At 73.2% G+C, this 57,671-nt stretch carries 43 protein-coding genes and 1 pseudogene (1 of these 44 running past the window's edge); 15 read left to right on the top strand and 29 right to left on the bottom strand.

All coding sequences use genetic code 11. The features are described from left to right. Together IF88_RS0121020 and IF88_RS0121015 are read right to left on the bottom strand one after the other, a co-directional pair. Positions 1 to 710 carry the 5' portion of an ATP-grasp domain-containing protein gene (locus IF88_RS0121020; RefSeq protein ID WP_051837246.1) on the bottom strand. The gene continues 238 nt to the left of window position 1, outside the view, so the window shows 710 of its 948 coding nt (coding positions 1-710); the start codon lies at positions 708 to 710; the stop codon falls past the left edge of the window. A gap of 42 nt (positions 711 to 752) precedes the next feature. Continuing rightward, positions 753 to 1,205 carry a hypothetical protein gene (locus IF88_RS0121015; protein WP_234323624.1) on the bottom strand — a complete coding sequence of 151 codons (453 nt, stop codon included), beginning with the start codon at positions 1,203 to 1,205 and terminating at the stop codon, positions 753 to 755. A gap of 211 nt (positions 1,206 to 1,416) precedes the next feature. Between IF88_RS0121015 and IF88_RS0121010 the strand changes: the two genes are divergently transcribed. The 3 genes from IF88_RS0121010 to IF88_RS42225 all read left to right on the top strand — a co-directional run bounded on the left by IF88_RS0121010 (position 1,417) and on the right by IF88_RS42225 (position 5,939). Further along, positions 1,417 to 2,145: an SIR2 family NAD-dependent protein deacylase gene (locus IF88_RS0121010; RefSeq protein ID WP_030714480.1), complete on the top strand. Its 729-nt coding sequence runs from the start codon at positions 1,417 to 1,419 to the stop codon at positions 2,143 to 2,145. 178 nt (positions 2,146 to 2,323) lie between these two features. Next, entirely contained in the window at positions 2,324 to 5,179 is a 2,856-nt protein-coding gene (locus tag IF88_RS0121005) for a helix-turn-helix transcriptional regulator (RefSeq protein ID WP_051837245.1), read from the top strand. Positions 5,180 to 5,348: 169 nt separating this feature from the next. Then, positions 5,349 to 5,939, top strand: coding sequence for an RICIN domain-containing protein (locus IF88_RS42225; protein ID WP_051837243.1), 591 nt, complete (start codon positions 5,349 to 5,351; stop codon positions 5,937 to 5,939). 66 nt (positions 5,940 to 6,005) lie between these two features. Here the strand turns inward: IF88_RS42225 and IF88_RS0120995 are convergent, their stop codons facing one another. The 8 genes from IF88_RS0120995 to IF88_RS0120955 all read right to left on the bottom strand — a co-directional run bounded on the left by IF88_RS0120995 (position 6,006) and on the right by IF88_RS0120955 (position 13,925). Then, a complete protein-coding gene (locus IF88_RS0120995) occupies positions 6,006 to 6,488 on the bottom strand; it encodes a VOC family protein (protein ID WP_030714472.1) in 483 nt (160 codons plus the stop codon). 125 nt (positions 6,489 to 6,613) lie between these two features. Next, on the bottom strand, positions 6,614 to 10,192 hold the full coding sequence (locus IF88_RS0120990; RefSeq protein WP_030714469.1) for a bifunctional glycosyltransferase/CDP-glycerol:glycerophosphate glycerophosphotransferase: 3,579 nt from the start codon (positions 10,190 to 10,192) through the stop codon (positions 6,614 to 6,616). A 169-nt stretch (positions 10,193 to 10,361) separates the two neighbouring features. Continuing rightward, complete coding sequence (locus tag IF88_RS0120985; RefSeq protein ID WP_030714466.1) at positions 10,362 to 10,736, bottom strand: hypothetical protein; 375 nt, start codon at positions 10,734 to 10,736, stop codon at positions 10,362 to 10,364. A gap of 107 nt (positions 10,737 to 10,843) precedes the next feature. Then, on the bottom strand, positions 10,844 to 11,290 hold the full coding sequence (locus IF88_RS40580; protein ID WP_051837241.1) for a roadblock/LC7 domain-containing protein: 447 nt from the start codon (positions 11,288 to 11,290) through the stop codon (positions 10,844 to 10,846). A 71-nt stretch (positions 11,291 to 11,361) separates the two neighbouring features. Continuing rightward, entirely contained in the window at positions 11,362 to 12,153 is a 792-nt protein-coding gene (locus tag IF88_RS0120975; RefSeq protein WP_037806494.1) for a hypothetical protein, read from the bottom strand. Then, the gene (locus tag IF88_RS0120970) at positions 12,150 to 12,545 is read right to left on the bottom strand and encodes a hypothetical protein (protein ID WP_030714451.1); all 396 of its coding nucleotides are present in this window, start codon (positions 12,543 to 12,545) and stop codon (positions 12,150 to 12,152) included. The genes IF88_RS0120975 and IF88_RS0120970 overlap by 4 nt, the downstream gene beginning before the upstream one ends. A 160-nt stretch (positions 12,546 to 12,705) precedes the next feature. Beyond that, positions 12,706 to 12,948, bottom strand: coding sequence for a helix-turn-helix domain-containing protein (locus IF88_RS0120965; protein WP_030714448.1), 243 nt, complete (start codon positions 12,946 to 12,948; stop codon positions 12,706 to 12,708). A gap of 413 nt (positions 12,949 to 13,361) precedes the next feature. Continuing rightward, a complete protein-coding gene (locus IF88_RS0120955) occupies positions 13,362 to 13,925 on the bottom strand; it encodes a TetR/AcrR family transcriptional regulator (RefSeq protein WP_030714445.1) in 564 nt (187 codons plus the stop codon). Positions 13,926 to 14,067: 142 nt separating this feature from the next. Here IF88_RS0120955 and IF88_RS40575 point away from each other — a divergent pair, with 142 nt between their 5' ends. Further along, the gene (locus tag IF88_RS40575; RefSeq protein WP_051837238.1) at positions 14,068 to 15,381 is read left to right on the top strand and encodes a helix-turn-helix domain-containing protein; all 1,314 of its coding nucleotides are present in this window, start codon (positions 14,068 to 14,070) and stop codon (positions 15,379 to 15,381) included. Here IF88_RS40575 and IF88_RS0120945 read toward each other — a convergent pair. From IF88_RS0120945 to IF88_RS0120930, 4 genes are all read right to left on the bottom strand, one after another. Next, the gene (locus IF88_RS0120945; protein ID WP_030714439.1) at positions 15,299 to 17,239 is read right to left on the bottom strand and encodes an APC family permease; all 1,941 of its coding nucleotides are present in this window, start codon (positions 17,237 to 17,239) and stop codon (positions 15,299 to 15,301) included. The genes IF88_RS40575 and IF88_RS0120945 overlap by 83 nt on opposite strands. Positions 17,240 to 17,290: 51 nt before the next feature. Further along, entirely contained in the window at positions 17,291 to 18,712 is a 1,422-nt protein-coding gene (locus tag IF88_RS0120940) for a PucR family transcriptional regulator (RefSeq protein WP_030714436.1), read from the bottom strand. 160 nt (positions 18,713 to 18,872) lie between these two features. Further along, the gene (locus IF88_RS0120935) at positions 18,873 to 19,328 is read right to left on the bottom strand and encodes a (2Fe-2S)-binding protein (protein WP_030714433.1); all 456 of its coding nucleotides are present in this window, start codon (positions 19,326 to 19,328) and stop codon (positions 18,873 to 18,875) included. Positions 19,329 to 19,382: 54 nt separating this feature from the next. Then, a complete protein-coding gene (locus IF88_RS0120930; RefSeq protein ID WP_051837236.1) occupies positions 19,383 to 21,647 on the bottom strand; it encodes a xanthine dehydrogenase family protein molybdopterin-binding subunit in 2,265 nt (754 codons plus the stop codon). Positions 21,648 to 22,136: 489 nt separating this feature from the next. Here IF88_RS0120930 and IF88_RS0120925 point away from each other — a divergent pair, with 489 nt between their 5' ends. Then, positions 22,137 to 23,558, top strand: coding sequence for a PP2C family protein-serine/threonine phosphatase (locus IF88_RS0120925; protein ID WP_030714424.1), 1,422 nt, complete (start codon positions 22,137 to 22,139; stop codon positions 23,556 to 23,558). 128 nt (positions 23,559 to 23,686) lie between these two features. On the opposite strand, the gene IF88_RS0120920 is transcribed toward IF88_RS0120925, so the two are convergent. Further along, positions 23,687 to 25,174, bottom strand: coding sequence for a hypothetical protein (locus tag IF88_RS0120920; protein ID WP_030714414.1), 1,488 nt, complete (start codon positions 25,172 to 25,174; stop codon positions 23,687 to 23,689). Positions 25,175 to 25,404: 230 nt separating this feature from the next. On the opposite strand from IF88_RS0120920, the gene IF88_RS0120915 reads away from it, so the two are divergent. The 3 genes from IF88_RS0120915 (at position 25,405) to kstD (ending at position 29,023) form a co-directional block, all read left to right on the top strand. Continuing rightward, positions 25,405 to 26,529: an aminoglycoside phosphotransferase family protein gene (locus tag IF88_RS0120915; RefSeq protein ID WP_030714412.1), complete on the top strand. Its 1,125-nt coding sequence runs from the start codon at positions 25,405 to 25,407 to the stop codon at positions 26,527 to 26,529. A 185-nt stretch (positions 26,530 to 26,714) separates the two neighbouring features. Next, positions 26,715 to 27,107, top strand: a complete 393-nt coding sequence (locus IF88_RS0120910) for an MmcQ/YjbR family DNA-binding protein (protein ID WP_030714409.1) — start codon at positions 26,715 to 26,717, stop codon at positions 27,105 to 27,107. Between the two features lie 125 nt (positions 27,108 to 27,232). Further along, a complete protein-coding gene (kstD, locus tag IF88_RS0120905) occupies positions 27,233 to 29,023 on the top strand; it encodes a 3-oxosteroid 1-dehydrogenase (RefSeq protein ID WP_051837234.1) in 1,791 nt (596 codons plus the stop codon). A gap of 31 nt (positions 29,024 to 29,054) precedes the next feature. Here kstD and IF88_RS0120900 read toward each other — a convergent pair whose 3' ends face one another. Continuing rightward, positions 29,055 to 29,555 carry a hypothetical protein gene (locus tag IF88_RS0120900; protein WP_030714404.1) on the bottom strand — a complete coding sequence of 167 codons (501 nt, stop codon included), beginning with the start codon at positions 29,553 to 29,555 and terminating at the stop codon, positions 29,055 to 29,057. Between the two features lie 677 nt (positions 29,556 to 30,232). Here IF88_RS0120900 and IF88_RS40570 point away from each other — a divergent pair. Further along, positions 30,233 to 31,873 carry a hypothetical protein gene (locus tag IF88_RS40570; protein ID WP_158754478.1) on the top strand — a complete coding sequence of 547 codons (1,641 nt, stop codon included), beginning with the start codon at positions 30,233 to 30,235 and terminating at the stop codon, positions 31,871 to 31,873. 16 nt (positions 31,874 to 31,889) lie between these two features. Here the strand turns inward: IF88_RS40570 and IF88_RS0120890 are convergent, their stop codons facing one another. From IF88_RS0120890 to IF88_RS0120855, 8 genes are all read right to left on the bottom strand, one after another. Next, entirely contained in the window at positions 31,890 to 34,799 is a 2,910-nt protein-coding gene (locus IF88_RS0120890; protein WP_030714402.1) for an ATP-binding protein, read from the bottom strand. 123 nt (positions 34,800 to 34,922) lie between these two features. Beyond that, on the bottom strand, positions 34,923 to 35,330 hold the full coding sequence (locus IF88_RS0120885; RefSeq protein WP_030714399.1) for an ACT domain-containing protein: 408 nt from the start codon (positions 35,328 to 35,330) through the stop codon (positions 34,923 to 34,925). A gap of 72 nt (positions 35,331 to 35,402) precedes the next feature. Further along, complete coding sequence (locus IF88_RS0120880) at positions 35,403 to 35,732, bottom strand: hypothetical protein (RefSeq protein WP_051837232.1); 330 nt, start codon at positions 35,730 to 35,732, stop codon at positions 35,403 to 35,405. A 143-nt stretch (positions 35,733 to 35,875) separates the two neighbouring features. After that, positions 35,876 to 36,115, bottom strand: coding sequence for a DUF397 domain-containing protein (locus IF88_RS0120875; protein ID WP_030714395.1), 240 nt, complete (start codon positions 36,113 to 36,115; stop codon positions 35,876 to 35,878). 132 nt (positions 36,116 to 36,247) lie between these two features. Further along, positions 36,248 to 37,423 (bottom strand): thiolase domain-containing protein, encoded by a 1,176-nt coding sequence (locus tag IF88_RS0120870; RefSeq protein WP_030714387.1) that lies wholly within the window; start codon positions 37,421 to 37,423, stop codon positions 36,248 to 36,250. Continuing rightward, positions 37,420 to 38,478 (bottom strand): thiolase domain-containing protein, encoded by a 1,059-nt coding sequence (locus IF88_RS0120865; protein WP_030714384.1) that lies wholly within the window; start codon positions 38,476 to 38,478, stop codon positions 37,420 to 37,422. The genes IF88_RS0120870 and IF88_RS0120865 overlap by 4 nt, the downstream gene beginning before the upstream one ends. Continuing rightward, the gene (locus IF88_RS0120860; RefSeq protein ID WP_030714380.1) at positions 38,478 to 39,437 is read right to left on the bottom strand and encodes a Zn-ribbon domain-containing OB-fold protein; all 960 of its coding nucleotides are present in this window, start codon (positions 39,435 to 39,437) and stop codon (positions 38,478 to 38,480) included. Before IF88_RS0120860 ends, IF88_RS0120865 begins: the two co-directional genes overlap by 1 nt. 216 nt (positions 39,438 to 39,653) lie before the next feature. After that, positions 39,654 to 40,454, bottom strand: coding sequence for a crotonase/enoyl-CoA hydratase family protein (locus IF88_RS0120855; protein WP_030714377.1), 801 nt, complete (start codon positions 40,452 to 40,454; stop codon positions 39,654 to 39,656). A gap of 188 nt (positions 40,455 to 40,642) precedes the next feature. On the opposite strand from IF88_RS0120855, the gene IF88_RS0120850 reads away from it, so the two are divergent. After that, a complete protein-coding gene (locus IF88_RS0120850; RefSeq protein ID WP_030714374.1) occupies positions 40,643 to 42,274 on the top strand; it encodes an acyl-CoA synthetase in 1,632 nt (543 codons plus the stop codon). 100 nt (positions 42,275 to 42,374) lie between these two features. On the opposite strand, the gene IF88_RS40565 is transcribed toward IF88_RS0120850, so the two are convergent. Continuing rightward, positions 42,375 to 43,127: an alpha/beta fold hydrolase gene (locus tag IF88_RS40565; protein ID WP_107050585.1), complete on the bottom strand. Its 753-nt coding sequence runs from the start codon at positions 43,125 to 43,127 to the stop codon at positions 42,375 to 42,377. Positions 43,128 to 43,323: 196 nt separating this feature from the next. Here IF88_RS40565 and paaK point away from each other — a divergent pair, with 196 nt between their 5' ends. The 3 genes from paaK (at position 43,324) to IF88_RS0120830 (ending at position 46,610) form a co-directional block, all read left to right on the top strand. After that, positions 43,324 to 44,652 (top strand): phenylacetate--CoA ligase PaaK, encoded by a 1,329-nt coding sequence (gene paaK / locus IF88_RS0120840; RefSeq protein ID WP_030714371.1) that lies wholly within the window; start codon positions 43,324 to 43,326, stop codon positions 44,650 to 44,652. Between the two features lie 71 nt (positions 44,653 to 44,723). Continuing rightward, positions 44,724 to 45,596, top strand: coding sequence for a YhjD/YihY/BrkB family envelope integrity protein (locus tag IF88_RS0120835; protein ID WP_051837230.1), 873 nt, complete (start codon positions 44,724 to 44,726; stop codon positions 45,594 to 45,596). A gap of 240 nt (positions 45,597 to 45,836) precedes the next feature. After that, positions 45,837 to 46,610: a maleylpyruvate isomerase family mycothiol-dependent enzyme gene (locus tag IF88_RS0120830; protein WP_030714367.1), complete on the top strand. Its 774-nt coding sequence runs from the start codon at positions 45,837 to 45,839 to the stop codon at positions 46,608 to 46,610. Positions 46,611 to 46,876: 266 nt separating this feature from the next. Here IF88_RS0120830 and IF88_RS0120825 read toward each other — a convergent pair whose 3' ends face one another. Next, entirely contained in the window at positions 46,877 to 48,445 is a 1,569-nt protein-coding gene (locus IF88_RS0120825) for a fatty acyl-CoA synthetase (protein ID WP_051837291.1), read from the bottom strand. 158 nt (positions 48,446 to 48,603) lie between these two features. Here IF88_RS0120825 and IF88_RS40560 point away from each other — a divergent pair. Further along, positions 48,604 to 50,900: pseudogene (locus IF88_RS40560) on the top strand (penicillin acylase family protein). 27 nt (positions 50,901 to 50,927) lie between these two features. On the opposite strand, the gene IF88_RS0120815 reads toward IF88_RS40560, so the two are convergent. The 3 genes from IF88_RS0120815 to IF88_RS0120805 all read right to left on the bottom strand — a co-directional run bounded on the left by IF88_RS0120815 (position 50,928) and on the right by IF88_RS0120805 (position 54,973). Beyond that, positions 50,928 to 52,049 (bottom strand): calcium:proton antiporter, encoded by a 1,122-nt coding sequence (locus tag IF88_RS0120815; protein WP_030714362.1) that lies wholly within the window; start codon positions 52,047 to 52,049, stop codon positions 50,928 to 50,930. A gap of 249 nt (positions 52,050 to 52,298) precedes the next feature. Next, the gene (locus tag IF88_RS0120810) at positions 52,299 to 53,852 is read right to left on the bottom strand and encodes an acyl-CoA synthetase (protein ID WP_030714358.1); all 1,554 of its coding nucleotides are present in this window, start codon (positions 53,850 to 53,852) and stop codon (positions 52,299 to 52,301) included. 14 nt (positions 53,853 to 53,866) lie between these two features. Beyond that, a complete protein-coding gene (locus IF88_RS0120805; protein ID WP_030714355.1) occupies positions 53,867 to 54,973 on the bottom strand; it encodes an NAD(P)H-dependent flavin oxidoreductase in 1,107 nt (368 codons plus the stop codon). A gap of 856 nt (positions 54,974 to 55,829) precedes the next feature. On the opposite strand from IF88_RS0120805, the gene IF88_RS0120800 reads away from it, so the two are divergent. Beyond that, positions 55,830 to 57,605, top strand: coding sequence for a serine hydrolase domain-containing protein (locus tag IF88_RS0120800; RefSeq protein ID WP_030714352.1), 1,776 nt, complete (start codon positions 55,830 to 55,832; stop codon positions 57,603 to 57,605). The last annotated feature ends 66 nt before the right edge of the window (positions 57,606 to 57,671 follow it).

Genomic DNA, 57,671 nt, shown 5'->3' with positions numbered 1-57,671 from the left:
GGGACCTCGGCGACCGGGCTGTCGGGGTGGGCGGTGACCAGCCGGGGCACCCCGTCCCGCCACCACACCCGTACCTCCGCGGCCGACGCACGCGGCGCGACGAAGGTCTCGAAAGCCCTCAGCACCACCCCGCCCGCGAGGAACTCGTCCTGGAGCGCGACGAAGCGTGCGACCACTCGGTGCAGGGCGGCCGGGTCGCCGAGGTCGGGCACGTAACAGGCCTCGTCCCACTCGTGCTTGCGGGACTTCACGTAGTCCTTGACGACGGCGGCGCCCGGCGGCAGGCCCGCGGCCAGGGCCGCGAGCCGCCGCGGGTCCGGGACCTCCCCGGGGGCGGCCGGCAGCCAGCCGCTGACGGGAGTGAGGCCGGTGAAGGTCGCGTACCAGCCGGGGAGTTCGTGCGCCCGGCGGTACGCCTCGGGGGTGACGACGAGTTCGGCGCCGCGCCGGCGCAGGGCCGCGTCCAGTTCGGCGTACCGCTGCGCGGGGACCATCCAGCCCCGGTACCAGACGGCGCCCGCCCCCTCGGGCACCCGCGCCACCGCCCGCTCGGGGTCCCCGGCGAGCAGCGCGTCGTGGTCGACGAGCAGGGCAGTGCCGCCGACGGCGCGCAGCTGCCGGGCCTCCGCCGCGAAGTGGGCGTCGGCCCGGCGCTCGTTCAGCGGGTCGCAGCAGTAGAGAACGGTGGCGGTCGCGGTCGTCGTCGGCATGCGCCCACCCTACGGAAGGCCCCGCGGCTCGCCGTACGGATGTCAGCCCGCGCAGATGACGTCGTCGAGCCGGATGGGCTTGGAGTCGAGGCGGACGTACGCGGTGAAGGTGTCCGTGACCCCGCCGGCCCAGTGGGTGGTGACGGTGGCCCAGCCGACGCCGGCCGCCTGGGCGACGGTGACCGGGCCGATGCCGATCTTCTGCGGTTCGTTCTGGGAGCACAGGAGGACGTCCGAGTCCGTGCTCACCTGCTGTCTGTCCTTGAGGATCTGCGAGACGTACTGCTCGCGGTCTTGCGGGGAGGGGCCGTGGTCACCGTAGAAGGTGGCGAGGAAGCGGCTGATCTGATCGGCGGTATGCCCCTCCGCGCTCGCGACGGGTGCGACGGCTGCGAGGTGCGCGGCCGGCGCGGCGTGGGCGGGGACGGACGACAGTGCCGGCAGCGCGAGCAGGGTCAGCAGCAGGGCACCAAGGCTGTGCGGCTTGAGCATCATGTCCGGTTTTGTACCCGACTGGCCGGTGCGCGGGGAGGGAGCCGCGCGGATCTCACTCCTGTGGGGGGCGGGATTCACCGCAGAAACGACCCTCCGGCCTGCTCCCGGCCTGCTCCCGGCCTGCTCCCGGCGCGCTCGCTCACGGCAGGGGCGCCGCCGGGGCGCGGAAATGCGGTCGCGAGCGCTCGGCGCCGGTACGTAGGGTCGGTGCATGGGGAAGCCGCTTGTCGCAGTGTTCAGCGGGGCCGGGATGTCCACCGACTCCGGGATTCCGGACTACCGGGGACCCCAGGGCCTGTGGCGCCGGGAGCCGGACGCCGAAAAGCTCGTGACGTACGAGTACTACATGGCCGATCCGGAGATCCGGCGCCGGTCCTGGCTGATGCGGGCCGAGCTCGCCGCGCTCGGGGCGCGGCCGAACGCCGCGCACCTGGCCGTGGCCGCACTCGAACGCGGCGGCACCCCGGTCCGGGTCATCACCCAGAACGTGGACGGGCTGCACCAGCTCGCCGGGACGCCCGCGCGCAAGGTGTTCGAGCTGCACGGCACCGCCCGGTCGGTGGTGTGCACGGACTGTCACGCCCGCTCGGGCATGGACGAGGCCCTGGCCCGGGTCGCCGCCGGGGAACCGGACCCCGCCTGCCGGGCGTGCGGCGGGATCCTGAAGGCGGCGACCGTGATGTTCGGGCAGCGGCTCGACCCCGTGGTGCTCGGGCAGGCGATGGCCGTGGCCAAGGGGTGCCAGGTCTTCATCGCCGTCGGGTCCACCCTCCAGGTGCAGCCGGCCGCGTCACTGGCCGGGATGGCCGCCGAGGCCGGGGCCCGGCTGATCATCGTGAACGCCGAGGAGACCCCGTACGACTCGCTGGCCGACGAGGTGGTCCGCGAGCCGATCGGCACTGCCCTGCCCGCGCTGCTGACCCGGATCGCGGCCGGCTGAGCCACCTCGGCCGCCCGATTCGGATTCGGTCAATCCGCCGCCCACTTGGCCGAGATGGCCCCAATGATGCTGTTTCAGGCAGATCTGACCGAAGATCATCCCACTTCTCGCGCCCCGTCCCTCCATGATTCGTTACGGGCGGCACGCAGCCGTCCGCACGGGCGCGGGAGGGGCGGAAGTGACGGACGTACTGGTCGAACGCGACGACGTACTCCTGGCCGCGGCCGCCGCCACGGCCCGGGCACGCTCCGGGAGGGGCGGCTGGCTGATGCTGGCCGCGCCGCCCGGCCGGGGGCGTAGCGCAGTGCTGGACACCGTCGTCCGCCGGGCCGGTTCCGATCACGGCCTACGGGTGCTGTCGGCGCGCTGCTCACCCGAGGAGACGGGCTTCCCGTTCGCCCTCTTGCGCCAGGTGTTTCCCGGCGCCGACGGCATTCCCTTCGCCGAGCCCGCCGCCGAGCAGGAGCAAGAGGTCTTCCACCGGCTGCTGGGCCTGTTGACCCGGACCGCGGCGGCCCGGCCCGTGCTGCTGGCCATCGACGACGTGCACTGCGCGGACCCGGTGTCACGCCGCTGGATCGGCTATCTGGCGCGCCGGATCGCCGGGCTTCCGGTGCTGCTGCTGGCGACCGAATGCCGCGAGCACTCCGACGTCACCTGGCTGCCCCGGACCACGGGAGTCTGCCACCCGCTTCCCCCGCTCGGGCAGGACGCCGTCACACGGCTCGCGCGCGAGCGCGGGCTGGCTCCCGGGCAGCGTGCGACGTGCCGGGACGCGACCGCGGGCAACCCCGCCCTCGTCCAGGCGCTCCTCGCCGATCTGGCCGACTCCCTCCACTCCCCCGACCCCACCGCACCAGGGCAAGGACCGGGGCCAGGACCAGGACCGGGGCCGGGGCAGACCCCGCACCGGCCGGGCGGTGCTCCTCCGGCCCGCTACCGGGCCGCGCTCGCCCGCTGGATCCGGCACCGCGCCGACGACGAGACCCGCCGCATCGCCCTGGCCCTCGCCGTCACCGCACCGTGCTCTCCCGCCACCGGTTCCGCTCTGCTCCGAGAGGCCCTGACGCTCTGCCCGGCCCGCCACGCGGCCGCGCCCTGCGCACCGCGACTGGCCCGGCTGCTCTCCCACCCGCTCGCCCTCGAAGCCGTACGGGACGCGGCCGACCCCGCCGAACTGGCGGCCCTGCACACCCGTGCCGCCCGGCTGCTCCACGACCGCGGCGCCCCCGCCGCGGCCGTCGCCGCCCACCTGCTGCACCTGGAACGCCCGTGCGAGCTGTGGATGGCTCGCTGTCTGGAGGAGGCGGCCGACGACGCCGTGCGGGCCGGGCACACCGAAGAGGCTGCCGGACTGCTGCGCCACGCCCTGCGGACGCAGCCTCCGCCTCCCCGGGACCGGCACGCCGACCTCACCCTGCGCCTGGGGTCGCTGGAGTTCCCGCACAGTGCCGAGGCGGGCATCCGCAGGCTCCGCGCGGGCCTCGACCTGCACCCCGACCGCCAGGAACGCGCCGCCGCGGCGCCCGCCCTCGGCGCAGCTCTCGCGGCACGCGGCCGCACGGACACCGCGCTGAGCGTCCTGCACCGGGCGAGCAGCGGCACCGACGACGACGAGCTGGTGCACGTCCTGCGGGCGCTCACCGCCCTCATCTCCTCGCACGACGCGGTCGCCTGGCGCGATGCCGTCGCGGGCCTGCGCACCCTCGCCCCCACGGCCCCGCCCGCCGTCGAACCGCTGGTCTGCGCTCTGATCACCGAGTACGAGACCGGTGCCGGGCTCCTCTCCGCGACCGAGGTCCTCGCCCGGATCCAGCCCCGGCTGGCCGGGGCCCCGGTCCACCCCCGACTGCGTACCGCCTGGCTCGGCAGCGCCGCCACCCTGTTGCAGTGGGCCGACCGGCTGGAGGATGCCCGGGCCCTCGCCCGGCAGGGCCTGCCCGTGCCGCCGACCCCGCCCGACCTCACGGACGCGGGCCTGCAATGCCTGCTGAGCGCCCGGGCGGAAGCCGCGCTCTGGGCAGGTGAGTTCCGGCGCGTCATCGCCGAGAACACCCTCCTGGCACACACGTGCACCGGGCGCGGCATCCGTGCGCCCCACCTGGTCTCCATGGTGGCGCTCGCCCGGTACGAGCTCGGCCTGCGCGACCAGGCCTGGCAGCTCCTCTCCACACCCGACGAGAGCACCGCGGACAGCTCCTGGGAGTGGAACGAACTGCGCTACGCACGCGCCCTGCTCCACGGCTTCGAAGGACGGTGGCAGGACTCGCTCGACGACCATCTCGCCTGCGGCGCCGGCCAGAGCGCGCGCGACTTCGTCAGCCCCGTCGCCACACCGTGGCGCTCCGGCGCGGCCCTCGCCCTGGTCCGTCTCGGCCGGGCGGGCCCGGCAAGGGAGCTGGCCGAGGAGGAACTCGGCCACGCCCGCCGCTGGGGCACTCCTCGTACGGTCGGCAGGGCGCTCCGGGCCCTCGCCGCGGCTGTCGGCGGCCGGCAGGGTCTGGAATCGCTCACCGAGGCGGCCGCCCTGCTGGAGGGAGCATCCGCGCCGGTGGAACGCATCGAGACCCTGATCGCCCTCGGCCGGGCGCGCATCGGGGCGGGGCTCGGCCGCAGGGGCCGGGACGATCTGCGCGTCGCCGAGGCCGAGGCGGCCCGGCTGTTGTCCCCTGCGGCTGCCGGAGAGGGCCCGGGTGACGGCGACGGCCCGGGTGACGGGGGCGCCGACCCGGCAACCATACCGACGGGCCGGCTGCTGCGTGCGACGTGTGCGGCGCTGCGCGACGCGAACGCCCGCACCACGACGCGGGCCCGGACCGGCCCGGGCGCACTGACCGGAGCGGAACGGCGCGTCGTCGACCTCGCGGCGGAGGGGCACACGAACGCGCAGATCGGTGAGGCGCTCCACCTGTCCCGGCGCACGGTGGAAACCCATCTCACCAGTTCCTACCGGAAGTTGAAGGTGACCCGCCGCAGCCAGCTCGCGGCCGGCCTGGCTGGAGGGGACACCGCCGGGAGCGGGCATCGGGACTGACCACGAGAGCGCGCGGAGCGCCGTGTTCGTGGTCTTCCACGATGTGCTCGGACCCGGCCGGCGGACAGAGTGGGCACCGCGCCGGACCGGCCCCCGCGGTCCGGCGCCACCTCCATCCGACCGGCTCCCGCCGCACCCTCGGCGCAGCCGCGCACGAAAGGCAATGAGCATGAACTCCACGATGCGCACGTCCGTCCGCTCGGGTCTGGTCGCCCTGATCGCCGTGGTGGGGACGACGGTCCCCCAGGCCGTCGCCGAAGCCCGCCCCGCCACCGTTCCCACGGCGCAGACCGCCTCGGACCTGGGGGCCACGCTCGCCCCCAACGAGCTGTGGCAGCTGCGCAAGCGGGGCAGCCGCTACGAGATCGCCAATGTCCACAGCGGCATGTGTCTGAAGGTGAAGGGCGGCTCGAACGACAGCGGCGCTCCGGTGGTCCAGGGCGAATGCGGGACCGCGAGCGAGCAGTTGTGGAAGTCGGAGGTCACCGACGGCGGCGCGTTCATCCAGCTGCGCAACGCCAACTCCGGCAAGTGCCTGGACATCGCGGGGGGTTCGGCACGCAAGGGCGCCAAGATCGTCCAGTGGGACTGCAACGGCGGCCTGAACCAGAAATGGTGGGACACCGACAACATCGACGGCAACCCCGGCTGGTGGATCAGCGGCACCACCCCGAGCGGCGCTCCCACCTGGATGTGCCTGGACATGCCCGGGGCCAGCACCTCCTCCGGCACGCAGGCCGCCGTCTGGGAGTGCGTCTAGCCTCCCCGCCCTCCCCGCCCGGCCGGGGAGGGCGGGACCGGGCACCGTGCACCCGGGACGGCACGCTCAGGCAGCGTCGGCCGCCCGACGCATTTGCGCCACGTCCAGCTTCTTCATCTGCATCATGGCGGCCATGGCCCGGGCGGCGCGCTCCGGGTCCGGGTCGCTGACCAGGTCGACGACACCGGGCGGGATGACCTGCCAGGACACCCCGAACCTGTCCTTGACCCAGCCGCAGGCGGACTCCTGGCCGCCGTCCTTGGTCAGCGTGTCGTAGTAGTAGTCCGCCTCGGACTCGTCGGCGCAGTCGATCATGAAGGAGATCGCCTCGGTGAAGGAGAACTGCGGTCCGCCGTTGAGACCGACGAACCTCTGCCCGTTGATCTCGAACTCGACGGTCATGACCGATCCCGCCTCACGAGGGTTCGCCTGCGTGTAGCGGGCGATCCGGCCGAGCCTGCCGTCCTTGAACACGGACACGTAGTACTCGGCGGCCGCTTCCGCGTCTCCGTCGAACCACAGACACGTGGTGAAACCGTTGCCGCTCATCTCTGCCTCCAGGCCGGTGTGCGCACGGTGGATACCGTTCCTCACATACAGACCGGCCCCGGGCCCGAAATTCATCGGAGGGCCCGGGGCCGGTCTGCGTTCAGCCGGGATTTCGCCCGTACGGTCTACTTCGCGGGCGCCGCACCCATGGCGAGCATGCGGTCGACGACGCGCTCGGCGGCGTTGCCCTCGTCGAGGTCGCAGAACTCCGCGCGGAACGCCGCCCGCGCCTCGGCGTACTGCGCCCCGACCTCGTCGGCGTTGCGCACGGCCTCGATCAGGCTCGCCGAGTCCGCCAGCAGCGGGCCGGGCGCCTTCTCCTCCAGGTCGAAGTTGAAGCCGCGCAGCGTGCCGCGGTAGTGCTCCAGGTCGTACGTGAAGAGCAGGATCGGCTTGTCGGTGAGCGCGAAGTCGAAGATCGCGGAGGAGTAGTCCGAGATCAGCACGTCGGCGACCAGCAGCAGGTCGGCGGCGTCGGGCCAGCGGGACACGTCGATGACGAAGCCGTCGCGGACGCCCTCGCGGACCTGCTCGGTCACGTGGTGGTGGCCACGGACCAGCAGGACGTGGTCCTCGCCCAGCTCACGGCGGGCCTGCTCCAGGTCGATCCGCAGGTCGAGCTTGTAGCCGCCCGACCAGCCCTCGCAGTTCTCCCGCCACGTCGGCATGTAGAGGACGACCTTCTTGCCCTCGGGCAGGCCGAGCCGCCGCCGGACGTCCGCGATCCGCTCGGCGTCGGGCCGAACGAGTGCGTCCGTACGCGGGCTGCCGGCCTCGATGACCTCGCCGTCGTAGCCCAGGGCGCGCTTGAGGATCGGGGTGGCGTAGGAGCTCGGGGAGGCCAGCAGGGACCACTGGGCACTGTCGTGCTCCAGCCCCTCCAGGATCTCCGGGCTCGTGTAGTAGTCGTGCACGAAGTCGTGCCCGATCTGCTTGATCGGCGTGCCGTGCCAGGTCTGGACGACGACCTGGCCGGCGCGGCGCTGGAAGAGCTGCGGCACGTTGTCGTTGGTCACGAAGTAGCGGGCGCGGGCCAGCACCTCCCACCACTCCACGCTGCCGTACTGCACGGCGCGGGCGGTCGACGGAACCTCGGCGCGGCCGTCGCGGACCAGCCAGATGTGCTCCAGCTTCTCGCCGCGGCGCACGAGCTCCTCGTGGATGGCGCGCGGCGAGTCGCCGGCGCCGTGCCCCTGGAAGGTGTCGTAGACCACGATGTCCTTGACCGGCAGGGCGCGCTGCGCCGGGTAGGTCTCGAACCGGGCGACGCGCTGGGCGAAGTTCGAGCGGTCGTGGGGGCTCAGCAGCGGGTCGGCAACCAGCACCATGCGGTCGTGGAAGCGGGTCTCGATCCGCATCCGGCGGCCCTGCGTGCTGAAGGGGTGCGGGCCGGCGAAGAGCAGGCCCGGCCCCATCTGCACGGGAGCGCCGCGGTCGACGCCGAGCAGGCCCGCGGTGGTTCCGCCCTGGGCGGCCGGGCGCAGGGTGGGCCACCAGCGGCCCTCGGGGATCGTGGTCCGGCCGGCGTACGCCTCGGGGAGCACGGGCTGGAAGGTGGTCTCGAAGGCGTCCCCGTCACGGGTGACCGGGTAGCTGAACTCCACCCCGTGCGCGTTGTGCAGCACGAGCTCGTAGGGCTCGTCGGCGGGCGCCACGAACCGGCCCCGCAGGGTCACGGTGCCGTCCTCGGCCTTCACCTCGTCGACGAGCGGCGGGGAGGGCTGCACGGAGAGGGTCAGGTGTCCGGTGGTGCCGCGCTTGGCGAAGAGGGCGCGGTCGCCGTCCTCGCCGGGCAGGGGCAGGACCAGGCCGTTGAAGCCGCCGCGCTCGTCGTGGACCAGGCGGTGCTCGATGCCGTCGGCGCCGAGCACGGAGAGGCTCCAGGGCTCGGGGGCCCACTCGCCGGGCTCGACTTCGGCGTCGGGTACGGCGGCCAGCTCGGCCAGCGGGACGCGCGCGGTGAACGGGACGCGGCCGGAACGGGCCGCGGCGGTCTCCAGCGGGAAGCTGAGGACGGCGCCGGTGGTGACGTGGACAGCCCGCAGTGCGGACGCGGCGCCGGCCTCGGCGGAGAGCTCGCCGGTGATCTCGACGGCGTCGTCACCGGCGGGGTGGACGTCCAGGGCCCGGGCACGGGCGATCTCCACCTGGATGGTGAGGGCACCGGAGACGGCCGGGACGATCCGGACGTCGGGGGCCACCCAGTACGGGGGCGGGTTCTGGCCCGTGTCGTGCTCGCCGCCGCGCAGGCGGGCGCGGTGCAGGCCGCCGGCTCCGGTGACGGCGATGGACGTGGTCCATATTCCCTCGCGCCACTTGCCGCCCGACTGGAAGATCGAGGGGTCGACGGTGGCGGTGAAGCCGGCCCAGTCGGCGTGCCGCAGGGCGAGGTGCGGGGCCTTGACGGTGGCCATCGGGGAGGCGACCGTACGGGTGCTGACGACGGAGCGGCGGCGCTTGCCCCCCTCGCGGAAGACCAGCATCTTGCGCGAGCCGAGGCGGCTCTCCGCGCCGAGGTGGCCGGGGAGCGCGTAGCCGCGCAGCTGCAGCTTGCCGTCGGCCCAGGCCGCCTGCTCCAGACGGCTGACGACCCGGCGCTCGCGCGGGCCGAGGGTCAGGACCTTGGCGGGGACCGGCGGGCGTCCCTGCAGGAAGGGGTAGTCGGCCTGCGGGCGGGCGAGGCCCTTGACCGGCACGCTGTAGTGGTAGTCGCGCTGGTGGTGCAGGAGCGCGATGAAGTCCTCGACGCGGCCTTCGCCGGCCAGGTAGGCCTTGAGGCGGTCGGCGACGGTCAGGTCGGGCCAGGGACCGGTGCCGATCTCGCGGACGAGCCCGCCGACCTCCTTGACGAAGGCGGCGCGGAAGTCGGCGCCGCCCTCGGCGACGTACTTGTAGATGAGCGGAAGTTCCTCGCTCAGCACGTTGTAGTCGTAGTCGCGCAGGTAACGGACGTACTTGGCGCCCTGCTTGGCCTTGAGGGACTCGCGGACCAGGCGGACGGACTTCACGCGGTCGATCAGGGAGATCGGGTCGGTGGAGCGCTGGGTGATCGAGCGCTCGCCGGTCTCGCGGACGCGCCAGTGGTAGACGCAGTCGCTGATGATGTCGACGCTGGACGCGAAGTAGTGCGCGGGGATGCTGACCGGGGCGTCCTCGTAGAGGATGCCCTCCGGGTACTGGAAGCCGTGCTCGTCCCAGAAGGTGCGCCGGTAGACCTTGTTCCACGCGGTCCGGTCGGTGACCAGCGCCGGGAACTTGGAGATGTGGGTCTTCAGCTGGGTCTTGGCGAACGCGGCCCGGTGACCCCAGGACTGCTGCATGCCGACGGAGCGGAAGCGCTTGACGTTACCTCCGGCGAAGTCCGAGCCCGTCTCGTCGAGGGCGTCGATCATGCGCTGGTAGGCGTAGTCCGGCATGGTGTCGTCACTGTCGACGAACGCCAGGTACTCGCTGTCCGGGTGGGCGTGGCGGGCACCGACGTTGCGGGCGGCGCCGAGGCCCGCGTTCTCCTGCATCACGACGCGGAACCGCTTGTCCCGGGCGGCGAAGGCCTTGGCTATGACGGCGCTGGTGTCCGTGGACCCGTCGTCCACGAGGATCGCCTCGAAGTCGCCGAAGGTCTGAGCGGCGATGGATTCCAGGCACTCGTCGAGGTAGAGCTCGACGTTGTAGACGGGGACGACGATGCTCAGGCGCGGGGGCATGGGTGGCGGGTTCTCCAGCGTTTTGTGCTTTACCGATGATCAGCTGCTCACAGCATCCTACTAGGTGGCAGAATCATGAACTCCTCCCTTATCGGGCATACCACAGCTGATCGCCGGGGCGGACGGCAAAGATTTAAGCCGCCCGCCACCTCGACGTCGCGGTCCCTGGTCAGACCTCCAGGTCGGCCTCGATCTTCTTCAGCTGGTGGCGGGCCATCGCGAGGTTGGCCCGGCCCTTGTCGAGGGCGAGGTAGAGGAAGAAGCCCGAGGTGCCGCGGCCCTTCAGCAGACGGATCAGGTGGTACTGGCTGCCCAGGGTGATGAGGATGTCCTCGATCTCGTCCTTGAGGCCGAGCATCTCCATCGTGCGGACCTTGGCCCGGACCACGTCGGTGTTGCCGGCGGCGGCGACCGCGAGGTCGAGGTCCTTTCCGCCTCCGACGGTCCCGAGGGCCATGCCGCTGCCGTAGTCGACCAGGGCCGCGCCGAGCGCGCCGTCGATCGTGGTGGTGGCTTCCTTGAGGGTGGTCTCGACGTTTGCCATGAGGGGTTCCTCTTTCCTCGTTCGTCGTGTCGTTCGTTGCGTCGTTCGTCTGGTCGTTCGCTGGGGCGGTGCAGGTTCCGGTCCGGTCCGGCGGAATCGTCCGGGGGTCAGGTGGGGGGAGCGGGGGGCAGCGGGGGCAGGGGCGGGACGCCGGAGCTGCGCCGCCCGAGGATGTGGTCGATCAGCTCGGCTATCCGGAGGCTGGAGCGGCGTGCCTCCAGGTGGAGGCGCCCGACGTTGACGCGGGGCTCCGCGGTCAGGGTGAGGACGGCCGCCATGCCCGCCGCGTAGGTGGCCACGTATCCGTCCTCGCCGCGCACCAGCAGTTCGCGGAACGCGCCCTGCCCGGTGCAGTCGCTCAGCCGCTGGGCGACCCCGAGGGCGGCCGCGGTCAGGGCCGCGACGGATTCGACCTCGGCGGCGGCGCTGTCCTGGGCGAGGACGAGGCCGTCGGCGCTCGCGGCGAGCGCACCGGTGAGCTGGGGTACCCGGGCCCGCAGCCTGCGGAGCTCGGCGAGTATCTCGGCCTCCGCCTCGGGGGGCACCGTACTCATGTCGGCCTTTCTCCTTTCGGGCTGCCTCCGCTCGGAGCGGTCGGCGCGCAGGGCCGGTCGCAGCGGGAGCCTCACAGGCTTGCCTCCAGTGCGTCGCGTAACCGGCGGAGCAGCGCCACGTCCGGGGATTGGGCCTGGGTCATCCAGTCGGGCAGGGGTACCGCGACCGGCGGCGGAGCCGGGGTGTGCGGGGTTTCGACCAGTCCGGCCGCCGCGAGGCGCCGTACGTCGAGCAGTGTGTGGAAGGCGGGCCGGCCCAGCACCCATGCGAGGTCCGCGGGGGTGCGCACGCCGTCGGCCGCGCGCAGCAGGATCCGCTGCCGGGCGCTGACCGTCTGGCCGGGCGCGGCCGCCCGGGGCACCACGGGGGCGGTGTCCAGCAGCGGGTAGGGCCAGACCGCGTCGAGCAGTTCCCGGCGGCGGCGCGTCTCGCGCTCGATGGCGGCGGCCGGAACGGAGCGGACCGAGCCGATCCAGTGGGTGGCGCCGCGACGGAACCGGGAGGGCCCGCTGCCCGGGGACAGCGCGAAGAACGCGGCGTCGAAGATGGCCGCGAGGTGGCAGATCTCCAGCTCCCCGCCGGCGAGCCCGCCACTGTCCACGAGGAAGCGGGCGACCTGGCGGCGGGCGCCGGCCCGGTCGACCGCCTCGCGCCAGCGCTCGGGGGCCAGGCCGCCGCCGGTGGTGAGCAGGACGTCGAGGCCCGGGGTTGCCGGGCTCTCGGCGTGGACTATTCGGCCGTCCTCCAGGAAGAGGGTGCCGCGGTCGCGGAGCAGGGCGCCGGTGGCGCGTTCCGCGGCGAGCCGGGTGAGGAGCGGGGAGACGGCGGCGAAGGCGTTCGCGGCCGGGGCCGGGGTGGTCATCTGAGCACCAGCCCTTCGGCCAGGGTCCTGAGTCTGTGGCGGGCCAGCGCGAGGTTGCCCTCGGTGCGGTCGAGCCACAGGTGCAGGAAGACGCTGCTGTCGAAGCTCGTGTCGACGAAGCGCAGGACGTGGTAGCCGCTGCGGGTCGTGACGATCAGGTCCTCGACGGGCGGTCCCGCCGTGTCATCGCCCGGCGCCGCGGAGGCGAAGGACTCGTACTCGGCGGCCGCCCGGGCCAGCTCGGCGGTCTCGGCGGCGGTGGTCTCGTGGTCGCCCACGGGCGACTCCCCGGCGGTGCCGAGGGCCAGTCCGCTGCTCCAGTCGACCAGCGCGGCCCCCCGCGCACCAGGCAGGGCCATGGCTTCGAGCAGGCATTCGTCGATCCCGGGCACGCGGGCTCCCCTCCCGGCCGGATGTGCTGTTTGCACGGTCGTACGGCGCGACAGGAGGGAACTTACTCAACTTCCACAGTACGAAAGGGCGTTCTGGCATTTTCCGCTGGAACATGCCATGCAGCACGTGAGACCTTGGCCGGAACGCGTCGATATTTGATCACGAAGCGAGCGGAAGATCGTCCGCGAGGCGGAAAGAGCCGCCCTCGCGCTGGACGTAGCCCTCGTGGCTGAGGGTGCGGAGCAGGTGGTAGACGGTGGGCAGGGGGATCCCGGTGACCCGGGCGAGCCGTTTGGCCGTCGCCCCGCCCTCGGCGTACATCGCTTCCACGAGGCGCAGTGCGCGCTGCACGGAACCGATCAGAGTGGGTGCGCTGTCCTTCTGAGTGTGGTCGGTACTCATGATGAGTCCCCCTGCTCGGTACGAGGCCTGGCGAACCCATCAAAGTCGTTCACCGGCCGCAAAACCAGCTGACTCGCGTAAACCCGAGCATAAGATCACCGGATACCTCCCGGTCGGTACCGGTGCGGCCCGGTACGCCCCCGGTTCCGCTAACGCGTGCACGTCACGTACGCCCGGAGGGGGGTGTCCTCGATCAGCCGGCGCGGCAGCGACAGCCCGAAGCGGTGTTCCGGGACGGCGAGGGTGGCAGGCCGTGTTCCACGGCGAAGGACCAGTCGCCCCACCGGCCGACGCGGGCCACGCCGTCCCCGTCGACCGTCTCCGTGACCATGCTCCAGGCGTCCGGCGCGCCCAGCGGCCCGGGCCGGACCCCCGGGAGCGCGCCGAGCCGCGCGGCGAGTTCATCGGGACCGTCAGTCCGCGGACCGCTGCGGGAGGAGTCGCTCGACCATCGTCTCGATGAGCCCCTCCACCGGGTGGGCCTCCAGCATCGCCGGCGCGGTCAGGTCGTCCACGATCAGGCCCAGCATCGCGAGGTACAGCAGGACCACGCCCTGCCGGTCCCCGGGCAGGCCCGCCTCCAGGTGCCAGGCGATGTTCGCCTCCAGCTCCTCGCCCTGGAAGCCGGCCAGTTCCGCCTGGAGTTCGGGACGCCGGGTGCCCTCCAGCCGCAGCTCCAGCATCGCGATGTGCACGCTGCGCTCGCGCCGCATCCGCTCCAGCAGCCGGGCCAGCAGCACCTTGGTGTCCGGCGGGCCCGCCAGGTCCTCCGGCTCCGGGGTCAGCCGTTCCCGGGTGCGGTGCAGGATCTGCACGAGCAACTGGGCCCGGTTGGCGAAGTAGTTCGAGGCGGTGCCCGTGGGCACACCGGCCTCGGCGTCCACCGCGCGCAGCGTCAGGCCGCGCGAGCCCTCGCGCGCCAGGACTTCGATGGCGGCGTCGAGCAGCGCGGCGCGGCGCTGCGGATTCTGGCGCATGGGCGGTCCCTGGGGGGTGGGTGCGGCACATCGCGTGAGGCACATCGGTGATCACTGCAAGTGCAGTGATTCGCACACGGTAGCGGATGTGCCGTCTCCGGGCCCTCCCCACCGTCCCCTCCCCCGTGTCAGGCTGCCCGTCATGGAGCGGATCATCGAGGAGATACGCGAGGACCTGTCCCGCCGGCTCGCCGTCGCGGCGGACCGGCTCGCCGACCGGACGCTGACCGAGGATCCCGCCTACGCCGCCCTGCTCGGCCGGGCCGAGCTGCGCGAGCGGATCCACCACCACCTCCGCCAGGCCGTCGAGGGCCTGGTCCGCAGCTCACGGGGGCTTCCCGTCGAGCTGGCCGACGCCCGGGCCACCGGTGCGCTGCGGGCCGAACAGGGGCTGCCGCTCGCCTCCCTGCTGCGCACCTACCGCCGCGGCGGCCGGCTGCTCTGGCAGACCCTCACCGAGGCCGTGGCCGCGCACGACCGGGCGGCGCTGCCCCGGCTGCTGCCGGGTGCGCCCGCGTTATGGGACGTCCTGGACCAGATGACGGACGCCCTCACCGAGTCGTACCACCGCACCGAGGCCGTGCGCGCCGACCGCGACAGGGAGCGCCGGGCCGCCCTGCTGGACGTCCTGCTCAACGGGGCGGCGCCCGACGGGGGGCCGACGGCCTCGGAGGCCGCGGCGCGGCTGGGATTGCCGGAGCGGGGCCGCTTCGCGGTGGTCGTCGTGGGTTCCGGCGGCGAGGGCCCGGCCGCCGCCAAGGCCGGGGCCTCCGCTCCGCGCGTGCTGTGGCGGATCCGCGGCGACGGGGAGATCGGCCTGGTGGAGCTGGGCCACCATCCGCTGGAGTCCGTACGGGAGCTGCTCGCGCCGCTCGGGCTGCGCGCCGGGGTCAGCCCGGTCGTCGGGGCGGCGGCCGAACTGGCGGGAGCGCACCGGCTGGCGGCCTTGGCGCTGCGCACGGCTCCCGAGTCCGGCGGTCCGCGCACCGCGCTGCTGGACGAACGGCTGCCGGCCGCGCTGGTCGCCGGCCAGGCCGAACTCGCGGGCCGACTGCGGCAGGTGGTGCTGGGCCCGGTGCTCGCGCTGCCCGCCGAGGACCGGCGGACCCTGCTGACCACCCTCGGGACCTGGCTCGCCTGCCAGGGCTCGACCACGTACGCCGCGCAGCGGCTGTACTGCCACCGCAACACCGTCTCCAACCGGCTGCGCCGCCTGGAGCAGCTCACCGGCCGCTCCCTCACCGACCCGCGGCACGTGGTGGAACTGGCGCTGGCGCACGCGGCGGTGGTCCAGCACGCCGCGGCCCCGCAGGCGGCGGGCCCGCACGCGGCGGGCCGGGCCTCCGCGGTCCGGCAGGCCGCCGGGGAGGCGCCTACCCCTCCCGCCCCGCGGGCCGGGCGGACTTCGCCGACTCCAGCAGGTACGGCACGTCGATCACCGCGACGCCCGGCGTGAACAGCAGCCGCGCCTTCAGGCGCAGGGCGTTCTGGTTGTGCAGCGGCTGTTCCCACCAGTGCCCGACGACGTACTCCGGGATCACCACCGACAGCACGTCCGTGGCGTCGCCCGCGGCCAGTTCCTGGACGTGGGCCATGATCGGGCCCACCACCTCGCGGTAGGGCGAGTGCAGGATCTTCAGGGGGAGCCCCGGATCGTGCGCGGCCCAGGCCTCCCGCAGCCGGGCCGCCTCCCCCTCGTCCGCGGCGACGGTGACCGCCGTCAGGGTGTCGGGGCGCAGCCCCTGCGCGTAGCCGATGGCCTTGAGCGTCGGGGCCTGCACGGCGGCGACGAGCACGAGGACGTGGTGGCGGGCCGGCTTGCGCGGTGTGACGTGGGGGTCCACGGCGACCTGCCGGGCGACCTGCTCGTAGTGGCGGCGTACGCCCTTCATGCCGAGGAAGAGCAGCGGCATGGCGATGACGACGAGCCAGGCCCCGTGCGTGAACTTGGTGAGCAGGACGATGACCAGGACCAGCGCGGTCAGGGAGGCGCCGACCGCGTTGATGGCGCGCCTGCGGTGGATGTGGACGCGCTCCTCGGGCGGGGTGGCGGGTGAGGCGAGCTCCTTGCCCCAGTGCCGGACCATGCCGGCCTGGGAGAGGGTGAAGGAGACGAAGACGCCGATGATGTAGAGCTGGATGAGGCGGGTCAGCTGGGCGTCGAAGGCGACGATGAGGGCGATCGCGGCGAGGGCGAGGAGGACGACGCCGTTCGAGTAGACGAGCCGGTCGCCGCGGTTGGCGAGCTGGCGGGGCGCGTACTGGTCCCCGGCCAGGATCGAGGCGAGCATCGGGAAGCCGTTGAAGGCGGTGTTCGCCGCGAGGATCAGGACGCCGGCGGTGACGGCCTGGAGCAGGTAGAAGAGGAAGTGCCAGTTGCCGAAGGTGGCGCGGCCGATCTGGGCGAGGGCGGTGGAGGTCGCGGTGCCGGGCGGCAGGCCCAGTTCGGTGGGGTCGGCCGCGACGTGTACCTGGTACGACATGGCCAGGGCCGTGATGCCCATGAACATCGTGGCCGAGAGCGCGCCCATCGCGGCGAGCGTGGTCGCCGCGTTCTTCGCCTTGGGCTTGCGGAAGGCGGGCACGCCGTTGCTGATCGCCTCCACGCCGGTGAGCGCGGTGCAGCCGGAAGCGAAGGCGCGCATCGCGAGGAAGACCAGGGCGATGCCGGTGTAGGTGCCTTCGGCGGTGATCGGCAGGTGGGCGGACTCGGCGCGGATGGTCTCGCCGGTCCCGAGGCGTACGGCGGCGACGGCGAACATCAGGTAGATGACGAGGACGAAGCCGTAGGTGGGGATGGCGAAGACCCGGCCCGACTCCCGTACGCCGCGCAGGTTCATCAGGGTGAGCAGCACCACGAAGGCGACGGACAGGGCCACTTCGTGGTCGTTCAGCGAGGGAATCGCGGAGGTGATGGCGGAGACGCCGGAGACGACGGAGACCGCGACGGTCATCACGTAGTCGACGAGCAGGGCGCTCGCGGCGGTGAGCGCGGCGGTCTGGCCGAGGTTCTCCGCGCTGACGACGTACGCGCCGCCCCCGCCGGGGTAGGCGTGGCAGGTCTGCCGGTAGGAGGCGACGACCACCAGGAGCAGGAAGACGATGGCGGCGGCCGCGTACCAGGTGAGGTGGAGCAGTGCGACGCCGGCGAGGGCCAGGATCAGCAGGATCTCCTCGGTGGCGTAGGCCACGGAGGAGAGGGGGTCGCTGCAGAAGATCGGCAGGGCGAGCCGTTTGGGCAGCAGGGTCTCGCCCAGGCGAGCGGTGTCGAGCGGTTCACCGACCAGCACGCGTTTCGCATTGATTCGCCTCATTGAGGCATGATCGTCGAATATTTTCGCCGATCAGCCCTTTTGCGGCTTGTGTCACCCTGCGAGCTCCTCCGCCCGGTGGGCCAGCCACAGGTCGTGGCGGGCGCTCGGGGACTGGAGCAGGGAGCGCTCCAGCAGCACCTCGATACGGGTCAGCCGCTTGCGGGCGCCCGGCACGGAGACGCCCAGCGCCGCGGCCGTCGCCGCGAGTTGCGCGTCGTGCGCCAGCCAGGCGCGGATCGTGGCCCGGGCGCCCGGCGGTGCGTCCGGGCCGCTCAGCGCGCTCAGCTGGGCGCGGGCCCAGGCGGTCACGCGCGGATCGCGCAGCACCGCGTCGAGACCGGGGGTGGCCGCCGCCGCGGCCGCCGCGTTCCCCCGCCACGCTCCCGGGGTCAGCCGCAGCGCCAGCGAGAGCGCCGCCTGGTCGCCGAGGCGCGCGAGGTCCAGCCCGAGCAGCGTCTCGACCAGCCGGAGCCTGGCGGCGAGGGTGTTGCGGTGGATCTTCAGCAGCCGCGTGGCGTGCGAGGTGAAGTTCAGCCAGGCGTGGGCGGTGGCGCGCAGTTCCTGTCCGCCGGGGTCCTGGGGACGCCGGGGCTCGTACGCGTGCAGGGGCGCGAGCAGGGCCTCGGCCCAGTCGGCCCCGGCCTCGTGCGCGGCGAGCACCAGCTCGGGCCCGGGCCCGAAGCGGGCGTGCCGCTCGCCCCGCTCCCGGGCCACGGCCAGGGCGTGGAAGGCCTGGTGGTAGGCGGCCGGCGCCTCGCGCAGGCACAGCTCCCCGCTGACCCCGACCGTGCAGTCCGGGGCCACCGCCACCAGCGCCTCGGCGAGGGGGTCGTGGCCGGCGGACACCGCGGCCGGCCCGGCCGGGACGAGCACGATGAGGTGGCGTACGTAGACCGGACAGCGCACGATCCAGGCCCGGCCGTCCGTCAGCTCCTCGCACCGCCGCGCCACTTCGGCGCGCCGGCCGGCGCGGCATTCGACGAGGTACATCCGCATCGGCTCGGGCAGCGAGGGCCCCAGCGCCTCGGCGATCTGGTGGGCGGTGGAGAGCCGCCCGTTCATCAGCAGGTGCAGCACCGCCTCACGGGCCCGCGACTCGGCGAGCGCGGCCCGCTCCTCCCGCCGCGCGGCCTCCTCGGCGCGCAGGACGAGCGCCAGCGGTACGACGGCGTCCGCGAGCAGGGCGGCGGCGTCGGGGTGGTGCGGCTGTTCCAGTACGGCGGCCAGCGCGCGCCCGCCGTCCAGCGCGAACAGCAGCGTGGCGGAGCCGGGGGCGTGCAGGACGGCCGACCGTACGCCGCGGGCGCTCAGCTCGGCGGCGCCCCGCACGGCGGTCGCCGGTCCCCGGCCCCGCCCGGCGTCCACGACCCCGGTCCATCCGCCGAGGCGGGCGGAGAGCCACTCCAGCAGCGCGGCCGATCCTCCGGCGTGGGCGAGCCGGTGCAGCTTGAGGACGTCGTCGGACCGGGACACCGGCGCATTCAACCACCCGCCGCTCACTGTGCGCTGTGATACCCGTCTCGCCCGCTCACTGGGCACGGCGGACCCTGCCAACGTCCGCCGGGCCGCGTAGGTTTGACCAAGAGCGGCCGGATCCCGGCATCCACGGGGGAAGACCGGGGTCCGCCGCCGCTCACATCCTGGCGGCCGCGCTGCGGATGGCCTCGCGGATCCGGAAGTACGTGCCGCAACGGCAGATGTTGGCGATGGCGTCGATGTCCTCGTCCGTGGGCTCGGGGGTGCGCTTGAGCAGGGCGACGGCGGCCATGATCTGGCCCGGCTGGCAGAAGCCGCACTGGGCGACGTCCTGTTCGAGCCAGGCCTCCTGCACGGGGTGCAGTTCGTCCCCGCTCGCCAGTCCCTCGATGGTGGTCACCGACTTGCCCGCGCACGCGGAGACGGGCACCACGCACGGACGGACGTCGACGCCGTCGAGGTGGCTGGTGCAGGCCTTGCAGACGTCCACACCGCAGCCGTACTTGGGGCCGCGCACTCCCAACATGTCGCGGAGCACCCACAGCAGGGGCAGGTCGTCGGGCGCGTCCACGGTGACGCTCTGCCCGTTGACGGTGAAGGTGTGCGAGGGCACGGCGTACTCCTGGATCCGGAACCGGCGAGGGGTGAGGGGCTGGCGGGGAAGGGGCTAGCGGGGATAGGGGGTGAAGTCGACGTCGAAGTCGAGGGGGAAGCTGCGCGGCTTGGAACCGGTGGCCCGGGCCCAGGCGTTGGCGATCGCACCGACGGCGGCGGGCACGCCGAGCTCGCCGGCCCCGCCCGGCTCCTCCCCTGTCGCGGGCAGCACGAAGACCCGTACGTCACGCGGGGTGTCCCGCTGCTGCGCCCAGTGGAACTGGCTGTAACTGCCCTCCAGCGGCAGGCCCTTGTCCAGGTGCAGACCGGCCCGCAGGGTGGTGGAGATGGCGTCGGTCAGGCCGCCGATCATCTGGGCCTCCAGCCCGCGCGGGTTGACCGGCAGGCCCACGTCCACGGCGATGACCGCCTTGGTGACGCGGACGCGCTCCGGGTCCCGGGTGTCGATCTCGACGAGGCACGCGGTGCGGGACTTGTACTCCTCGTGGAAGGCGATGCCCTGCGCACAGCCCGCCTCCATCGGCCGCCCCCACTCCCCTTCCGTGGCCACCCTGTCGAGTACGGCGCGCTGGGCATCGGTCTTCAGGAAGGTGCGGCGGAAGCGGTAGGGGTCCCGGCCGGTGCGCGCGGCGAGTTCGTCGACCACGATCTCCTCGGCGCCGCGCGTGTTGGCGGAGTACACCGAGCGCCAGGATCCGGTGGGGATGCCGGTGGGCACCTCGGTGAGCGCCTGGGTGGTGAGGCCGAAGTGGTACGGGGACTTCACCGTGGTCAGGAACAGGGTCTGGGCGAGGGTGGCGTTGCCGATCCCCAGCGGCAGGCTCGCTGCCGTGGCGGTGATGATCTCGCCGAGCCCGTGCCGGAAGTCGGTCTCGGCGGCGGCGACCCGGTGTTCGAAGCTGAGGACCTCCCCCAGCAGGTGGGTGGCCCGGATCTTGTGATGGGTGGCGGGGCGCATCCGGCCGTGCCGGGTGTCGTCCACGCGGGTCCACATCAGCCTGACCGGGCGGCGGCAGGCCTTGGAGACGCGGGCGGCCTCCAGGGCCGCGTCGAAGAAGAGCCGCCGGCCGAAGGAGCCTCCCGCCTGGACCACGTGCACCTTCACCTTGTCCAGGGGCAGGCCGAGATCGGCGGCGATGGTCTCGCGGGCCACGATCGGGGACTTGAGGCCGGACCAGATCTCGGCGCGGTCGTCGCGCACATCGGCGATGGCGGAGTTGGTCTCCATCGGGGCGTGACTGACGAAGGCGAAGTCGAACTCGGCGTCCACGTACGGGGTCAGCAGCGGCGGTACCAGCAGTGGCGGGGTGGCGGCGCGCAGCTTGGCGCGGATCTGGGTGTCGGACAGCTGGTCGGCGGGGCCGGGTCCCCAGGTGACCTGGAGGGCCGCCTTGGCGGTGATGGCCTGCCCGAAGGTCTCGGCGACGACGGCGACCCCGGTGGGGACCGTCACCACGTGCAGGACGCCGGGCATGGCCCCGACGGCGGCGAGGTTGGCGACGGCGCGGACGGTGCCGCCGAGGGTGGGCGGGCGGCGCACCACGCAGGGCTTGGCGCCGGGCACGTCGAGGTCGAGGGTGTACTGCTGCGCGCCGGTGACCATGGCGCGGGCGTCGACGCGACTCGTCGGCCGGCCCACGAGCGTGTGCTTCGCGGTCTTCTTGGGGGTGGCGCCGAGGACGACCAGGCCGGGGTCGGCGGCGGCCGCGGCGAGGGAACCGTAGTCGGCGGTGCGGCCGTCGGGGGCGCGGACGGCGCCGTTCGCGGTGGTCAGTGACGCCGCGGAGAGGCCCCAGCGGCGGCCGGCGGCCGCGACGAGGCGGGCCCGGGCGGTGGCGGCGCACTGGCGGACCGGCCCGTAGAGGGAGCGGATCGAATTGGAGGATCCGGTGAGCTGGTTGAAGAGCAGCTCGGGCCGTGCGTCGTCCAGTTCCACGCGTACGTCGGCCAGGGGCGCGTCGAGTTCCTCCGCGACCAGCATGGCCACCGCGGTGGTGAGGCCCTGGCCTGCCTCCTCGCGGGGCAGCCGGAAGCGGACGGTGCCGTCCGCCTCCACGGCGAGCGCCAGCAGGGCGGAGGTGGGCGCCCCGGCCAGGATGAACAGGTCGCCGAGGTCGATCACGTCGGCGATGGCGGGCAGGGACGGCACCACGGCGTGGGCGGGCTGCGGGGCGAGCGCGTCGGCGCCGGCGCGGGTGACGAGGGCGAGGGTCGGCGCGGCCACGAGGTGGGTGAGGAAGGACCGGCGGCTCTGCCCGGCGGGGCGGGTCGGCCGCGTGTCGCGGTCCTGCCCGGCGGCGTGGTCGGACCCGCTCATGTTCGTTGTGTCCCCACGCTGCGCGGGCCCGCCCGTGCGGACCTCCCCCGGTTCGTTACCGGCACGTAGAGTAGCGACCCGCCGGTGCGGTGGGAAGCCTGTGCTCCGCCTTGACGCGCGGCAGGCGGTTCCTCCGTTCGGGGGTATCTCGGTGAGGCCCGTTGATCCGGGCCCGGTACGAGTACGGCGGCCGGCCGGCCTCGCACACCTCGGCCGTACGATCGAGCGGCGGCCCGCGGAGGGCCGGTTTCCGGCCGCGGCCGACACCCCGCTCCGGCCCCGACCGGCAGGTGCCGCTCCCGCCCCGCGGAAGGGCACTGACCGGATCCGTTCGCACACGAAACAGCCGCCGCCAGGCCTACGGCATATGCCACAAGCAAGAACGTTGCGGATGTTGCCAAACGCCTTACACGCCGTCGCGCCCTGTGCAACAGTCGTTACCGGTCCTTCCTTCAGACTTGGCCGTGCCGCGCCTGTATCGGAGTTCTCATGCCGTCCCACCTGTTCGCGGACCGTTCCGCGCAGCCGCCAGAGCCGGGGTCGGTGGACGCGCTGATCTCTCAGACCCGGCGGCTGCGGGGAGAAGTGGACGCGGTCCGCCGCGACACCGTCGTGGACGACGACGACGCCCAGGGCCGCTGGCAGCGCGCGCTGTGCGATCTCGCCGTCCACCACCTCGACGACCTCCGCGAGCACCTCGACCAGCTCAAAGAGGGCCTGCCTCCGGCACCCGAAACCGTCGAGCTCCCCCAGGCGGCGCCCGAGGCCGGGCCCGAGGCCCAGACCCGCGTCGGCAGCGCCGAGTGGAACCTGCTGACGGACGAAGTCAGTTGGTCCGACGAGCTGTTCCAGATCTTCGGGCGCTCACCCGAGGCCGGCGCGCTCCCCCTCGACGAACTGGGCTCCACCCTGTTCTCCGAGGACCAGCCGCTGCTCACCGCGTGGGTCACCGCCTGCCTGGTGGACGGCAAGCCGATCGACGGCGAGTTCCGCATCGTCCGGGCCGACGGCCGCGTCCGGACGCTGCACATGAGGGGCGAGCCGGTACTCGACTCCGACGGCTGCACGGCCTCCATGTGGGCCGTGCTGCGGGACGTGAGTGAACTGCGCCGGAGCCAGCGTGCGGTGCGCGAGTCCCGTGACTCGCTGCAGCGCCAGCGGGAGATCGCGCAGACCGAGCACCGGCTGGCGGTCGAGCTGCAGGAAGCCGTGCTCCCCCCGTGGCGCGGCTCCCTGCGGTTCCCGCACAGCAGCGCGGGCACGCTGGACGTGGCCGCCCACTACCTGCCGTCGGCGACCAGCGCGCTGATCGGCGGCGACTGGTACGACGCGCTCGAACTCCCCGACGGATGCTCGATGCTGACGGTCGGTGACCTGACCGGGCACGGGGTGACCGCCACCTCGGGGATGGCGATGATGCTGGGCGCCCTGCGCGGGATGGCCATGGCGGGGATCGAGCCCGGCCCGCTGATGGGCTGGCTCAACCAGCTCCTGGAGACCTCCGTGCAGCCGGCGCTCGGCTCGGCCGTGTGCTGCCGCTACGATCCCGCGCGCCGGGTGCTGTCCTGGGCGCAGGCGGGCCACCCGGCACCGCTGCTGTTCCGCCGCGGGTCGGGCCGGTCCCTGCTGCCGCCGGAGGGCGTCCTGCTGGGCGCGACTTCCGGAGCCTCGTACGGACAGGCCGAGGAACGGCTCGAAGTCGGCGACCTGTTGGTGCTGCACACGGACGGACTGACCCCGCGCAGCATCGAGTTCAGCCGGGCCGACGGCACCGAGCGGCTGCTGGCGCTCGCGCCGCGGTTCTCGGCGGCGAGGTCGGCGCAGGACTGCGTACGGATCGTCATCGAGGAGTTCGGCGAGAGCGAGCGGGAGGACGACGCCTGCGTGCTCGTGGCCCGCGTGGGCGGGTAACGGCGACAACCGCACGGGCTTCAGGGCCCACGGCCTCAGGGGCCGCGCCGGAAGGCGCGGCCTTTCTCGTCTCCGTACACGTACACGGCGTGGGGGGGCACTCGGGGCGGACGGGAGCCGGCGTGGGACTACACCCCCGTGGTGCGCGGCGCCGGGCTGTCCGGGAGGGCCAGCTTGATCTCCTGGCGCAGGTCCTCGATGCGCGCGTAGCCGGAGTACTGGGCGGTGAGCCGGTACATCTCGCGCAGCCGGTCCCAGGTCCGGTGCGAGGAGGTCTCGTTCATCGAGACCAGGGCGAGGCGCGCGTAGCGGTCGGCCTGTTCCGGCTCGTCGGCGATGAAGCAGGCCGAGGCCATGGAGATGTAGTCGAAGATCTGCGAGCGCTGGTAGCCCTCGCCGCGCAGCCGCAGGGCCTCGCGGGCGTGGCGCGCGGCGATCGGCGCGGCCGAGGCGTCGTGGTCGGCGAGGGTGCGGTAGGCGAGGGCCTGCATACCGTGCAGGTCGGCCTCGTCGAAGTGCTGCATCCAGCTCGGCGGCGGCACGTCGCCCTTGTCGGAGACGAACAGCTCCTCCGCCTCGCCCAGGGTGCGGCGCATGGCCTGGCCCTTGCCCATGGCGGCCTGCGCCCAGGCCTCGATGGTGTGCAGCATGGCCCGGGTGCGCGGCAGGGTCTGCTCGCCCGAGCCCGACTGGGCGAGCTTCATCAGGTCCAGGGCCTCGTTCGGCTTGCCCAGGTGGACCATCTGACGGGCGGCGCGGGACAGCGCCTCGCCGGCGCGCGGCCGGTCGCCCCCCTCGCGGGCCGCGTGCGCCGCGATGACGAAGTACTTCTGCGCCGTGGGCTCCAGGCCCACGTCGTGGGACATCCAGCCCGCGAGCACGGCCAGATTGGCCGCCACCCCCCACAGCCGCCGTTGGAGGTGGTCGGGGTGGTGGTAGGCGAGCATCCCGCCGACCTCGTTGAGCTGGCCGACGACGGCCTTGCGCTGGAGACCGCCCCCTCTGGAGGCGTCCCAGGCGCGGAACACGTCGACGGAGCGCTCCAGGGCCTCGATCTCCTGGGAGCCGATCGGGGCCGCCTCGTAGCGGTCGTATCCCGCGGGATCGGCCTGGAAGGCCTCCCCGAAGTGCCGCGCCTCCTTCGCGCGGGCGGGGTCGGTGTGCAGCCAGTCGTACATGGCGTTGCTGAGGGCGGAGCCGGCGGTGAGCACGGCGCCCGCGCCCATCAGACCGCGACGGTTGAGCATGAGGTCCATTCCCGTGAATTCGGTGAGGACCGCGGCTGTGCGTTCGGGCGCCCACGGCATCCCGTCGGGGTTCTCACGAGCCCCTTCCGGCTGCCTTCTGGAGGTGCGCCGCTGCCGTACGAACCCGAGGTCCTCGATGGTCACGACACGACCGAGCCGCTCGGTGAACAGTGCTGCCAGTACCGTGGGCACCGGTTCGCGCGGGGTCTCCCCCATGTCGATCCAGCGCCGCACCCGCGAGGTGTCGGTGGCCAGCTGGGGGTGGCCCATGGCCGCCGCCTGCCGATTGACCATCCTCGCCAGTTCACCCTTCGACCAGCCGGCCAGGCCGAACAGGTCGTTCAAGCGGGTGTTCGGACCTTTGCTCACGTCAAGCCCCCAGGTTCTCGGCTGAGTTGACAGTAGCCCCCCGTCAGATGCCCAGCGACTATTCGCCAGGCTTCGCCAGGGCACGCCCGATGGTTCGCCACCTCGCGCCGGGTGTCAGGTAGGAATGCGCCTCCCCGACCCGGTCACCGGCGGAACTCCCCAGGGTGAAGCACGGGATCCGGCGGGGCGGCGTACGCAACTCGTCGGCGCACGAAGGGATCCGTATCACCATGTACGCAGCAACGTCCTCCGTGTCCGCACCGGTCCGGCCGCACCGCACGCTCCCGGCGGGCGGCGGCCCCTACCTCGAACCCGGCCGCCCGTCGGCACCGGTGCAGGGCACCGTCCGGGCGCGGCGCATGCCGGGTACCGGGTCACAACCCGTCAGCGGCAGAATCGACCTCTCGGGGCCGCAGGGGGCGCAACTGCGCACCGCACTCGCCTCGGTGCAGCGGATCTGTCCGGAGTTCGCGCCCGTGCAGGTGCTGCGGCGCAGCGGCCGCTCGGTCCTCTTGGTGGGCACCACAGGGCGGATGACCGCCGTCGCGAAGGTTTTACTGGACCACTCGCCTGAATGGCGCGAGCGCTACCGGCACGAAATAGCGGCATACCGGGCCTTCGTCCGGCACCGCCCGCCGGTCCGGGTGCCGCGGCTGATCGCCGCCGACCCCGAGAACTGCACGCTGGTGGTGGAGCGGATGGCGGGCCGGGTCGCGGCCCTGCAGCGGCACCCGGTGGAGCCGCCGCCGCGGGTCGACCTGCGGGCGGCCCTGGGCGCGGTGTGCCGGGTCAACCAGTGGCGGCCGCCGGCCGAGCTGTTCGGTACCCCGATGAACTACGCGCGGCGGATCGCCCGCGACTACGAGTTGGGGCTGCTGACCGACCGGGACCTCGGCGATCTGCAGAAGCTGCTGCACGGCGTGAAGCTGTCGGGCACGGCGCTGCAGTTCAACCACGGTGACGCGCTGCTGTCGAACCTGCTGCTGTCCCCGGCCGGTCCGGTGCTGCTCGACTGGGAGCACGCGGGCTGGTATCTGCCGGGCTACGACCTCGCCACGCTGTGGACGGTCCTGGGCGACGCCCCGGCCGCCCGCGCCCAGATCAGCCGGCTCGCCCAGTCGGCGGGTCCGGCCGCGCGGGACGCCTTCCTGGTCAATCTGATGCTGGTGCTGACCCGGGAGATCCGGATGTCCGAGACGGCGGTCCAGCGCTCGATGCTGGCGACCGCCCCGACGCAGCCGCTGCCGGCGGGCTCGCTGTCCTCCGGTGAGGAACAGCGGCTGCTGCTCCGGCGCCTGCACGACGACGCCGGGATGGCGCGCAGGGCGGTCCGTGCGGCGGTCGGCACGCGCTGATCCGCTCGGCCCAGGCGCCCTTGCACGCGAAGTCCCGTGGCCCCCACCGCCACGGGACTTCGCTCGTTCGCGGATGCACAGACAGCCGGGGCTGCGTGGGCGGCTCCCCGGCTGCGCGGTGCGGTCGCGCCCCGATGTCCCGTCGGGCTCCGTTAGCGTGGGGAGACGATCGACGGGAGGCGCTGATGAAGTCCGGAGTGCGCAAGTGGGAGGCGGTGCGGGAGTTCGCCCTCGGCCTTCCGGAGGCGGTGGAGGACCATCCCTGGGGGCCCGAGGACTGCGTGGTGAAGGTGAACAAGAAGATCTTCGTCTTCCTGGGCAACACCGACGGGCCGGGGCAGCCCGGCCTGTCCGTGAAGCTCAAGGACGAGGCACTGCACGGGCACGCGATGGCCGCGCCAGGAGCGGAGCCCACCGGATACGGCCTGGGCCGCTCCGGCTGGGTGTCCGTCCCGCTGGCGGAGAAGGGGGCGCCCTCCGTGCAGGTGCTCTGCGAGTGGGTGGAGGAGAGCTACCGCACCGTGGCCCTCAAGCGGCACGTGAGGGAACTGGACGCCCGGATGGGGGCGGAGGGCTGAGCGCTCGGTCGTGGGGCGTGCGCCGGATGCCTTGACATCACATGATCCCCCGAAGACCTTTTCTGACTCAGCATCAGACGAGCTGGAGCCACTCCCCGTCCTCCCCACACCGCTGGAGCCTGCCCATGTACGCAAGCGCTTCACGCACCTCCCCCGGAACCCTCCCGTCGAGACGTACGGTCCTCGCCGGTACGGGGACCGGGGTGCTCGCCGCCACCGTGCTCCCCTCGGCCGCGGCGCGGGCCGCCGCCCAGGACGGCCCCCAGCTCGGTGAGTTCGACGTCGTCGTCGTCGGGTCCGGGGCCGCCGGGATGACCGCCGCGCTCACCGCCGCCAAGCGGGGGCTGAGCGTGCTGGTCGTCGAGAAGGCCCCCACCTTCGGCGGTTCGGCCGCCCGTTCCGGGGCCGGCATCTGGCTGCCGAACAACTCCGTGATCCTGGGCGCCGGCGTGCCGGACACTCCGCAGAAGGCGGCGGCGTACCTCGCGGCCGTGGTCGGACCGGAGGTGCCGGCCGACCGCCAGGCCGCCTTCCTCTCCAACGGTCCGCGGATGCTGGACTTCGTGATGGCCAACAGCCCGCTCAAGTTCCGGTTCATGGAGGGGTACAGCGACTACTACCCCGACCTGCCGGGCGGACTGCCGAACGGCCGGTCCATCGAGCCGGACCAGCTCGACGGCAACGTCCTCGGCGCCGAGCTGGCCCGTCTGAACCCGGCGTACATGCCCGTCCCCGCCGCAATGGTGGTCTTCAGCCAGGACTACAAGTGGCTGAACCTCGCGGCGGTGAGCGCCAAGGGGCTCGCTGTGTCCACCGAGTGCCTGGCGCGCGGCACGAAGGCGGCGCTGTGCGGGGAGAAGCCGCTGACGATGGGCCAGTCCCTGGCGGCCGGGCTGCGCGCGGGGCTCCAGCGGGCCGGGGTGCCGGTGTGGCTGAACAGCCCGCTGGTCGACCTGGTCCAGGAGGGCGGCACGGTCACCGGCGTGGTGGTGGAGAAGGAGGGCGTACGGGGGACGGTACGGGCCCGGCGCGGGGTGGTCGTCGGCTCGGGCGGCTTCGAGCACAACGCGGCGATGCGGGCGCAGTACCAGCAGCAGCCGATCGGCACGCAGTGGTCGGTGGGCGCGAAGGAGAACACCGGCGACGGGATCCGGGCTGGGCAGCGGGCCGGGGCGGCGCTGGCTCTGATGGAGGACGCGTGGTGGGGGCCGTCGATCCCGCTGCCCGGGGAGCCGTACTTCTGCCTCGCCGAACGGACCCTGCCGGGCGGGCTGATCGTGAACGCGAACGGGGCGCGGTTCGTCAACGAGGCGGCGCCGTACAGCGATGTGGTGCACGTGATGTACGAGAAGGACCGGGGCGCCACAGGTTCCCACATACCGGCCTGGCTGATCGTGGATCAGAACTACCGCAACAAGTACCTGTTCAAGGACATCCTGCCGACGCTCGTCTTCCCCGATGCCTGGTACCAGGCGGACGCGGCGAAGAAGGCGTGGACGTGGGACGCGCTGGCCGGCCAGATCGGGGTTCCGGCGGGCGCGCTGAGGGCGACGCTCAACCGGTTCAACGCGCAGGCGTGGAGCGGTACCGACGCCGACTTCCACCGGGGCGACACGGCATACGACCACTACTACACGGACCCGAACGTGCACCCGAACTCGTGCCTGGCGCCGATCTGGGCCCCGCCGTTCTACGCGTTCAAGATCGTGCCCGGGGACCTCGGGACGAAGGGCGGCATCGTGACGGACGCGCGCGCCCGGGCGCTGCGGCCGGACGGCTCGGTGATCCGGGGCCTGTACGCGGCGGGCAACGCGAGCGCGGCGGTGATGGGTCACAGCTACGCGGGGGCCGGGTCGACGATCGGGCCCGCGATGACGTTCGGCTACGTGGCGGCGAACGACATCGCGGACGCGTGACGTCCCGGCGCAGAGGTCAGGGCGAGAGGGTCTAGCCCTGCTGGAAGAGCTCGGCGGGGAGCGGCTTCAGGAGGGCGTAGAGGTCATCGGTGATCGGGCGGTCCCAGCTGGCGATGGTCACCAGCACGTTGTCACTGCGGTCGAACTGGACGCAGGAGATGCGGGACTCCGACAGCTTGATCTTCCGGACGATGAGGAGGTTGTCGCCCTGCATGACGGGGCAGTCCTCGACGCCGGTGACCTCGACGTCCTCGTCGTTCTCCAGGGCGTCGAGGAGCTGGGCCACCTCGAAGGGGACCTCGCCGTCGGAGAGCTCCCGGGCAGGGGAACCCTCGGGGAGGTTTCCGATGATCATCGCGGGGCCGCGTCCGCCGAACAGGTCGTAGCGGAGGAAGACACCCTGGCAGCTGCCGTCGGGCGCGGGCAGCAGCCCGGCCCCGAGATTGCCCGGCCAGTCCCCCGGGTCCATGGCCAGGACGTCGAAGTCCGGGCCGGCGGGTGTGGCGGCGCGGTGGCGGCGGAGGAAGGACATGCCGCCATGGTACGTGGCCGCACGGGTTTTCCGGCCCGGGGCCCTGATCCCGGCGCCGTCCGGGTATCGCGCGCGCCGCCCGGCCCGGGCGGCCCCGGGCCGGCCGCTCAGACCGGGGGAACGAGGGTGAACCAGCGCGGGAGCAGGGTGGCGTCACCGGCCGTGGCCCGCAGGGGTGGTGGCGGGCGGGCTCCGGGGCGGTGGGGCCGGGCTTCAGCAGGACCTCGTCCGGCGCGAAGACGACCGTCCAGGATTCCGGTCCGTCGGTATGCCGGAAGCGGTACCCCTCACCATGGCCGGCGGGGGCCGCCTTCCAGGAACGGCGGGCCGGCGCCATGACCTCGAAGGTCTGGGTGACGGCGTCCGCCGCGACGGCCGGGTCGAGCGGGCCGGGGGTCCCCGTCGCGGACTGCGCGTCCCAGCGGTGTACGGCCGGCTCGGTCAGCTGCATCCGCAGCCAGAAGCCCGAGGTCTGCTCGGCCGACCAGGTCCACACCGGGGTGTCCGGGCCCGGTCCCGGAGCAAGCACGCGGGCACGAGGGGCGAAGGCCTCCGGCGCGACACGCCGAGCGGCGGGTACGAATCAACCCGATGCACATCGGACGGCCAGGTAATCTGATCATGACCATCTGAACAGGTTCAACAACACTGGGGGGCCGGTGTACCGTCACCGTGTCATGATCTCCGCCGCCGTCGTCGCGGCGGCCGTCGGTCTCGTCGTACCGAGCACGGCCCATGCGGCCGGGCCGGCCGCGAACCACACACAGGACGCGGGCAAGAAGCTCGCGGCAGCCGTGGAGGAGGCGACGAAGACCGCCACCTTCAGCAGTCCGCCCGAGCGGTCCGTCCGCACGACCCCCGCCACCGCGTCGGCCGCCGGGGGCACGCCGGCCGCGACTGCGGACCACTACGTCGGTCTGGTCACCACCGGATCCGGTGCGCGCACCATGGACCTCTCGACCTGGGTCGCGAGCGAGAAGCTCGACGTGTTCACGGTGACCGTCGACTGGGGCGACGGTCAGACGGCGGCTCCCGGGTTGTCCCTCACGGACGAGTTCCTGCGCTTCAAGCACACGTACGCCAAGGTCGGCACCCACAAGATCACGGTGACGGCCACCGATTCGCTGACCAAGACGACCGTCACCAACAGCGTGGACGTCGTCGTGGCGGGCTCCGACTTCACCCCGCACGCACCCACCCGGCTGCTGGACACCCGGGACGGCACGGGGGCCCCGTCGTCCCAGCCCGTCGCCGCGTACGGAACCACCCGGGTGAAGGTCGGCGGCAACAGCGGCATCCCCGAGGGGGTGACCGCCGTGGCCCTCAACATCACCGCGACCGGCGCCGCCTCCGACGGGCACATCGCCGCCTACGCGTCCGGCACCGAGGAGCCGACCACGTCCAACGTCAACTTCACCGCGGGGCGGTCCGTTCCGAACCTGGCGATCGTGCCCGTCGGCGCGGACGGCTACGTCGAACTGGTCAACCGCAGCCCCGGCTCGGTGAACCTGATCGCGGACGTCACGGGCTACTTCGCCCGCGCCGCCTCCAGCGGCTACACCCCGATGGTCCCGTTCCGTCTCGTCGACACCCGGGACGGCCAGGGCGCCGCCCAGGGCCAGGTCGCCGGGCAGGGCTCCTTCGGCGTCCAGGTCGCGGCCCAGGGCGGGCTGCCGGCCACCGGCATCACGGCCGTCGCCCTCAACGTCACGATCACCGCCCCCAAGGACTCCGGCCACCTGACCGTCTTCCCCGGCGGGCAGCAGGCTCCGATCACGTCGAACGTGAACTTCACGGCCGGCCAGACGGTCGCCAACTCGGTGATCGTGCCGGTGGGCCCGGACGGCAGGATCACCATACGCAACGGCTCCTGGAGCCCGACCGACGTGATCGTGGACGTGACCGGCTACTACAGCGCCGACGGCAAGGCCGCCTACCTGCCGCTCGCGCCGGAGCGCCTGTACGACTCGCGGAAGTACTTCTGGCCGGTGCACGGCCAGGACTACTGGTGGGAGTCGCTGTTCGAGCCCAACGTCACGCTCGCGGGCGCGGTGATGAACACGACGGTCACCAACACGCAGGGCAGCGGCCACCTCACGGTCGCCCCCGACCCGAACACCCGGGACGCGTACGGCCAGAGCAAGGCCATCCGGCCGACCCCGCCGAACTCCTCCAACCTGAACTGGACGAAGGGCGAGACCGTCTCGAACCTGGTCCAGGCGAGCACCGGCAAGAACGACATCGTCGACTTCTGGAACCGGGGCTGGGAACCGGCCGACCTGATCGTCGACCTGTTCGGCGTGTACGCCAAGAACTGACGCGCACTCTGGAGGGCTACGGCGCGTAGGCCTCCAGGGCGGCCGGCAGGCCCGGGAGGTCGGTGCCGAGCTTGCGGCAGGCCGCGGACAGGGCCCATTCCGGGCCCCGTCCGCGGCGGCGGCCGGGACCGTCCGGGACGGGCTCGCCCGCCGCCCGCCGCGCCGCCCCGAGCTCCTCCTCGGTGAGGCCGCCCTGCGTGAGCCCGTCCTCTCCGGCCTCTCCGGCCTCTCCGACCTCTTCGTCTTCTCCCGCCTTCGCGTCCGGCCCGCACGGCAAGGTGCCGCCCATTCCGAGCAGGACGTCGGTCGCCCGGGCCACCAGCCCGTCGGCCCCGCAGTCCCGGGCCGCCACCACGGCCCGCGCCAGCAGGTCCGCGTCCCGCAGTTCCGCGCCGAGCGCGGCCAGGGCGCGGGCCAGTTCATAGCCCGCCGGTGACTCCGCGAGCAGGGCCACCGCCTCTTCCAGCAGTCCGACCCGGTCCTCCGGGGCCGCGACCTCGGACGCCACCCGCAGGGCCTGGCCGATGCCCGAAGGGGCGCCGAAGGCACGGGCCCGCCGGACGGCGTCGCCGGCCAGGGCGCGCGCCCGGTGCGGATCGTCCGCGGCGACGGCCCGGGCCAGGTGCAGCTGCCACGGGCACCACGCCGGGTTCTGGATGCCGCGCGGGGTCAGCCGCCGGTCGACCTCCTCCAGCTCGGCGACGGCGGCCCGTACCTGGCCGCGGGCCAGCAGCAGTTCGGCGTAGACGGTCTGGGAGTCGGGGAAGACCACGGCCGCCGGGAAGGGCCTGCCGTACTCGTGCTCCCGTGCCAGCTCCCAGGCCTCGTCGACCCGGCCCCGCGCGAGCAGCGTGGTGAGGAGGATGGCTATGGCGTACCAGTGCACGGGGGTGCGCCGGCCCACGCGTTCGGCCAGCCGCAGCCCGGCCCGTGCCAGCTCCTCGGCCTCGGCGAGCCGCCCGCGCCGGTAGCGGATGTAGGCGCGCAGGCTGTAGGCGAAGGAGAGGTGCGCCCCGCGCCAGCCCTGCCGCTCGAACTCGGCGGTGCCCGCCTCGAACAGCTCCTCGGCCCGTCCCGGCCGGTCGGCGTACATGTGGGCCATCGCGACCAGGACCGGGACCTCGAAGCCGCGGTCCTCGTGGGCCCAGCTGAAGGGCCGCTCCAGCACCCGTCCGGCGTAGTGCAGCACCACGTCCACCGGCTCTCCCCGCAGGCAGGCGTCCCAGGCCCGCAGCGCGATGACGTACCGCTCGGTGAGGTCGCGGCCGGTCAGTCGGTCGGCGAGCCGGGCGAGCCGCCGCGAGCGGGCCGGGGAGTCGGTCTCGGCGGCGTTGAAGGCGTCCCACATGAACTGCTCCGACTGCAGGCGCAGTCGAGCGCGGACGTCCTGGGTGTGCGGGATCTCCCGCGCCAGGGACTCGGAGGCCTCGGCGAGGCGGTCGCTGTGCGCGAGCACCTGGGCCAGCCGGATGACGATGCCCTGGCGCAGCGCCGGGTCGTCGAAGGGCTCGGCGAGTGCGGCGCGCAGGTGGTTGACGGTGTTGGCGGGCTCGGTGAGCAGGGAGGCGCAACCGAGTTCGTAGAGCACGGCCGCGCGCTCGTCGAAGTCCGGGGGCTCGCGCAGCGCGCGGGCGAGCTGGCGGCGGGCGGCCTCGGGGGCGCCTGCGCGGAGGTTCTCCCCGGCGGCCTCGCGCAGGATGCGCACCACCCACGGGTCGCTCTCGGGGTGGGTCTCCAGCAGGTGGCGGGCGGCGGCGGAGGAGCCGAGTCCGGCGTCGACGACAGCCGCGGCGGCCTTGCCGTGCAGGGCGACACGGAGCGCGTCGGGGATGGCCCGGTAGATCCCGGTGGCGATGAGCGGGTGGACGAACTCCAGCCCCGCGTCGGACTCTTCGGTGGCGGCGGACAGGATGCGCGCGTCGCGCAGCCGCCCGGTGGCGTGCACGGCCTCTTCGGTGCCGAGGGCCGCGACCCGGGCGGCGAGGTCCTGCGGGATCGCGGTGCCGAGGACGGCGCAGGCCCAGGCGAAGCGGACGGTGGAGGGGCCGAGGCGTTCGAGGCGGGCGGCGAGGCCGCTGCCGCGCTGGGCGGCGACGAGGTCGCTCAGCAGCGGGGCGTTCGCCTCGACCGGGGACAGGCCCTTCTCGCGGAGCTTGGCGGCGAGTTCGACGGTCTCGAAGGGGTTGCCGGAGGTGACGGCCCAGGCCTCCTGGCAGAAGGCGTCGTCGGCGTGGTCGCCGAGCCATTCGCGCACGAGGGCGGCGACGGCGGCCGGGGTGAGCGGCGCGAGGGGCAGCGGGCGCTGTCCCGCGCGGCCCGGCAGCGTACGGAAGGCCTCGGCGTCCGCGGGGAGTTCGTCGGGCCGGTAGGCGACGACGAGGAGCAGCGGCAGGTGTTCGGCGCGCGGGGCGAAGGCGGCGAGCCAGCCGAGGGACTCGGGGTCGGCCCAGTGGGCGTCGTCGAGGACGAGGGTGACGGGGGCGCGCTTGACGACGAGGTGGGTGAGGACCCAGTCGAGTCCGTCGCGCAGGCCCTGGGCGTCGGGCGGGGCGCCCTGTTCGGGGGCGCACAGCCCGAGGGCCGGCCCGACGATGGAGTACCAGCTCCCGAGGGCCGCGCGCAGTTCCTGCTCGGAGGTCCCGGCCAGCTGGGGCTGGATCAGCTGGCGGGCGACGTGGAAGGGCTGGCTCTGCTCCTGCTCCCCGCCGCGGGCTGCGAGGACGGTGCAGGAGCGGGCGTGGGCGCGGCGGCGCAGTTCGGCGAGCAGGGTGGTCTTGCCGAGTCCGGCCGGGCCGGAGAAGGCGAGCAGCGCGCCGCCGGCGTCCGGCCCGGGACCGGTGAGCTGGTCCAGGGCCTCGTCGACGGTGGCGAGTTCGGCCTCGCGTTCGACCATCGCGCGCCGCTTACGGGTCCGGCGGTCCGTCATGGCTGGTACCCCCAGGCCTGTTCGGGAGATCAGCGTACGCCCGCGCACGGGGCGGGGTGCCCACAGTGCGGAAAGAATCCGATCTTCTTTACAACCGACCTTCCGGCGGCCTTCCGGAGCCTGTCAGTCCCGTGCCGAACGCGCCGCGAGCTCCTCCAGGACGGCCACCGCCTCGGCGGCCCGGTCCGCGGCCACGAAGAGGTGGTCGTGGTGGTAGCCGGCGATGACGTTGCAGCTCAAGCCGTGTGCGCCGAGTTCGGCGGCGAAGGCGGCGGTGAGGCCGACGGCGTCGAGGGCGGAGTGAATCCGCAGGGTGATCCAGCCCGCGGTGTAGTCGTACGCGAGCCCGGCGGCGTCGGCGTCCTCCTGGCGCAGGACCAGGGTGAGTCCCTCCCGCTCCAGAACGGTGGCGACGGGCGCGGCGCCGGCGGGCACCGTGCCTCCGGGCACGGTGCAGAACACGTACCGCCCCTCGTTCAACTCGGGGCGCATGCCGCTCAGGAGCTTGCGCAGATCGTTCTCTCCACTCACACCCCCACCCTACCTATCATCCCGATATGCCCGATTGGACCCCGCCGGCCGGGCGTCCTGGCCGCCGCCGGCTCACGTGTCCTCGTACAGCCGCCGGTGCCAACGGGCGCGCGGACGGCCCCGCCAGTGCGCCCACCGTTCGGCGGGCGGGTCGGGGTCGGGAAGCGTGCTACGGAGGAACTGCGCGTCCAGGCCCCGCAGTACACGGCCCGGCGCGGTCCGGGTGACGGTCGGCAGGGCCCGCCGGAGGTCGGCCGGTTCGTCCCGGGCGACGGCGATGTCGTCGCGTGCGCAGCCGGGGCGGCCCGGGCACGGGGAGGGGCTCAGGAGCAGTCTGCCGCCGGGACGGCGCAGGAAGCTGCGGCACCTGCCGAGCAGTTCCGCCGGGCGTCTACGCGGCATCGCCCGTTCGGCGGATGATCGTCATGGGCCCATCCTGCCGGGCGCTCCGCGGTCGGCCAGGGGATCCGGTCCGACGGCGGGGGTGCGCGCGGCCACCGGGGCGGCGGCTCCGCGCCCGGTGGTGCCGCGCGTACGAGATCGGCCTAGGTCAGGTCGAACTCCCCGCCCCGGGCGTTCAGCACGAACTTGTGCCACTCGTCCGGCGTGAAGATCAGCGAGGGGCTCTCCGGCCGCTCGCTGTTGCGCATCGCGATGAAGCCCTCCACGAAGGCGATCTGGACGTCACCCGCTCCCCGGCTGCTCGACTGCCAGTCCGCCTCGGTGAGATCGAGGTCCGGCTTGCCCCAGCCGGCGAGGGGTTGCGAAATCATGCTCTCGGCCACGTGCGTGCTCCTCCCGGTACGTCGTCCGGGGGCAAGGTTAACCACGGCAGCGCGTGGCGCACAGGCCACGGTGAGTCACCGTGGCCTGTCCCGCACCCCCGGCCCGCCCCTCCGCCGCCGGCCGGGCCGCCGTCAGGAGGTGGGCTCCTCGGCCCCCACCAGCCACATCGCGAAGAACTGGGCGCCGCCGCCGTACGCGTGGCCCAGGGCCCGCCGGGCTCCCGGAACCTGATGTTCCCCAGCCTGGCCGCGGACCTGGAGGGCCGCTTCCGCGAACCGGATCATGCCGGAGGCGCCGATCGGGTTGGTGGACAGGACACCGCCGGAGGGGTTGACCGGAAGGTCCCCGTCGAGTTCCGTCACGCCCGCCTCGGTGAGCTTCCAGCCCTCGCCCTCCGCCGCGAAGCCGAGGTTCTCCAGCCACATCGGCTCGTACCAGGAGAACGGCACGTACATCTCGACCGCGTCGACCTCCCGGCGCGGATCGGCGATCCCCGCCTGCCGGTAGACGTCGGCCGCGCAGTCCTTGCCGGCCTGCGGCGAGACGAAGTCCTTGCCCGCGAAGAGGGTGGGCTCGCTGCGCATCGCCCCGCCGTGCACCCAGGCGGCCGGCTTCGGCGAACGGGCCGCGCCCGCCCGGTCGGTGAGGATCATCGCGCAGGCGCCGTCCGAGGAGGGGCAGGTCTCGGAGTACCGGATCGGGTCCCACAGCATCGGCGAGGCCTGGACCTTCTCCAGGGTGATGTCGTGCTCGTGCAGGTGCGCGTACGGGTTCTTCAGCGCGTTGCGCCGGTCCTTGTAGGCGACGAGCGAGCCCACCGTGTCGGGCGCGCCGGTGCGCCGCATGTACGCGCGCACGTGCGGGGCGAAGAACCCGCCCGCGCCGGCCAGCAGCGGCTGCTGGAAGGGGACGGGGAGGGAGAGCCCCCACATGGCGTTCGACTCGGACTGCTTCTCGAAGGCGAGGGTGAGCACGGTCCGGTGGACGCGCGCCGCGACGAGGTTGGAGGCGACCAGGGCGGTGGACCCGCCGACCGAACCGGCCGTGTGCACGCGCAGCATCGGCTTGCCGACCGCGCCGAGGGCGTCCGCCAGGTACAGCTCCGGCATCATCACCCCCTCGAAGAAGTCGGGGGCCTTGCCGATGACGACCGCGTCGATGTCCGCCCAGGTCAGCTCGGCGTCGGCGAGGGCGCGCGCCGCCGCCTCGCGGACCAGTCCGGCGATGGAGACGTCGTGGCGGGCGGCCACGTGCTTGGTCTGGCCGATCCCGACGACGGCCACCGGCTCCTTGCCCGTGGTGCTCATGCTCGGTCCCCTTCCAGGACGGCGACCAGGTTCTGCTGGAGGCAGGGGCCGGAGGTGGCGTGGGCGACGGCCCGGTCGGACTCGCCGCGGTGGATGCGGGCGGCCGCCTCGCCGATGCGGATCAGGCCGGCGGCCATGACCGGGTTGGCGGCGAGCGCGCCTCCGGAGGGGTTGACGGCGACGCCGTCCCCGAGCCCGAGCGCCTTGCGGAGCACGACCTCCTGGGAGGAGAACGGGGCATGGAGTTCCGCCGTGTCCACGGGTGCCTCGAAGACGCCCGCGTGTTCGGCTGCGATCCGGGTGGACGGGGAGTCTGTGAGATCGCGCAGCCCCAGGCCGTGGGCCTCGATGCGGTGGTCGATGCCGGTGATCCAGGCCGGGCGTTCGCACAGTTGCCTGGCGAGGTCGCCGGCCGCCAGGATCACGGCGGCCACGCCGTCGCCGATGGGCGGGCAGTCCCCGGTGCGCAGCGGCCGGACCTGGTAGTCGCCCTGCGGCACCGGACCGCTCAGCTGGGCGTGCGGGTTGGCCTCGGCGGCGGCGCGGCTGCGCGCTCCGATCGCGGCCAGGGCGGACTCGTCGGTCTCGCCCGCGTCGATGAGGGCCTGGGCCTGGAGGGCGGCGAGGGCCACCGAGTCGGGCCAGAGCGGAGCGAGGTAGTACGGGTCCAGCTGGCGAGTCAGCACATCGCGCACGGACCCCGGTGAGGACTTTCCGTACGAGTAGACGAGCGCGGTGTCGGCCTCGCCGGTCTGGATCTTGACCCAGGCCTCGTAGAGGGCCCAGGCGCCGTCCATCTCCACGTGCGACTCGGAGATCGGCGGCCAGGCGCCGACCCCGTCGAGGGTCATGGTGAAGGAGAAGGCCCGGCCGGCCAGGTAGTCGCTGGAGCCGGAGCAGGTGAAGCCGATCTCCCCGGCCTTCAGGCCGGTCGCGGCCAGCACCTGGTGGAGGACCGGCATGACCATCTCGACTTCGCTGAGTTCGTCGGTGCGGCGCAGGTGGTCGCTCTGCGCGAAGGCGACCACCGCGACCTCACGGGCGTGTCGGGCCATCAGATGAGCTCCTTGTACGCGTCGTAGTCCGCGTCCGGCTCGCCGGTGGGGCGGTAGTGGTCGGGGTAGCGCCCGCCCTCGGTCCACACGGGCTCGACCCGCAGGCCCATGCGCACCTGGTCGTACGGGATGCCGCCGATCCGGCCGTGGAGGGCGAGGCCGGCGCCGTCGAGGGCGATGTGGGCGTAGACGTACGGGACCTCGATGTCGAGGTTCCTGGCCTTGATGTTGACGATGCAGTAGGTGGTGACGGTGCCCGCCGGGCCGACCTCCACCTGGTCGGTGGTGGCCACCCCGCAGGTGGGGCAGGCGCCGCGCGGAGGGACGTACACCTTGTGGCAGGAGGGGCAGCGCTCGCCGACGGTCTTCCGCTCGGAGAGGGCGTTGATGTACGCGGTCTGGGCGCGGCCGGGGCTGTAGACGTAGTCCAGGCGGGCCTGCGCGACGATGCCGGTGACGGCGTCGGCGAACTCCCCGTCGTGCGGGGCGGCCTCGCCGCCCGCCGGGCCCTCGTACGGCTCGAAGCACGCGATGTCGGTGATGGCCCCGGTGCGCTCGGCGGCCCAGCGGACCCGCACCCGCATGCCGGTGCGCACCGCCTCGGGGCCGGGTGCGTCGAGGGCGTGCAGGAGGGCGGTGTCCGCGCCGTCGAGCTTGACCAGCACCCAGGCGAAGGGGGTCTCCAGGGGCTGGTGGGGGCGGGGCCGGCCGTTCCAGGCCCAGGTGGTGACGGTGCCGGTGGCGGCGACCTCGACGAGCTCGCGGATCTCCTCGGCGGTCACGGGGTCGTACTCGACGGGCGGCACCATCACCTTCCCGCCGGAGGTCCTCACCCCGAGGACGACGCCTTCGCGCAGCCCGGTGAGAAAGGCACTCTGAACGGGTCCGAGGGACCGGGTGAAGGGAAACTCGACGACGAGAGGCGCGCGGAGCACCTCCGGTGGGGAGGCAGCTGTCATGGTGGCTCTCCGATGTGTTGATTCCGACAAACCCAGCCACGCCGGCAAACCCAGCCCCGCCGGCGTTTGAGGCGCGGGGTCCGGGGCGGAGCCCCGGGGTCTTTCAGCCCCGCCGGCGGTTGAGGCGCGGGGTCTGGGGCGGAGCCCCGGGGTCTTTCAGCCCCGCCGGCGGTTGAGGCGCGGGGTGCGGGGCGGAGCCCGGCGGCGAGGCGGCGGCTACTCCCGCCGATACACGGCGGGCCGCTTCTCCGCAAAGGCCCGCGCCCCCTCCTTCGCGTCCGCGGTGTCGAAGATCGGCCACCCCCGCAGCAACTCCGAGGCCAGCCCCTCCCTCTCCGTCAGCTCGGCGGTCTCGTAGACCGACGCCTTCACCGCCTCCACCGCCAGCGGCCCGCACGCGTTGATCCGCTCCGCGGTCTCCAGCGCGGCCTCCAGCGCCGTGCCGTCCGGCACGACCCGCCCCACGAGCCCGATCCGCGCCGCCTCCTGCGCGGAGTACGGGCGCCCGGTCAGCAGCATCTCCAGGGCGTGCGTACGCGGGATCTGGCGCGGCAGCCGCACCGTGGAGCCGCCGATCGGGAACAGCCCCCGCTTGACCTCGAAGAGCCCGAAGGTGGCCCCCTCGCCCGCCACCCGGATGTCCGTGCCCTGCAGGATCTCGGTACCGCCGGCCACGCAGTACCCCTCCACCGCCGCGATCACCGGCTTGCGCGGCCGGTGGTGACGGAGCATCGCCTTCCAGTGCAGGTCGGGATCGGCCTTGAGGCGGTCCCGGTACTGGTCGCCCGCCATCCCCTTCCCGGCCAGCGCCTTGAGGTCCATGCCGGCGCAGAAGTCCCCGCCGGCGCCGGTCAGGACGACCGAGCGGATCGTGTCGTCGGCGTCCGCCTCCAGCCAGCCGTCGTACAGCCCCACCAGCAGTGGCAGCGAGAGCGCGTTCTTCGCCTCGGGCCTGTTCATGGTGAGCACCAGCGTGGCGCCGTGCCGTTCCACGGTCAGGTGTTCTGTCCCACCCATTGCCGTCCTCCCGTCTCAAGACCTAGAACAGGTTGCAGTAGGGGCGGGTGCAGTTCAATAGTTTTCTGACACTCAGTCAGATTTCTTGGGTGGCGCCCTTCCCAGTTGCCGGCTCCGGCGCTCTAATGACCGCCGAGCAGACCAGCCACGGGGCCAGTCGTCGGGAACATTCGGGGTCAGGAGGAACGGTGGAGTACAACCTTGCCGACCTGTTCGAGTCGGTCGTGGACGTGGTCCCGAACCGTGAGGCCCTCGTCTACGTGGACCACCCCGGGACCGGCGCCGAGCGCCGCCTCACGTACGCGGAGCTGGACGGGGCGGCCAACCGGATCGCGCACCACCTGCTGGACAGCGGGCTGAAGCCCGGCGAGCACCTGGGGCTGCACCTCTACAACGGCGTCGAGTACCTCCAGACCGTACTGGCCTGTCTGAAGGCCCGGCTGGTCCCGGTGAACGTCAACTACCGGTACGTGGCGGAGGAGCTGGTCTACCTCTACAACGACGCGGATCTCGCCGCACTCGTCTTCGAGGGCGAGTTCACCGAGCGGGTCGCGGCGGCGCTGCCGCAGACGACGAGGCTCCGGCACCTGATCCGGGTCGGCGAGGTTCCCGAGGGCGCCCCGGAGCCCTCGATCGCCCCGGTCGCGTACGCGGACGCCGAGGCGGCCGGCTCGCCCGAGCGCGGTTTTCCGCTCCGCTCCCCCGACGACCTCTTCATCATCTACACGGGCGGCACCACCGGCATGCCCAAGGGCGTCATGTGGCGGGCGGAGGACCTCTTCTTCGCGGGACTCTTCGGCGGGGAGCCGTCGGGCGAGCCGGTGAAGAGGCCGGAGGAGCTGGCCGAACGGGTCGCGTCGAAGGGGGCCGGGCTCACCTTCTTCCCCGCTCCCCCGCTGATGCACGGCACGTCGACGCTGACCTCGTTCATCGCCTTCAACTACGGCCAGCGGGTGGTCATCCACCGCAAGTACGCGCCGGAGGAAGTGCTCCGCACGATCGAGAAGGAGAAGGTGTCGAGCGTGTCGCTGGTCGGCGACGCGATGCTCAGGCCGCTCATCGACGCCCTGAAGGGCCCGCTCCGGGGCACGGACCTGTCCTCGCTGTTCAGCGTGTCCTCGTCCGGGGCGATCATGTCGGAGACGGTGCGCGCCGAGTTCCAGCGGCTGGTGCCGAACGTACTGCTCCTGAACAACTTCGGGTCGTCCGAGTCCGGCTCCAACGGCCGGGCGGCGGACGACTCCGGCCCGGAGAAGGGCTTCCGCCTGGTGGTCAACGACCGTACGCAGGTGGTGGACCCGGTGACGCACGAGCCGGTCGCGGTGGGCGAGCCGGGGCGGCTCGCGCAGCGCGGGCACGTACCGCTCGGCTACTACAACGACCCGGCCAAGACCACCGAGACCTTCTTCCAGAAGGGCGCCGAGCGCTGGGTGCTGCTCGGCGACATGGCGACGGTCGACGAGCAGGGCATCGTCACGGTGCTCGGGCGCGGCTCGCAGTGCATCAACACGGGCGGCGAGAAGGTGTACCCGGAGGAGGTGGAACAGGCGCTGAAGTCGCACCCCGACGTGTACGACGCCCTGGTCGCCGGCGTCCCGGACCCGACGTGGGGCAGCCACGTGGCCGCGGTGGTCCAGGTCCGCCCCGGTTCCCCGGCGCCGACCCTGGACGAGATACAGAGCCACTGCCGCACCCGCCTGGCGGGCTACAAGATCCCCCGCCAGCTGGTCATCACCCCCGCCATCCAGCGCTCCCCGAGCGGCAAGGCGGACTACCGCTGGGCGAAGACGGTGGCCACGGAGGCCGACACGGCGAACTAGGGGTGCCGGGGCGGACCAGGTCCGGAAACCCCGGTCCGCCTCGCCCTCCCCCGTCGGCACGCGACCAACCCCGCCGGCCTTCGAGGCGGGGCCGGGCCGGTCAGGCCCCCGCGGACAGGAAGCGCTCCACCCGGGCCGCGAACCAGGCGGCGTCGTCCAGCCACGGGAAGTGCCCGGCCCCGGCCTGGACGTCGAGCGATCCCGCGGGGAACAACGCGGCGAGCCGGGCCGCCAGCGCCGGACGGGGGTTGCCGTCCAGCTCCCCGGCCAGCACCAGCACCTCTCGCGTGAGACGCCGCAGGCCTTCCCGGGTGGCGGGCGGGTCGAACGCGCCGGGGCCCGCGTAGGCGTAGGCGGCCTTCTCGTTCTGCTGCCGTCCGTTCGCCGCGCAGTGCGCCCGGGCCGTCTCGTCCCAGCGCCCGTAGAACAGCGGCGCGGCCAGGTCCCAGTCCGCCTCGCCACGGCTTTCGCCCCCGAGGATGCGCTCATAGGCCTCGATGGCCGTGTCGTACGGCTCGGTTCCCGCGCGCAGCCTGGCCCCCTCCAGCCGCTGCTCCGGGGTGACCGGGAGGTCCACCGCCCACGCGGTGGGGGTGACCAGGACGGTCCGGCCCAGCCGCCGCGGGTGCGCGGCCGCGTAGAGCATGGCGAGGTTGCCGCCGGCCGAGTGCGCGAGGAGGTCCACGCGCCCCAGGCCGAGGTGCGTCCGGAGCGCCTCGACGTCGGCGACCTGGTGGTCGACGCGGTAGGTCGACTCGTCCGCCGGTATCGCGGAGTCGCCCGTACCGCGCAGGTCGAGCAGGATGAGACGGCGGCCGGCGGCCAGTCCGCCGAGGTACGCGGAGGCCCGCATCGCACCGCCCGGGAGGCAGATCAGCGGTTCGCCCTCGCCTCGCAGGTGATAGGCGAGTTCGGTTCCGTCTAGGTGGTGAAGGTAGGCATGGGAGCCATCACAACAGACGATCACTCGTTCGAGTCATTGATTTGACCTTCCTGGTCCTGGCAATCTACCGAATGATCGTTCGGTTCACTCAGGATGAGGTGACGGTATGGCGGTGCACGCGGATCTCCACGACGAAGGCGAGCGGCTGAGTCGCGACGAGCTGGCCGCCCTCCAGCTGACGCGGCTGCGCGCGACCCTGCACCGCGCCTACGGGAACGTGCCGTTCTACCGGCAGGCCTTCGACAAGGCGGGCGTCCATCCGGACGACTGCCGCACGCTCGCCGACCTCGCCCTGTTCCCCTTCACCGCCAAGGCCGATCTGCGCGACCAGTACCCCTTCGGGATGTTCGCCGTGCCGCGGTCCGAGGTGCGGCGCATCCACGCCTCCAGCGGCACCACCGGGCGGCCCACGGTCGTGGGGTACACCGACGGGGACCTTTCCACCTGGGCCGATGTCGTCGCCCGGTCCATACGTGCGGCCGGCGGCCGGCCCGGTCAGATCGTCCACATCGCCTACGGCTACGGGCTCTTCACCGGCGGCCTCGGCGCGCACTACGGGGCGGAACGCCTCGGCTGTACGGTCGTGCCCGCCTCGGGCGGGATGACCGACCGCCAGGTCCGGCTCATCGAGGACTTCCGGCCGGAGGTCATCATGGTGACCCCGTCCTACATGCTGACCCTGCTCGACGAGATGGAGCGCCAGGGCATCGATCCCCGCGCCACCTCGCTCCGCACCGGCATCTTCGGGGCGGAGCCGTGGACCGAGGAGATGCGCCGGGAGATCGAGGAGCGGCTGGGCATCGACGCGGTGGACATCTACGGCCTGTCCGAGGTCATGGGCCCGGGCGTGGCGCAGGAATTCGCGTCGCACAAGGACGGCCTGCACATCTGGGAGGACCACTTCTACCCGGAGGTGGTCGATCCGCTGACGGGCGCGGTCCTGCCGGAGGGTGAGCAGGGCGAGCTGGTGTTCACCTCGCTCACCAAGGAGGCCATGCCCGTCATCCGTTACCGCACGCGGGATCTGACGCGGCTGCTGCCCGGTACGGCCCGGCCCGCGTTCCGCCGGATGGAGAAGATCACGGGCCGCAGCGACGACATGATCATCCTGCGCGGGGTGAACCTGTACCCGACCCAGATCGAGGAGATACTCCTGCGGACGGCCGGACTGGCTCCGCACTTCCAGCTGCGTCTGACCCGGGAGGGCCGGATGGACGCCCTGACGGTACGGGTGGAGGCGCGCCGGGAGACGGACGCGGGCGGGCGGGAGGCCGCGGCCGCCCAGGTGGTCCGGGCCGTCAAGGAGGGGATCGGGGTCTCCGTCCGGGTCGAGGTGGTCGACCCGGAGACGCTGGAGCGTTCGGTCGGGAAGATCAAGCGGCTGGTGGACCTCCGCGGTGCGGGGGAGCCGGCGGACACGCGTCCGGGCGGCTGAAACCACCTCTTCGGGTCCAATTCGGGGCGGCTCCCGGGAACCCGATCGCCTCCGCGGGTAGTGCATGACCTGTGATCTCGTTCTTCCGGCAGCTGCACGACCGGCTTCAGGGCTCCCACATCGGGCTGGCCTGGAGCCGGGGCCGGGAGATGGAGCTGATGCACCGGGCGATGGGCTTCGCGGCCCTCGGGTTCCTCACCCTGGTGCCGCTGCTGGTGGTCGTGGCGGCCGCCGCACCCGGCAGCGGTTCCGGCTTCGGCAGGTGGCTCGGCCAGGCCCTCGGGGTGGCGCAGTCCTCGCGGGCCCGGGTCGAGATGCTGTTCGGCGCCGCGGACCTGGCGCTGGAGCGGACCACCGCGTTCGGTCTGGCCGCCCTTGCCGTGTTCGGCCTGACCTTCGGTTCGGCCGTGCAGACCGGCTACGAGAAGGTCTGGGACCTGCCGACGGCCCGCTGGCACACCATGTGGCGGCACGTCGTCTGGCTCGCCCTGCTGGTCTGCTACGTCGCCCTGCTCGTGGAGATCCCCGCGCCCTCGAACGACGTCATCGGCACGATCATCGGCACGGTGGGCGACCTCCTCGGCACCTGCCTGTTCTTCATCGGCTCCCAGCGCCTGCTGCTCGGCGGCCGGGTCCGCTGGCGCGCCCTGGTGCCGGGAGCGGTGGCGACCAGCCTCGGACTGCTGGGGCTGCGGGTCTTCTCGCAGCAGGTGTTCTCCCCGCTCATCGCGTCCAACGCGGTGACCTACGGCCCCTTCGGCACCCTGCTGGTCGTCCAGTCCTGGCTGGTCGGCGTCGGCTTCGTGGTCTACGGCGGCGCCCTCGTCGGCCGCCTCGTACACGAACACCTGACCCTGCGGCGCCTGCGCCGCAGCGGGCTCCTGCCCCCCGAGGCCTTCCCGCCCCACGCCCCGCATCCCCACTGGCCGCGCCCGCCGCACTGACCCCGCCGTCCCGTCCGGGTCAGGCCTGCTCGCCTGCCTGCGCAGGGTGCACGGCCCTGCGATCCGCATCGGCCGCGAGGCCCTGCGCTGCCTGCTCGCCCGACGCGGCGTCACCTTCCACCGCATCAAGGCCTGGAAGGGGTCCGCCGAACCCGACCCCCGGCGCTCCGCCCGGCCGTCGACGCGTTCGTCCCACAAATTCGCTACCCGGCGGCCGGAGCGCCGTGCTAAACAACCGACGTGCAAAACATTTTGGAGTTCCCCGAGGTCCTGCGGCTGATCGAAGACCGCTCGGCCGCGTTCCGCGCCGCGATGGCGTCCGCCCCCGACCTTGACGCCCAGGTCCCGACCTGCCCGGACTGGACGCTGCGCGAACTGGCGCAGCACCTCGGCGACGGCCGCCGCCGCCAGGCCGCCATCGTCGCGGCGGGCCCGGGCGCTGAGCCCCCGGCGAGGACGGACCCGAAGGGCGCCCCGACCGCGCCCCGCGACCGCGAAGCCCTGGACGCCTGGCTCGCCGAGTCGACCGAGCTCATGCTCGACGCGATGCGCGAGGCCGGCCCGGACCGCGGCTGTTGGACATGGTGGGGCCGCTCGCAGGCCCCGGAGACCAGCGGAGCCGTGGCCCGGCACCAGATCCAGGAGATCGCCGTCCACACCTACGACGCCCAGCTCACCCAGGGAGCCGCACAGCCGCTGCCGACGGACGTCGCGGTCGAGGGCGTCGACGAGTTCCTGACGACCGTCGCGGCGACGACCGTCCCCTGGCCGTTCAAGCCGGCGACCATCGACCTGCACACGACCGAGGGCCGCTCCTGGCGCCTGACCCTCGACGCCGACGGCGTCCGCTGCGACGACCTCGCCGCCGACGCGGAGCCGGGCGACATGGCGATGCGAGGCGCAGCGAGCGAACTGGTCCTCTACTTCTACGAGCGCCTCCCGCTCGACGGCCTGGAGACCACCGGCGACACCGAGCCGATGGAGCAGCTCGCAGACTGGGACCCGAACGCGTAAAACGCGCACTTGCGACGCATCTGCCGGTGGTGCGCACGCTCCTGCGGGCGCCACTGGGCCCGGGGTCGCGGACATCGCGCGGCTGCGGGCGGTGTCGTAGCCCAGGTAGCCGTCCTTGTTCCTGAGGAGCCGACGGTCTCGGCGATCTTCTTGCGGTTCTCGGCGTCCAGGTGTCGGTCGGCGGCTTCGGCGGCGGGCCGGTTCGCGACGTCAGCCGCGCGGCCGTTCGCGCGACGGCGATCGGCGCGGCGGTCTGGGTCAGAGCACTAGGAGGCCGCCGGGGCTCCGAAGCGGTCCCGGAGTTCGCGCTTGAGGATCTTGCCGCTGGCGTTGCGCGGGAGGGCGTCCACGAAGAGGATCCGCTTCGGCGCCTTGAAGTGGGCCAGCCTCTCCCGCGCGTACGTCATCAGCTCCGCCTCCGTCACCTCCCCGCGCGGGACCACCACCGCCGTGACCGCCTCGATCCACCGCTCGTCCGGCAGCCCGACCACGGCCGCCTCGGCCACTCCCGCATGGGTGTAGAGCACGTCCTCCACCTGGCGCGAGGCGACCAGCACCCCGCCCGAGTTGATGACGTCCTTCACCCGGTCCACGACGGTGAAGTAGCCCTGCGCGTCGCGCACCGCGAGGTCGCCCGAGCGGAACCAGCCGTCCCGGAAGGCCTTCTCCGTGGCCGCCGGGTCGTTCCAGTAGCCGAGGCACAGCTGAGGCGAGCGGTAGACCACCTCGCCCGCCGTGCCGTCCGGCACGTCCTTGCCGTCCTCGTCGACGACCTTCGCCTCGACGTGGCGGACCGGCCGCCCGCAGGAGTCCATCCGCCCCTCGTGTTCGTCCGGCCCGAGCACGGTGGCCAGCGGCCCGATCTCGCTCTGTCCGAAGCAGTTGTAGAGGCCGAGCCCGGGCAGCCGCTCCCGCAGCCGTTCCAGGACCGGGACCGGCATGATCGAGGCCCCGTAGTACGCCTTGCGCAGCGCGCCCAGCTCGCGCGCCGCGAACTGCGGGTGGTTGGCCAGGCCGATCCACACGGTGGGCGGGGCGAAGAGGCTGTCCGCCTCCCCCGCCTCCACGAGGTCGAAGACCTGCTCCGCGACCGGCGCGTCCAGGATGGTGTTGCGCGCCCCCACCGCGAGGTACGGCAGCAGGAAGACGTGCATCTGCGCCGAGTGGTACAGCGGCAGCGAGTGCACCGGCCGGTCCTCCTCGGCCAGGTTCAGCGCCTCGATCGCGCTCTCGTACTCGTGGGCGAGGGCCCGGTGGGTCATCATCGCGCCCTTGGGCAGGGCGGTGGTCCCCGAGGTGTAGAGCAGCTGCGCCACCCGGCCCGGGTCCGCGTCCACCTCCGCGTCCGCGTCCGCGTCCGCGTCCGCGGGTTCAAAGGCCGACGGCTCGGCCAGTTCCGCGAGGAACGAGCCGGGACCGTCGCGCAGCGCCCGTACGGGATACCCGCCGGGGACCCGCCCCGCCAGGTCCGGATCGGCGAGGACCAGGGCGCTCCCGGAGTTGTCCAGGATGTACGCGAGGTCCTCGCCGGTGAGGTTCTGGTTCACCGGGACGTGGGTCAGTCCGGCCCGGGCGCAGGCCAGGAAGGCGAGGAGGTAGGCGTCGCAGTTGTGGGCGAAGGTGGCGACGCGGTCGCCCGCGGCCAGCCCGTACCGCTCCCGCAGGACGGCGGCGCCGGTGGTGACGGCCGCGTCGAGTTCCGCGTACGTCCAGCCGCGGTCCCGGTAGCGGACGGCGAGGCGGTCGGGGACCCGTAGCGCGCTGGCGCGCACCAACCCGTCGACCGTGTCGTCCCGCACCGCTCGCTCTGCCCGCACCGCTCGCTCTGCCCTCATGGCGTGATCCTCGTCCGCCCGCACGCCGAAGGTCAATGACCGGGATACCCAACGGGATGTTGACAGATCATCAGACCGCCTGCATGAGTGTGGGGGCACGGACGTACCGCCTGTCCCACGGGCAACCATGCCCACCCGCAGGCTACTTGGGAGGCACCTTGCACCTCAGCACCCGTCCGATACTCCGCCGTGTCGCCCTCACCGGCGCCGCACTGCTCGCCGCGACGGCCGCGGTGCCGCAGGCGTCCGCGGCGACCGGTGACCGGATACCGGCCGGCGGCGGACTGTCCGCCGTCATCCGGTACACCGAGAACGGCATCCCGCACATCCTCGCCCGCGACTACGCCCAGCTCGGGTTCGGCACCGGCTGGGCCCAGGCGGCCGACCAGGTCTGTGTCCTCGCCGACGGGTTCGTGACCGTAGCCGGTGAGCGTTCCCACTGGTTCGGGCCCGACGCCGCACCCGACGGATCCCTCTCCTCCGCCACCCGGAACCTCTCCAGCGACCTGTACTTCAAGGGCGTCCGGGAGTCCGGCACGGTGGAGAAGCTACTGGCGACCCCCGCCCCGGCCGGCCCCACCACGGACCTCAAGGAGCTGATGCGCGGCTGGGCCGCCGGGTACAACGCCTGGCTCGCCCAGAACAGGATCGACGACCCCGCCTGCAAGGGCGCCGGCTGGGTCCGCCCGGTCACCACCACCGACGTGGCCGCCCGCGGCTTCGCGGTCTCCGTCCTCGGCGGCCAGGGGCGCGGCATCGACGGCATCACGACCGCGCAGCCGCCCGCCGCCCAGCCGCCCGCCGCCGCAGCGCCGGGCTCGTCGACGACGGCCCTCGGCCCGGCCTCCGCGCCCGATCCGGCGACGGCGGCCGAGGCCGCGCGGGAGTTCTTCGACACCAGCCGGTACGACATGGGCTCCAACGCGGTCGCCTTCGCCGGTTCCACCACGGCGAGCGGCAGCGGGCTGCTCCTCGGGAACCCGCACTACCCGTGGCAGGGCGGGCGCCGCTTCTGGCAGTCGCAGCAGACCATCCCCGGCAAGCTGAACGTCTCGGGCGGCTCCCTCCTCGGCACCGCCGTGGTCAACATCGGTTTCAACGAGAAGGTGGCCTGGAGCCACACGGTGGCCGCCGGCACCCCCGCCTCGGCGCGGGCCTGCCGCTGCCCTGGACGGCCGGTACGGCGTACGCGCTGAACGACCCCAACGCGGCGAACCTGCGCGGCTCCGACACGGCCCTGGCGATGGGCAGGGCGCGCTCGGTCTCCGGGATCCAGGACGCCCTGGCCCGCACCCAAGGCCTGCCCTGGGTCAACACGGTGGCCGCCGACTCCGCGGGCGGCACCCTCTTCACCCAGTCCCAGGTGCTCCCGCGGATCACCGACGAGCTCGCGGCCCGCTGCTCCACCCCGCTGGGCCGGGCCACGTACCCGGCCTCGGGGCTGGCCGTGCTGGACGGCTCGCGCACGGACTGCGCGCTCGGCTCGGATCGGGACGCGGTGCAGCCGGGCGTCTTCGGCCCGGGGAAGGCGCCGACGCTGCGCGACGCCCCGTACGCCGAGAACTCCAACGACAGCGCCTGGCTGGCCCATGCCGACCGTCCGCTGACCGGATACGAGCGGGTCTGGGGCAACGTCGCCACCCCGCGTTCGCTGCGTACGCGCGGCGCGGTCGAGGACGTGTCGGCGATGGCCGCGAAGGGCCGGCTGACCGTGGCCGACCTGGAGAAGCAGCAGTTCGCCAACCGGGTCCCGGCCGGTGATCTGGCGGCGGCCGACGCGGCGAAGGCCTGCGCCGCGCTGCCCGGCGGTACGGCGACGGGCAGCGACGGGAGCGCGGTGGACGTCTCGGCCGCCTGCCCCGTCCTGGCGGGCTGGGACCGTACGGCCGACAGCGCCAGCCGCGGCGCGCTGCTCTTCGACCGGTTCTGGCGCCGTCTGACGGCTTCGACCGCGGCCAAGGACCTGTGGCTGGTGCCCTTCTCGGCGGCCGATCCCGTACGCACTCCCCGTACGCTCAACCAGGCGGCGCCCGGCTTCGGGCGGGCGCTCGCGGACGCGGTGGCCGAGCTGAGGGCAGCCGGGATCGCGCTGGACGCCCCGCTGGGCGAGCACCAGTTCGTGGTGCGGGGCGGGCAGAAGCTGCCGGTGGGCGGCGGCACGGAGGCGCTCGGCGTCTGGAACAAGATCGAGGCTCCGTGGAACGCGGCGGCCGGCGGCTATGCGGAAGTCACGCACGGCTCCAGCCACATCCAGGCGGTCGGCTGGGACCGGGGCCACTGCCCGGTGGCGCGCACCCTGCTGACGTACGGCCAGTCCTCGAACCCGGGCTCGCCGTACTCCGCCGACCAGACGCGGCTGTTCTCCCGGGAACGCTGGGTCACGGCGCGCTTCTGCGAGCGGGACATCCTCACCTCGCCGCAGCTGAAGGTGGTCTGGGCCCGCGAGCGGCGCTGACCGGGTCCTCCTCCCGGCCGTCGGCCCTCAGGGGCTGACGGCCAGGAAGAGGTACGCGGCCAGCAGCACGATGTGCACGCCGCCCTGGAGCAGCGTGGCGCGGCCGGGGGCGATGGTGAGGGCGCTGACCACGATGGTCAGGGCGAGCAGCACCATGTGGACCGGACCGAGGCCCAGCAGGAGCGGGCCGGAGAGCCAGATCGAGGCCAGGGCGATGGCGGGGATGGTCAGGCCGATGCTGGCGATGGCGGAGCCGTAGGCCAGGTTGAGGCTGGTCTGGACCCGGCCGCGGCGGGCGGCGCGGACGGCGGCCAGGGTCTCGGGCAGCAGGACGAGCAGGGCGATGATCACGCCGACGACGGCGTTGGGCAGGCCGGCCTCGGCGACGCCCTTCTCGATGGTCGGGGAGACGGCCTTGGCATCGCCGACCACCGCGATGAGCGCGACCAGCAGCAGGCCGGTGCTGATCAGGGCGGCACGGGCGGTGGGCGGGGCGGCGTGGTCCTCGTCGTCGCCGGGGCCGTCGGGCGGGCCGGCCGGCCGCTCGGTCTCCACGGGCAGGAAGTAGTCCCGGTGGCGGACGGTCTGGACGGCGACGAACAGGCCGTACAGGGCGAGCGAGGCGACGGCGGCGAAGGTCAGCTGGGCGCTGGAGAACTCCGGGCCGGGCTTGCTCGTGGTGAAGGTGGGCAGCACCAGGCTGAGGACGGCGAGGGTCGCGACGGTGGCGAGGGCCGCGCCGGAGCCCTCGGGGTTGAAGACCGCGACCCGGTTGCGCAGGGCCCGGACGAACAGGGACAGGCCGACGATGCCGTTACAGGTGATCATGACGGCGGCGAAGACCGTGTCCCGGGCGAGCGAGGCGGTCTTGTCCCCGCCGTCGGCCATCAGGGTGACGATGAGGGCGACTTCGATGACGGTGACCGCGACGGCGAGCACGAGGGAGCCGAAGGGTTCGCCGACCCGGTGGGCGACGACCTCGGCGTGGTGAACGGCCGCCAGCACCGCCCCCGCGAGGCAGAGCGCGACCAGCACCACCCCGAGCGCGGGCAGGTCGCGCCCCCAGCTGAGGACGAGCGCGACGAGCGCCACCAAGGGGACGACGAAGGTCCAGTCGGTCAGGGCGGATCTGCGGGTAGCCGTACTCATATCAGCCAACTTGCCAGAAGTGTCCCTCCGATGCGGCCCGAGCGTCGCCCTCGCCGCCCTGACGTGCCCCTTCTCACGCGCGCGCCGGGCGTGGCGGGCATGCCCTCCGCACCTTCCGCACCTTCCGCACCGGCACCGGCACCGGCACCGGCACCGGCACCGGCAGAATGGGGCATGACCTCATCGGACGCGGCCCCGCCCTGGACCGCGGGGTCAGCGGGGCCGGCGCGGTCGGCGGGCTCCGGGCGCTCACATGGCGCGGTCGTGGCCCTCCCAGTACGGGTCGCGCAGCCGCCGCTTGTAGAGCTTGCCGTTCGGGTCGCGCGGCATCGTCTCGATGAAGTCGACCGTCTTGGGGCGCTTGTAGCCGGCGAGCTGCCGTTCGCAGTGGTGGAGGATCTCCGCGGCGAGCGCGTCGCCTGCGGCGAAGCCCTCGGCCGGTTCGATGACCGCCTTGACCTCCTCGCCCCAGTCGGCGTGCGGGATGCCGAAGGCGGCGGCGTCCGCGACGGCCGGGTGGGTGAGCAGGGCGGACTCGATCTCGGCCGGGTAGATGTTGACCCCGCCGGAGATGATCATGTCGATCTTGCGGTCGCGGAGGAAGAGGTATCCCTCCTCGTCCATCAGGCCGAGGTCGCCGACGGTGAAGAAGTCGCCGATGCGGTTCTTCTTCGTTTTGCCCTCGTCCTTGTGGTAGCTGAAGCCGCCCGTGTTCATCTTGATGTAGACGGTGCCGAGTACCCCGGCGGGCAGCCGGTTGCCGTCGTCGTCGAAGATGGCGAGTTCGCTGATCGGCCAGGCCTTGCCGACGGTTCCCGGCTTCTTCAGCCAGTCCTCGGCCGTCGCGAAGGCACCGCCGCCCTCGCTCGCCGCGTAGTACTCCTCCACACAGCCGCCCCACCAGTCGATCATCGCCCGTTTGACGTGGTCGGGGCAGGGCGCGGCGCCGTGGATGGCGTGCCGCATCGAGGAGACGTCGTACGCGTCCTTGGTCTCCTGCGGGAGCGCGAGGAGCCGGTGGAACTGGGTGGGGACCATGTGCGTGTGGGTGCAGGAGTGCCCGTCGATCAGGCGCAGCATCTCCTGCGGGGTCCACTTGTCCATCAGGACCAGCGGGTGCCCGATGTGCAGGGCGGCGCCCGCGAACTGGAGGACGGCCGTGTGGTAGAGCGGCGAGCAGACCAGGTGGACGTTCCCGTCGAAGGGGCGGATGCCGAAGATGCCGAGGAAGCCGCCGAGGTACGTCTCCTCGGGGAGCTTGCCGGGCAGCGGGCGGCGGATCCCCCGCGGGCGGCCGGTGGTGCCGGAGGTGTAGTTCATGACCCAGCCGAGGGTGCGCTCCTCGGGGACCGTCCCGGGCCGGCCGGCGAGGAGGTCCCCGTACGGGCGGAAGCCCGGGACCGCTCCGACGGCGTAGCGGTGGCTCGTGGGGAGGGCGGCCTCGTCGGCCGCGGCGGTAGCGGTGTCGGCGAACCGTTCGTGGGCGATGAGCACCTTGGCCCCGGAGTCGGAGACGATCCAGGCGATCTCGGGGCCGACGAGGTGGTGGTTGACGGGGACGAGGTAGAAGCCGGCCTGGGAGGCGGCGAGGTAGGCGGTGAGGAACTCGACGCCGTTGGGGAGGACGACCGCGAAGACGTCCCCCTGCCGCAGACCGGCGGCGCGCAGGCCGTGGACGAGGCGGTTGACGTCGGCGTGCAGCCGGCCGGCGCTCCACTCCTCGCCCTCGGGGGTGACGAGGACGGTGCGCTCGGGGTCGGCGGCCACCTGGGCCCAGAAACCGTTGGGGGGCTGGTCACTCATGCTGATCACACCTCTCAGGCCCGGCCGGCGATGCGGTTGATGCGGTCGATGGCGCGCTCGAAGCCGCTCGTGAGGTCGTCGAAGACGGCCTGGACGCTGCGTTCGCTGTTCATCCGGCCGACGATCTGGCCGACGGGGGTGCCGAGCAGCGGGTGGACCTCGTACTTCTGGATCCGGGAGACGGCCTCGGCGACGAGCAGGCCCTGGAGGGGCATGGGGAGCGCGCCCGGTCCCTCCGGGTCGTCCCAGGCGTCGGTCCACTCGGTGCGCAGTTGGCGGGCGGGCTTGCCGGTGAGGGCGCGGGAGCGCACGGTGTCGCCGGAACCCGCGGCGAGCAGCTTCTCGGTGAGGGCGCGCGAGTGGAGGTCGGCCTCGGTGGTGGTGAGCCAGAGGGAGCCGAGCCAGGCGCCCTGGGCGCCGAGGGCGAGTCCGGCGGCGATCTGCTCGCCGCTGCCGATGCCGCCGGCCGCGAGGACCGGGAGCGGGGCGACGGCTTCGGCGATCTCCGGGACGAGGACCATGGTGGCGATGTCACCGGTGTGCCCGCCGGCCTCGTAACCCTGGGCGACGACGATGTCGATGCCGGCTTCCGCGTGGCGGCGGGCGTGCTTGGCGCTGCCGGCGAGGGCGGCGACGAGGACGCCGTGGTCGTGGGCACGGGCGATGACGTCGGCGGGCGGGGAACCGAGGGCGTTCGCCAGGAGTTTGATGGGGTAGTCGAAGGCGACGTCGAGCTGGTTGCGGGCGACCTGCTCCATCCAGCCGGTGATCCGCCAGCCGGAGGCCTCGCCTTCGGCGAGCTCGGGCACGTGGTGCTTGGCGAGGGTGTCGCGGACGAAGGCGCGGTGCCCGGCCGGGATCATCGCCTCGATGTCGGCTTCGCTGATGCCGTCGACGGCCTTCTTGGCGGGCATGACGACGTCGAGGCCGTAGGGCTTGCCGTCGGTGTGCGCCTGCATCCAGTCGAGGTCGCGTTTGAGGTCGTCGGGGGCGGTGTAGCGGACCGCACCGAGCACGCCGAAGCCACCCGCGCGGGTGATGGCAGCGGCGACCGCCGGGAAGGGCGTGAAGCCGAAGATGGCGTGCTCGACTCCCAGTTTCTTGCTCAGCTCCGTCTCCATGGGCGGCAGGATGCCGCAGCCCGGCATGCGAGGGAAGAGATTTTCTGATGCAGTGTCAGATTCTTTACGGGCCGGTCGGTGCGGAGGGTGCCCGGCGGGCGGGCAGATACCCACTAGCGTGCGGATCGCCTGCGGCGCGCTGGGCGGATCCGTGAGGCCCGGGTCCGCTTCGCCTGCGGCGCGCGCTCGGCAGGCGCCGGGCCCCGGCCGCGGGCATTGCGGGAGGAGGACGACGCACAGCCGAGGGCGGACAGCCGAGGGCGGACAGCGGGTTGCGGACAGCGGGTTGCGGGTGCGGGTTGCGGGTGCGGGTCGCGGGTCGCGGACGAGGAGGGGCCTGATGCCAGCGGACACGGGAGCCGAAGCGGTGGCGGAGGCCGACACGAAACGGACGGGCGGCACGAGCGGCACGGCGGGCACGACGGCCACGGAACGGACGAGCAGCGCGAGCGGCACGAGCGGCACCGGCGGCACGGCGGGCACGGCGGGCACGGAAAGGACGAGCGGCACGGGCGGCACCGAGTGCGAGCAACCGCACGCGCCCGGAGGAGGGGGCGGCACGGCAGCCACGACGGCCACGACGGCCACGACGGCCACGACGGCCACGACGGCCACGACGGCCACGACGGCCACGACGGCCACCGAACGGACGAGCGGCACGGACGGTGCGGCAGGCACGGAACGGACGAGCGGCACGGACGGCACGAGCGGCACGGCGGGCACGACGGCCACGGAACGGACGAGCAGCGCGGGCGGTACGGACGGTACGGCAGGCACGGAACGGACGAGCGGCACGGGCGGCACCGGGCGTGAGCAACCGCACGCGCCCGGAGGCGGGGGCGAGCCCGGGCGGGGGCTGACGCGGCGCCGGCTCGGGGCGCGGCTGCTCGCCCTCGGCGGGGTACTCGTCCTGCACGCCGCACTCCCCGGCCCCGCCGGCGCCTCGGGCAACCCGGCCGAGCGACGCGCCCTCCAGGGCCTGCGCCTGCGGTACGGGTCCGCACGCCAGGCCGGGCTGCTGGAGAGGCACCTGGAGGGGGTCGCGGACGAGGCCCGGCGGTTCCTCGGCCCCTCCCCCGAACACCCCTACTACGCCGGTGCGGTGGTCCTCGCGGGCCGGGGCCGCACCATCGCCCTGCACCGGGCCATGGGCGAGGCCGTGCGCTACGCGGACTACGACGGGCGGACCGACCGGGTCCGGGAGTTCCCGGCGGCCGAGCGGATCGCGATGGCGGAGGACACCGTCTTCGATCTGGCCTCGTTGACCAAGCTGTTCACCTCCATCCTGGCCGTGCAGCAGATGGAGCGGGGGCAGTTGGAGCTGGAGGCTCCGGTGCGCCGGTACCTGCCGGAGTTCACCGGGGGCGGCAAGGAGGTGATCACCGTCCGCCAACTGCTCACCCACACCTCGGGGCTGCGCTCCTGGGCGCCCTTCTACAAGGAGTCCACGCGAGAGGGTCGTCTGAGGCTGCTGTGGTCGGTGAGGCCGCAGGAGACTCCCGGGACGGTCTACCGGTACTCCGACCTGAACCTGATCACCCTCCAGCTGCTCTTGGAACAGATCACTGGTCGCACTCTGGATGTCCTGCTCCGCGACGAGATCACTGCTCCACTCGGGATGCAGCGCACTCGTTACAACCCACCGCTCTCCTGGCGCCGGGTCACCGCCGCCACCGAGGTGCAGCGCCCGCCCTGGTCCGGGCTCGACCGCGGGCTGGTGTGGGGCGAGGTCCACGACGAGAACGCGTACGCGCTCGGCGGGGTCGCGGGCCACGCCGGCGTCTTCGGCACCGCCTGGGACCTGGCCGTCCTGGCCCGTACCCTCCTCGACGGCGGGGTCTACGCGGGCAGGCGCATCCTGCGCCCCGCCTCCGTCGAGCTGCTCTTCACGGACTACAACACGGCCTTCCCCGGCGACGACCACGGTCTCGGCTTCGAGCTCTACCAGCACTGGTACATGGGCGCGATGGCCACCCCGCACTCCGCCGGCCACACCGGCTTCACCGGTACCTCCCTGGTCCTCGACCCGTCCACCGACTCCTTCCTGGTCCTGCTCGGCAACTCCGTCCACCCGGTACGCACCTGGCGCGCCGGCAGCGCGCCGCGCGTCGCCGTCGGCAACCGCTTCGCCCGCGCCGTACCGGTCCGCACCCGGCACGGCGGCGCGGCCTGGTTCTCCGGGATCCAGCCGGGTGGCTCGGGCACGCTCACCCTGCCGCCGCTCACCCCGGCCACGGCGGCCGCCCGGCTGCGCTGCGCGGTGTGGTGGGACACCGTGCCCGGCGAGGGTGCCCTGCACCTGGAGGCCTCAGCCGACGGGGAGCACTGGGAACCGCTGCCCTTCAGCACCGTCCGGTCCACCGGCGGCGCGCCCGAGCAATGGCCCCGCGGCTCGGTGAGCGGCTGGTCCGGCCGCACCTGGCACCGCCTCGACGCCCCCCTCACGGCCGCCTGGTCGGGCCGCGAGGTACGGCTGCGCTTCCGCCACTCCGCGACCGGCCGCTACGTCGGCCGCGGTATCTACGTGGACCTCGTCCGCGTCTCGGAACCGGCCCACCTCCTCTTCGCGGAAGACCGCCCCACCGACGCCCCCCGCCTGGAGGCCATCGGCTGGACCCGCTCAACGGACTAGAACAGAAGGGGGCCGGCCCCCGGCAGCCCGGCGGACCTACCGGGCGGGAGTGGGGTGGGGCGGGCG

Source organism: Streptomyces sp. NRRL F-2580 (assembly GCF_000720115.1).
Classification (GTDB): domain Bacteria; phylum Actinomycetota; class Actinomycetes; order Streptomycetales; family Streptomycetaceae; genus Streptomyces.
Note: the sequence above shows the minus strand (reverse complement) of the source record. Positions and strands in the feature narration are given on the sequence as shown.

Excerpts from the sequence above, each read along its gene's own strand:
- IF88_RS0121015 (WP_234323624.1), bottom strand. The coding sequence starts at position 1,205 with ATGATGCTCAAGCCGCACAGCCTTGGTGCCCTGCTGCTGACCCTGCTC.
- IF88_RS0121010 (WP_030714480.1), top strand. The coding sequence starts at position 1,417 with ATGGGGAAGCCGCTTGTCGCAGTGTTCAGCGGGGCCGGGATGTCCACC.
- IF88_RS42225 (WP_051837243.1), top strand. The coding sequence starts at position 5,349 with ATGAACTCCACGATGCGCACGTCCGTCCGCTCGGGTCTGGTCGCCCTG.
- IF88_RS0120995 (WP_030714472.1), bottom strand. The coding sequence starts at position 6,488 with ATGAGCGGCAACGGTTTCACCACGTGTCTGTGGTTCGACGGAGACGCG.
- IF88_RS0120990 (WP_030714469.1), bottom strand. The coding sequence starts at position 10,192 with ATGCCCCCGCGCCTGAGCATCGTCGTCCCCGTCTACAACGTCGAGCTC.
- IF88_RS0120985 (WP_030714466.1), bottom strand. The coding sequence starts at position 10,736 with ATGGCAAACGTCGAGACCACCCTCAAGGAAGCCACCACCACGATCGAC.
- IF88_RS40580 (WP_051837241.1), bottom strand. The coding sequence starts at position 11,290 with ATGAGTACGGTGCCCCCCGAGGCGGAGGCCGAGATACTCGCCGAGCTC.
- IF88_RS0120975 (WP_037806494.1), bottom strand. The coding sequence starts at position 12,153 with ATGACCACCCCGGCCCCGGCCGCGAACGCCTTCGCCGCCGTCTCCCCG.
- IF88_RS0120965 (WP_030714448.1), bottom strand. The coding sequence starts at position 12,948 with ATGAGTACCGACCACACTCAGAAGGACAGCGCACCCACTCTGATCGGT.
- IF88_RS0120955 (WP_030714445.1), bottom strand. The coding sequence starts at position 13,925 with ATGCGCCAGAATCCGCAGCGCCGCGCCGCGCTGCTCGACGCCGCCATC.
- IF88_RS40575 (WP_051837238.1), top strand. The coding sequence starts at position 14,068 with ATGGAGCGGATCATCGAGGAGATACGCGAGGACCTGTCCCGCCGGCTC.
- IF88_RS0120945 (WP_030714439.1), bottom strand. The coding sequence starts at position 17,239 with ATGAGGCGAATCAATGCGAAACGCGTGCTGGTCGGTGAACCGCTCGAC.
- IF88_RS0120930 (WP_051837236.1), bottom strand. The coding sequence starts at position 21,647 with ATGAGCGGGTCCGACCACGCCGCCGGGCAGGACCGCGACACGCGGCCG.
- IF88_RS0120925 (WP_030714424.1), top strand. The coding sequence starts at position 22,137 with ATGCCGTCCCACCTGTTCGCGGACCGTTCCGCGCAGCCGCCAGAGCCG.
- IF88_RS0120915 (WP_030714412.1), top strand. The coding sequence starts at position 25,405 with ATGTACGCAGCAACGTCCTCCGTGTCCGCACCGGTCCGGCCGCACCGC.
- IF88_RS0120910 (WP_030714409.1), top strand. The coding sequence starts at position 26,715 with ATGAAGTCCGGAGTGCGCAAGTGGGAGGCGGTGCGGGAGTTCGCCCTC.
- kstD (WP_051837234.1), top strand. The coding sequence starts at position 27,233 with ATGTACGCAAGCGCTTCACGCACCTCCCCCGGAACCCTCCCGTCGAGA.
- IF88_RS0120900 (WP_030714404.1), bottom strand. The coding sequence starts at position 29,555 with ATGTCCTTCCTCCGCCGCCACCGCGCCGCCACACCCGCCGGCCCGGAC.
- IF88_RS40570 (WP_158754478.1), top strand. The coding sequence starts at position 30,233 with ATGATCTCCGCCGCCGTCGTCGCGGCGGCCGTCGGTCTCGTCGTACCG.
- IF88_RS0120890 (WP_030714402.1), bottom strand. The coding sequence starts at position 34,799 with ATGACGGACCGCCGGACCCGTAAGCGGCGCGCGATGGTCGAACGCGAG.
- IF88_RS0120880 (WP_051837232.1), bottom strand. The coding sequence starts at position 35,732 with ATGCCGCGTAGACGCCCGGCGGAACTGCTCGGCAGGTGCCGCAGCTTC.
- IF88_RS0120870 (WP_030714387.1), bottom strand. The coding sequence starts at position 37,423 with ATGAGCACCACGGGCAAGGAGCCGGTGGCCGTCGTCGGGATCGGCCAG.
- IF88_RS0120865 (WP_030714384.1), bottom strand. The coding sequence starts at position 38,478 with ATGGCCCGACACGCCCGTGAGGTCGCGGTGGTCGCCTTCGCGCAGAGC.
- IF88_RS0120860 (WP_030714380.1), bottom strand. The coding sequence starts at position 39,437 with ATGACAGCTGCCTCCCCACCGGAGGTGCTCCGCGCGCCTCTCGTCGTC.
- IF88_RS0120855 (WP_030714377.1), bottom strand. The coding sequence starts at position 40,454 with ATGGGTGGGACAGAACACCTGACCGTGGAACGGCACGGCGCCACGCTG.
- IF88_RS40565 (WP_107050585.1), bottom strand. The coding sequence starts at position 43,127 with ATGCGGGCCTCCGCGTACCTCGGCGGACTGGCCGCCGGCCGCCGTCTC.
- paaK (WP_030714371.1), top strand. The coding sequence starts at position 43,324 with ATGGCGGTGCACGCGGATCTCCACGACGAAGGCGAGCGGCTGAGTCGC.
- IF88_RS0120825 (WP_051837291.1), bottom strand. The coding sequence starts at position 48,445 with ATGAGGGCAGAGCGAGCGGTGCGGGCAGAGCGAGCGGTGCGGGACGAC.
- IF88_RS0120815 (WP_030714362.1), bottom strand. The coding sequence starts at position 52,049 with ATGAGTACGGCTACCCGCAGATCCGCCCTGACCGACTGGACCTTCGTC.
- IF88_RS0120810 (WP_030714358.1), bottom strand. The coding sequence starts at position 53,852 with ATGAGTGACCAGCCCCCCAACGGTTTCTGGGCCCAGGTGGCCGCCGAC.
- IF88_RS0120805 (WP_030714355.1), bottom strand. The coding sequence starts at position 54,973 with ATGGAGACGGAGCTGAGCAAGAAACTGGGAGTCGAGCACGCCATCTTC.